The following is a 57,671-nucleotide window of genomic DNA, read 5'->3' as shown; positions in this document are numbered from 1 at the left end:
CCACCGGCACAGGTTCGGCACTCGTCTCCGGAACCCGCTCGTGACTGCGGAACAATGCGAAGACCACGACGCCGCACACGATTCCGATGCCACCGGCCACCGCCACCGCCGAATCCAACCCGGTCACGAAGTGCGACAGGGTCGGCCGGCCGTCACCGGCGGCACTGCGGAACACCGTGCCCAGCACCGCCACACCCAGCGCCAGGCCCAGCTGCCGCGCGGTGTTGACCGCACCGGCCGCGGTGCCGCTCTGCTGCGGCGGGACCGCGGCCATGCCGACCGCCACCAGCGGCGGGGCCATCACGCCGACGCCCGCGCCGATCACCAGCAGGCCGGGAATCGAAGCGGTCCAGGAGGATCCGGCGTCGATCAGGGTCAGCAGGCCGCTGCCGACGCCGATGGTGACCAGGCCGCCGCCGATCGACCAGCGCGGGGACAGGTCGTGTAGCTGGCGGCCGAAGACGCCCGAGACCAGGAAGGCGCTGATCGACATCGGCAACAGCGACAGACCGGCCCGCAGCGGCGACAGATGCAGCTGCTGCTGCAGCCACAGCGAGATCAGCGGGCTGGCCGCGAAGGCCGCGAAACTCATGCCGAGCGCGCCGATCAGGGTCGCGACCAGGCCGGTGTGGCGCAGCAGGGGCAGTGGGAGCATCGGTGCGGCGCTGCGGGATTCGATGACCAGGAACGAAATCAGCGCCACGGCACCGAGAATCAGGGTGGATACGGTGCGGGCGTCGGTCCAGCCGTGTTCGCCGCCGCGGATGATGCCGTAGGTGATCGCGGTGGCGGCGAGCGCGAAGGCCGCCATGCCGGGCAGGTCGATGGTGCGGTCGGTGCGGCGCGGGGACGGGCCGAAGGCGATGGCGGTCAAGGGGATTGTGATCGCGGCGATGGGCAGATTGACGAAGAAGATCCACCGCCACGACAGCAGATCGGTGAGCACACCGCCCAGCACCACGCCGATACCGGCGGACGCGCCCGCCACCGCACCCCACGCGCCGAACGCGACGCCGCGATCGCGGCCGGTGTAGGTGGCGTGCAGCAGCGACAGGGTGGTGGCGAGCATGGCCGCGCCGCCGATGCCCTGTGCGGCGCGCGCCGCCACCAGCACCTCCGAGGATTGCGCGATGCCGCAGGCCAGGGAGGCGGCCGCGAACAGGACCAGGCCCACGAGGTAAGTGGGTTTGGCGCCAACCTTATCCGCGATCGAACCCAGGACCAGGAGCAAGGCGGCCAGGGCGAGGGCGTAACCGTCTACGACCCACTGCAATCCGGACAGGCCGGTGCCGAGATCGGTGGCGATGTCGGGCAGGGCGACGTTCACGATGGTGACGTCTATGAGGAGCATGAGCGTGCCTAGGCAGGCGGCGAAGAGGGGGAGCCATTTCCGCATGTGGGGAGCCTCCGATAGTGCGAGCGATTTCGTCTCCCAGCATGGGAGAGGCGCTCGGATCCACCTAGCCGCTCGATGCTCGGCGCTAGAATCCTCCTATGTTCGAGGAAGAGCTGGATGATTCCTCCGTTTTGGATGTGCTCGACAAGCAGATCGTGCACGGCCTGGTCACCGACGCGCGTATCCCGTTCGCGCGGCTGGGGGCGATCCTGGGGGTCTCCGAGCAGACTGTCGCCCGGCGGTATCGGTCGTTGCTGGGGCGGGGCATTATTCATGTTGCGGGACAGGTGAATACCATGCCGCTGGGTCAGCCGCGCTGGCTCATGCGGATCACCTCGGAGCCCGCCAAGGCGGTCGCCCTGGCCGAATCCCTCGCCCGGGTACCGGAATTGAGCTGGGTGTCCCTGCTGACCTCCGGGTTCGAGGTGATGTGCGCGGGCCGGACGCGGTCGATCGAGCGACGGGATCAGTTGCTGTTGCGCATGATTCCGCGCGCCACCCCGGTGCTCGGGCTGAGCGTGTACGAGATCATGCGGCAGTTCCCGTTCACCGAGGAGTGGCCGCGTTACGGCCGGTTGCTCAGCCCTGAGCAGCTGGAGCAGCTCGGGCCGCGGCCGCCCATGTGGGATCCGTCGGGGCCGGAGGTGCCGGTCACGCTGTCCCGCGAGGACGAGGCCATGCTGGCGATTCTGGCCCGTGACGGCCGCGCGCCGTATGCGCAGCTGGCCGCCGCCACGGGCTGGAGTGCCACGCGGGTGGCACGGCGCATGAGCGAGCTGATCGACTCGGGGGTGCTCTACTTCGATCTCGACTTCGCCTTGGAGCTCATGGGTTACAGCGCGCGGGGCGTGTTGTGGATGCGGGTGCATCCGGCGCACCTGGAGGCCGTGGGTACGGCGATCTCCCAGTATCCGGAGGTTGCGTTTCTGGCCGCGATCACGGGGCCCGCGAATTTGACGGCCTCGGTGGTCTGCCGGGACAACACCCATCTCTACCGGTTCATCACCGAACGATTGGGTGCGCTGCCGGGGATCAACGACATCGAGGTGTCGTCCGCGCTGCGGATCTTCAAGCAGTCGCAGAGCCTGATCGACGCGCAGAAGATCGCGCTCGTGCCCTGACGGCCGACGCGCTTGCCGAAGGTTTGCCACCAGGTCTTTCGCGTGTCGTTGCGCGCGTCGCTTGCATCGAACAGGTGTTCGTCTAAGCTCGTCGTCGGAACTTGTCGGTGCCTCCCTCTAACGTGGGCGCCAACCACAGCATGAGACACCCGTTGAGAAGGGGAACTGACGATGGCACCTCCCGCTTTCGATCGTGACAAGGCCCTCGATCTGGCGTTGGCGCAGATCGAGAAGAGCTTCGGTAAGGGCGCGCTGATGCGCCTGGGTGAGGAGGCGCGCCAGCCGATCTCGGTGATTCCCACCGGATCCATCGCGCTGGACGTCGCCCTCGGTATCGGCGGTCTGCCGCGCGGCCGCATCGTCGAGGTGTACGGCCCGGAATCCTCGGGTAAGACCACCGTCGCCCTGCACGCGGTCGCCAATGCCCAGGCCGCCGGCGGTGTCGCCGCCTTCATCGACGCCGAGCACGCGCTGGATCCGGAGTACGCCCGCAAGCTGGGTGTCGACACCGACGCGCTGCTGGTCTCCCAGCCCGACACCGGTGAGCAGGCGCTCGAAATCGCCGACATGCTGGTGCGTTCCGGCGCCATCGACATCATCGTCATCGACTCCGTCGCCGCCCTGGTGCCGCGCGCCGAGATCGAGGGCGAGATGGGTGACAGCCACGTCGGTCTGCAGGCCCGCCTGATGAGCCAGGCGCTGCGCAAGATGACCTCGGCCCTGAACAATTCGGGCACCACCGCCATCTTCATCAACCAGCTGCGCGAGAAGATCGGCGTCATGTTCGGCTCGCCCGAGACCACCACCGGTGGTAAGGCGCTGAAGTTCTACGCCTCGGTCCGCCTGGACGTGCGCCGCATCGAGACGCTGAAGGACGGCTCCGACGCGGTCGGTAACCGCACCCGCGTCAAGGTCGTCAAGAACAAGGTCTCCCCGCCGTTCAAGCAGGCCGAGTTCGACATCCTCTACGGCGTCGGCATCTCCAAGGAGGGCTCGATCATCGACATGGGTGTCGAGCACGGCTTCATCCGCAAGTCCGGCTCCTGGTACACCTACGAGGGCGACCAGCTCGGCCAGGGCAAGGAGAACGCCCGCAAGTTCCTCCTCGAGAACACCGACGTCCGCGACGAGATCGAGAAGAAGATCAAGGAAAAGCTCGGCATCGGCGCAGACGTCACCGCCGAAGAGGCCCCCGCCGACTTCTGATGCCCCCGCGGGATTCCGAAGGGCCCCGGCACGATTCGCCGGGGCCCACCCCCCACCTCGACGCGGTAGAACGCCTCCGCCGCCAACTCGACGCCTCCGCCGCCCGCGCCGCGAAGCGCACCCCGCGCCCCACCACCTCCCGCTCGGAGCCAAGTCACGACCTGTTCGGCCGCGACTCCGCCGACCCCTACGCCTCCACCACAGGCACCTGGAACTACGGCCCATCCGGCGGCCCGTCGTCGAACTACGCTCCCCCCGAAGGCAATTCGGCAACCGAACCCGAGGACCTCCCACTCGACGACGAGCCCGCGTCCTCGAACCCACCCCGCCCCCACCGCCCTTCGCCCACCGGGCGAGGCCGCCCGCCGGGGCAGTGGCGAGAGGAAGCGCCCACTGCCCCCGGCGGGCTCTCGCCTGATGCGGCCCGAGGTGAGCGGGCGGGCCAAGCCTCGAATCACTTGGAAGATGCTCCGCGAGCCGCGAACCGGCCCGCACCGAACGAATCGGGTATCCCACCGATTTCGCCTGGCGCCACCAAGGAAGAGAAGCTTCGCGCCGCCCGGGCTGCCCTGGCCGAGGCGACCGCCGCGGCGAATAATGCTGGGAGCGTGTCGGACACCGAACGACGTGGCCGTCGTGCGCCGCGCGGAGCGGGCTCGGGGGACGCTGCAACCAATGGATCCCGCACCGGGAGCGGGCGCAAGGGGAGCCCCCGAGGCGGTGCCAATGTGGCCGCACCGGAGGGATATCCGAGCATTGAGCCGGTCTCGCCCGGCGCTACTCGGGAAGAGAAGTTGCGGGCTGCTCGGGCTGCGCTGGCCGAAGCGACTGCGGCGGCGAATGCGAAAGGGGAGGAGCCAGGTTCGGCGCGGCGGGGAGGCGCCGCGGCTCGGGCAGGTGGGGCGAGTTCGGGGGAGCAGTGGTCCGGAGACTCGGTAAGCGACGAGCTCGGAGCTGAAGGTGTGGGGAGTCTCGGTTGTCGAGATGACGCGGTAGTTGACGAAGCCGAGGGCGGACGCGTGCTGCGCGAGCGTCGGCGGGGGAACGCGGACGAGGCTGCACAGGAGGGGCATCCGGGGAGCGACAGGGCTCGGGAGGGTGCGGGCGAACGTCGTGGGCGGGGGAGTCGGCGCGGCCGGGCGTACGCGGACCGTGGCGATGCTTCGATGGATGGGGACGACGAGGCGCAGTATTACTCGAGGGATTCGGGCGAGGAGTACGGGGACGAACGTGGTCGGCGGGGTGGGCATCGGCGTGGGCGGGGTGGTGCCGGGGAAGGGGTGGAGGGGCCGGTTGGTGGGGGGACCGAGGCGCAGGCCAAAGATGTTTGTTTGCGGTTGTTGACCGATCGGGCTCGGAGTCGGGCCGAGTTGGCGGATCGGTTGGCGGACAAGGGGTTCGCGGCCGGGGTAGCGAAGCGGGTGTTGGATCGGCTGACCGAGGTTGGGTTGGTCGATGATGCGGCGTTCGCGCAGCAGTGGGTGCGGTCGCGGCATATGTACGCGGGCAAGGGGAAGAAGGTTCTCGCGGAGGAGTTGCGGCGCAAGGGGATTGCGCCGGAGCATGCCGAACCGGCGCTGGAGTCGGTGACGGCGGAGGACGAGAGTGCGCGGGCCGCGGAGTTGGTGCGACGGAAGTTGCCGTCGTTGTCGGCGGATATGGAACGGGACAAGGCGATTCGCCGCCTGGTCTCCATGCTGGCGCGCCGCGGCTACAACCCCGGCACCGCCTACGGTGTGGTGACAGCGGAGCTCGCGGCCTCGCCCCTCGCACACAGCGCGGAGCGGACTCCGAACTCTGCGTCCGAGGCATCGATCGCCTCCGCAGAAGCCACTCCCGAAGCCTCGCTGTCACCGCGCGCCCAGCGCTCCACCGTGTCACGTCGCGAAGCCCCTTCCACCGACGCGGATTCCGCCGCCGACCTGGTCCGCGCCAAACTCCGCACCCTGTCCCCGACCGTCGACCGCGCCACCGCCACACGCCGCCTGGTCGGTCTGCTGGCGCGCCGTGGATACGACTCCGCTACGGCCTATCGTGTGGTCGCGGCGGCGCTTGCCGAGGCGCACGATGGCAACAGTTCGCACGATGCTCCGCCGCCACGCGCTTCGCGACTTGCCGCCTCGGGGCGCAAGACAGGTTCTCGCGCAGCTGATTCCGATGAATCGAACTCGGACGAGTCGAACTCTGCGGAATCAGCCTTCGACGAGCTGCCCGAATCGGCCGATGACGAGCGCACCCGTGCGACAGAGCTGGCCCGAGCCAATCTGAGCAAGATCCCCGCCGGGCTGGAGCGGGAGAAGGCAATTCGCCGCCTCGTCGGCATGCTTGCTCGCCGAGGCATCAGCCAATCCATCGCTTATACGGTGGTGAAGGCCGAATTATCGGGTGCCCTGTCGGATTCCGACTGACAGAATCGGGGCATGAACGAGGGGATTGCGGCGGCCTTGCGTGATATCGCGCAGGTCTTTGCGAGCTACCCTCGTCGTCCGGTGCTCGAGCGGTGCCCGCATTGCGGCCCGCCGGTCAGGGTCGAGGAGGTCGACCTTTTCTGGTTGAGCATCAAGCTCGGCAATACCGTTGGTGATGGCACCGATGTCAAGGCGCTGTTGCCCTTGCTGTTCGAGCGGCTCATCACGACGAATGAACTCGATCCCGACATCGTGTTGGGCAAGTTGGCTCAGCAGAAATGGGAATCCTGGCCGCTCGACGAACGGTTGGCTATCGAAACCTTCCTCGACCGGGCATGGCTGTTTCTGCTGTCCGAATTCCCGTCCCGAGCGGGCACGTTCGCCGACTGCGCCGAATTTCTCCGCGCCACCGCCGCCGCGGCCATACCTCCCGACCGGTTCCTGGCGCTCTGGGATGCGTCGACCGGTGCGGCGGCAGACCGTCATCTCGCCGAGTTCGTGACAATCGCCCTCACATCCCGCCGAATCGAACCGGAAATCCGCGCTTGGATAGGACGGAAGTCGTTGCGGGACAGGCTGTTACGCGCATTCGAGCAAAACGACGACGATCCGGAATCGGCCGACGCCTTCGCCTGCGCCTACGACAATGCCTGCGTGCTCGAATCAGCTTGATGTCGGTGCCCCGACGTACCGTGGAGGGCATGGCATTGACATTGGAGGAACGACAGGAGTTTCTGGCTCAGCCGCACATCGGTGCGATGGCTGTGGCCGTGAGCCCGGATCGCGCGCCGCTGAATGTGCCGATCTGGTACCAGTATTCGCCCGGGGGTGAGCTGTGGGTGGTGACCAGCGCCGGGTCGAGGAAGGTGCGGGCGTTGGAGGCCGCGGGACGGTTCAGCATCATGGCGCAGGTTTTGACGCCGTCGGTGCGCTATGTGACCGCCGAGGGGCCGATCACCCGGATCGAACCCATGAAGGACGGGATGCTGCGTGAGATGGCAGCGCGGTACCTCCCCGCCGACAAGGTGGACCCGTACCTGAAATACGCGGAGTCCCTAGGTGACCAGGTGGTCGTCTACATGCGCCCCGACCACTGGCTCTCCGCCGACATGGGCACCGTCTGATCATCGAGTGGCACACCCTGGAGGCGGAATCCGGGATTATCCGGACAAAAGCCCTCCAGGATGTGCCGCTCGGCGATCAGGGGGTGAGGGCGCGGAGGTAGCGGCGGCGGTAGTGGCGCTGGGCTACCAGGAGGAGGGGGAAGGCGGTGCGCCAGACGCCGTTCGGGGCGGGGCTGGTGAGGGACCGCAGCGTCAGCAGGATCGAATTGTCGTCGGCGCGGTGGAGGATGAAGGCTTCCTCGCCGGAGACGGGGTGGCCGGGGAGGGTGCCGTAGGAGAAGGCGGCACGATCGGGGGTGTCTACGACGGCGACGATTCGGATCGGTTCATGGATCGCGATCGGGCCCATTGCGGCGGTGATTCGGAAGTTCGCACCCGGAGAGACTCGGAGGTCGGGGGTGTCGAGTGGTGCGACACGGAAGCCGCTGCGGCGCTTGATGCCCCAGGTCAGGAGTTCTTCGGTGGCCCGGTTCCAGATGCTCGACGTCATGCGGTCGCCGCTCGTCGTCCGGTCGCCATTGGTTGGGCGGCCGTCGCTGAGGATCGTGGTCGTCTCGAAGCGCCGGAATCCGGGCACCCGGGCGGCCCAGTTGGGATCGGCGGGATTGGTCGCACCGACCGGACCGTAGGTGAAGTCCCGGTCTGATTCCATCGGCCCAGCATATGCATGCGGGCCGGGTCAAGGCAGGACGCCTCTGCTCAGTGCAGGACACCGCCGGGGCGGCGGGTGGAGACCGCGCGGCGGGTATGGCGGTGGTTGGTGTGGCGGCGGTGGCGCGGGGCGGCCAGGCGGGCGGGGGCGGAGCCGTCGGTGGTGGCACGCCGGTTGTCGCGGAGGCGGGGGAGGGTCTCGGAGATGCGGGCGGCACCGAGAATTGCCGCGAAGGTGGCGAGGCCGGCGGCCAAGGGAGCGATGACCGTGATCAGGAAGAGCCCGAAGACGAATTCTCTCCGAGCGTTGTCGTCTTCGTTCATGAAATTCAGTATGCGAGCTGGAAACCGTCCTGGCTCGGAATTTCTCCCGAGCCAGGACAATTGGTCAGTTTCCGGACTTCGCCTCGCCGATGACCACCGGCCCGGTACCCATGCCCGGGGGAGCGGCGATGGCACCGGCGGGCAGTGCGGTCCGCGACCCGCGCTTGCGGGTGCGCAGCCACTTCTCGACACGCGTGGCGACCACGGTCAGCGTGTAGTTGAGGATGATCATGATGGCGGCCACCACGATCAGCGACTGGATCGGATTCTGTTCCGCCGCACCGAGCTGCGCGCCCGATCGCACGACCTCCAGATAGGTGATCTGGTAACCCAGCGCGGAGTCCTTGAGCGCCACCACCATCTGCGAGATCAAGGCCGGCAGCATGGCGGTGACCGCCTGCGGCAGCAGGATGGACACCATCACCTGCGTCTTGCGCATGCCCAGCGCGACCGCCGCCTCGGTCTGCCCCTTGGGCAGCGCCAAGATGCCGGAGCGCACGATCTCGGCGATGACCGACCCGTTGTAGACGGTCAGCGCCAGCACCACGGCCGAGAGCGCCAACTGGTCGGACGGGAAGACATTGTTCTGCGCGAACAGGTTGAACAGGAAGATCATCAGGATCAGCACGGGAATGGCCCGCGAGATCTCGACGATGAACCCGGCGACCCACCGGATCGACCGATGGTCCGACAGTCGCAGAATGCCGAACACCATGCCCAGCACCAGTGCCAGCACGATCGACAGCGCCGCCGCCTCGAGCGTGCCGCGCAGACCCGGCAACAGGTAGGTCGACCAGATCTGGCTCTCGGTGAACGGTTTCCACTTCGCCCACTCGAACTGGCCCTTGTCGGCGAGTCCCCGGTAGACGAACCAGATCACCCCGGCCGCCACCGCCACCGCGAGGACCGAGTAGATCCGATAGCGCAGCCGCGCCCGGGGGCCGGGCGCGTCGTAGAGCACAGAAGCCGCGGTCATCGCGCCACCCCGTATCGTTTGGCCAGCCAACCGAAGAGCAATCCGGTCGGCAGGGTGAGGATGACGAACCCGAGCGCGAAGATGGCGCCGATATTGAGCACCGCCGCCTCGTTCTCGTTCATCTCCGACATGAGCAGCGCGGCCTCACCGACACCGATGGCCGAGGCGATGGTCGAGTTCTTGGTCAGCGCGATGAACACGCTGCCCAGCGGCGCGATGACGGCCCGGAACGCCTGCGGCAGCACCACCAGTCGCAGGTTCTGCCCGAAGGTGAACCCGAGCGACCGCCCCGCCTCGGACTGCCCGAACGGAACGGTATTGATGCCCGATCGCAGCGACTCGCAGACGAAAGCCGCCGTGTAGACGCTCAATCCGAGGATCGCGAAGCGAAAACTGTTCTGCGCGATACTGTCCGACCCTTCCGGCGCGAGCCGCAGCCCGAGCGAGGAGTACAGGCCGAGCGAGCAGAACACGATGATCAGCGTCAGCGGCGTATTGCGAATGATGTTGACGTACAAGGTCCCGAACCACCGCGCGACCGGAATCGGCGACACCCGCATGGCCGCCACCACGGTGCCGAGAATCAGCGCCCAGAACGCCGAATACAGCGTCAGCTTGATGGTCACCCAGAACGCGTCGAGCAGTTTGGTGTGATAGTTGGAGATCAAGTCGAACACGACTGCCCCATTCCTCCGATCGGAAAACGAAGCGCGCCGGGTGATTTCAGCGACGAGAAATCACCCGGCACGCGCCGTGACTCAGTACCGGTCGACCTTGGGCGGCTCCGGGATCTGGAAGCCGGTGGAGCCGAAGTTCTTGTCCAGCGCCGCCTTCCACGCCCCGGTGCTGATCATGGCCTCGATGGCGTCATTGATCTTGTTGCGGGTCTCGGTGTCGCCCTTCTTCACACCGATGCCGTACTTCTCGGTGGTGAAGGTGTTGCCGACCACCTTGAGCGCGCCCGGCGACTGCGCCGCGTAACCGCGCAGGATGATGTCGTCGGTGGTGACCGCGTCGACCGCGCCGGACTTCAGGGCCTCGACACACAGCGAGTAGGTGTCGTAGGTGATCAGCTGCACCTCGTGCGCGCTGACGTACTTGTCCTTGATGTTCTGCGCCGGGGTCGAGCCCTTGACCGAGCACAGCTTCTTGTTGCCGTTCAACGAGTCCGGCCCGGTGATGTCGGTGTTGTCCGACCGCACCAGCAGCGACTGACCGGTCTGGAAGTACGGGCCGGCGAAGTCGACCTTCTGCTTGCGAGCGTCGGTGATGGAGTAGGTCGCGACGATGAAGTCGACCTGCCCGTTCTGGATCAGCGTCTCGCGCTGCGCCGACGGCGACTCCTTGAAGGTGATGTTCTCCGGCTTCACGCCCAGCTTGTCGCCGACGAACTTGGCCACATCGACATCGAAGCCGCTGTAGCTGCCGTCCTTGTTCAGCAGGCCCAGGCCCGGCTGGTCGTACTTGATGCCGACGGTGAGCTTGCCCTTGGCAGCGTTCTCACCAGCGGACTTGTTGCTGCCGCCGCCGCATGCGGTGACGGCGAGCGCCAGGGCAGCCACTCCGGCGGCGATCCGGATTGCGTGGTTGATCCTCATCGAACGTCCTGTTCTCTCGTGGAGGCGGGAGGGTTTCCCTAAGTGGAGTGGGGGGTCAGTGGGAAAGGATCTTGCCCAGGAAGTCCTTGGCGCGATCCGACTTCGGCGCGGTGAAGAAGCTGTCGGGGGTGGAGTCCTCGACGATCGCCCCGTCGGCCATGAACAGCACGCGATTGCCCGCGCGGCGCGCGAAGCCCATCTCGTGGGTGACGACCAGCATGGTCATGCCGTCCTGGGCCAGCTTCACCATCACGTCGAGCACCTCGGACACCATTTCCGGGTCGAGCGCGGAGGTGGGCTCGTCGAACAGCATGACCTTGGGATCCATGGCCAGCGCGCGGGCGATGGCGACGCGCTGCTGCTGGCCGCCGGAGAGCTGCGCCGGATACTTGTCGGCCTGGTTGGCGATGCCGACCCGCTCCAGCAGTTCCAGCGCGCGCCCGCGGGCCGCGTCCTTCTTGAGCCCGCGCACCTTCACCGGCGCGAGCATCACGTTCTCGATGATGGTCTTGTGCGCGAACAGGTTGAACTGTTGGAACACCATGCCCACATCGGCGCGCAGCTTGGCCAGCGCCTTGCCCTCGTCGGGCAGTTTCACTCCGTCGACGGAGATCTCACCGGAATCGATGGTCTCGAGCCGGTTGATGGTTCGGCACAGTGTCGACTTGCCGGAGCCCGAGGGACCCACCACGATCACGACCTGCCCCCGGGGCACTTCGAGATTGATGTCACGCAATACGTGCAGCGAGCCGAAGTGCTTGTCCACATTCCGCATCGAGATCATCGGCGCGGAGGTGCTGATGTGATCGGCAGCATCGGTCATGACCAGTGACCCTAACCACCTTGCGCCCGAAATGCTCGTCTTTGCCTTTGCGGCTCCCGCTGTGCCGGGTCTCGACACCCCCGCGTAACCAGCGATTGATACTCCCGAGACCGCGATCGCGCCGTAGGACGCTGATTCGGCGACAATTCCACGACCATCTACCCTGGTTGGGTGAATTCCCCGGCCCGCACCTACGAGGTCCGCACCTTCGGGTGCCAGATGAACGTGCACGACTCCGAGCGACTCTCGGGTCTGCTCGAAGACGCCGGATACGTCAAGGCCGTGGTCGGCGACACCGCTGACCTGGTCGTTTTCAATACCTGCGCGGTCCGCGAGAACGCCGACAACAAGCTCTACGGCACCCTCGGCCACCTCGCGCCGATCAAGGCGGCCCGTGAGGGCATGCAGATCGCCGTCGGCGGCTGTCTGGCGCAGAAGGACCGCGACACCGTGGTCAAGAAGGCCCCCTGGGTGGATGTGGTGTTCGGCACCCACAACATCGGCTCGCTGCCGGTGCTGCTGGAGCGGGCCCGCCACAATGAAGAGGCTCAGGTCGAGATCATCGAAGCGCTGGAAGCGTTTCCGTCGACGCTGCCCGCCAAGCGCGAGTCCGCCTACGCCGGCTGGGTGTCGATCTCGGTGGGCTGCAACAACACCTGCACCTTCTGCATCGTCCCGTCGCTGCGCGGCAAGGAGGTCGACCGGCGGCCCGGCGACGTGCTCGCCGAGGTGCAGGCGCTGGTCGATCAGGGCGTGCTGGAGGTGACGCTGCTGGGCCAGAACGTGAACTCCTACGGCGTCTCCTTCGCCGACCCGACCGAGGAGCGCGATCGCGGGGCGTTCGCGAAACTGCTGCGCGCCACCGGCAATATCGAGGGCCTCGAGCGCGTGCGCTTCACCTCCCCGCACCCGGCCGAGTTCACCGACGACGTCATCGAGGCCATGGCCGAGACGCCGAATGTCTGCCCGCAGCTGCACATGCCGCTGCAGTCGGGTTCGGACCGAGTGCTGAAGGCCATGCGCCGCTCGTACCGCAGCGCGAAGTTCCTGGGCATCATCGAGAAGGTGCGCGCGGCCATGCCGCATGCCGCCATCACCACCGACATCATCGTCGGCTTCCCCGGCGAGACCGAGGAGGACTTCCAGGCGACCCTGGACGTGGTGCGGCAGGCGCGGTTCACCAGCGCCTTCACCTTCCAGTACTCGATCCGCCCCGGCACGCCCGCCGCGACCATGCCCGATCAGCTGCCGAAGGAGGTCGTGCAGGAACGCTACGACCGGCTGATCGAGCTGCAGGAGCAGATTTCGCTCGAGGGCAACCAGGCGCTGATCGGCTCGACCGTCGAGCTGCTGGTCGCCGAGGGCGCGGGCAAGAAGAACGACAAGACCGCCCGCATGTCCGGCCGGGCCCGCGACGGCCGTCTCGTGCACTTCCGCCCGACCGCGAATCCGGCCCCCGGCAGCGAGATTCGACCCGGCGACGTGATCACCGTCGACATCACCGGCGCGGCCCCGCACTACCTCATCGCCGACGGCGAGGTCCTCACCCACCGCCGCACCCGTGCCGGTGATGCCCACGAGCTGGGCGTCACCCCCAAGACCGCCCCCATCGGCGTCGGCCTGGGCCTGCCCCGCATCGGCGCGCCGGTAGTCGTCGAGACCGCCGCCGCGGGCTGCGGTTCCGCCTGCGGAGACTAGCGACAACATCCCCTCGTCATTCCGGCGTGCTTTTGGCCGGAATCCATCCTGCCCGCTGTGGATCCCGGCCAAAAACGCGCCGGGATGACGGGTAAGGCCCCGGATCGGCGGGGTCGCTGTCAACTACGCAGCGTCATAGGGCAGGATGCCTGGGGTACGTGTGGGTCGATGCGCCCGTCGCGGGAACTCCGGGCCGCACGCCGCCGACCAATGACGCGCAAGGCGTGAGCGAGGATCGCGAGCGGAATGACCGAGCAGCAACCCACCGGCCCCGACGAGTCCGACCAGCCTCGTGAGCAGCCGGAACACCCGGAAGACGAAGCAGCACAGGCAGAACCGACCGAGGCGAGCGAGGAGAGCATGAAGGCCGAGGCGAACGAAGAGAGCAAGCAGGCTCTGAACAGTCAGGACTTCGAGCAGTTCCGTTCGGACCTCGAGGCGGTCGAGCGCAAGATCGCGGGGGAGATCGATCCGGGCGTGCGCGCCATGGTGGTCGCGGGCGCGGTGTTCGTGCTGCTGGCCTCGCTGGTGCTGCCGCACGCGGGCAAGACCCGCGGCATCGACGTGCTGCTCTACGACACGGTCGCCCAGGCCGATCACATCGGACTGCCGTCGCGGATCTTCGTGTGGTTCGTGGTGGTGTTCGGCATCGGCTTCTCGATGCTGGCGCTGATCACCCGCCGTTGGCTGCTGGCGTGGATCGCGGTCGCGGGGTCGGCCATCGGCAGCGTGTTCGGCGTGCTGTCGATCTGGCACCGGCAGACTCCGGGACTGGGCAACTACCACGGCGCGGGACCGGCCGTCGGGCTGATTCTGGCGACCATCGCCATCATGGTGCTGACATTCCACTGGGTGCGCGTGGTGTGGGCTCGCACCACTGTGCACCTGGCCGCCGAGGAGCAGCGTCGATTGGCCGATGCGCAGGCCGAGGAGCAGCAGCGTCGCCGGTTGTTCGGCGAGGACTGAGAATTTCGAGAGGCCCGGCCGCGATTCGATTGCGGCCGGGCTTTTTTCATGTCCTGATCAGGCGCGATCCGGCCGGTAGGCGAGTCCGGCGACCATCGCGGCCAGGCCAGCGACCACCATGTAGAGCCAGCCCGCCCGGAATTCGGTCATGGTGCGGGTGGCGGCCGAACCCAGGATCGCGGTGAGGATGGCGACACCGAGGGCGGAGCTGGTCTGGCGGGCCATCATCAAAGTGCCGGAGCCCAGCGAGATCTGGTCCTCGGGCAGCAGGGTCGAGGCGCCGAACAGCGGCGGTTGCAGCAGCGCCGTGCTGGCCCCGGCCAGCAGCGCGCCGGGAATCATCACCACCGCATAAGAATTCGAGAAGCCGCTGGCCAGCACCCACCAGGCGCAGCCGATGGCGATGGTCGCTCCGCCCAGTGCCGCTGAGGTGCGTGCGCCGAACCGGGCGACGAAGCGGCCGGAGAACGGCGACATCACCAGGCAGCTGATCGGCATGGCCGCCACGCCGAGGCTGGCCTGCATGACCGAGTAATGCCATTCCTCGGTCATGAACAGCGTCGCCTCCAGGATCATGGCGGCGAAGGCCAGGTAGTAGCAGAAGACTCCGAGGGTCGCGGTGCGGAACAGCTTGTGCCGCAGGATGATCGGGCTCACCACCGGGTCGGGGTGGTGGCGCACGTGCAGGATGAACAAGCCGGTCAGGACGATCGCCGCGGCCAGGCAACCCAGCGTGCCGGGCGCGGTGTAACCCCAGTCGGTGGCCTGCACGAACACCGTGGTGAAACCGGCTGTCGCCCCGAGGATCAGCGCCGCGCCGAGCAGATCCAGACGCCGGTTGACGCGATGGCGGATATCGGGCAGCACCTTCAGGCCAAATGCGAACGCCACCACCGTGAATGGCACGTTCAGCAGGAAGATCCACCGCCATCCGGCCTGCAGCAGCAGTCCGCCGATCACCGGTCCGCTCGCGCCGCCCGCCGCGGCAATCGCGGTCCAGATGCCCATGACCGTGGTGTGTTCGCGTTTCGGGAACACCGGTAGCACGAGGCCGAGACCGGTCGGGATGAGCAGGGCGGCGGCCGCGGCCTGCAGCACGCGCGCCGCGATGAGGATCGCCAGATTCGGTGCGAGTCCGCAGGCGATCGATGCCAGCCCGAAAAGCGCTATGCCGAGCAGGAATCCGCGTTTGCGCCCCGTGTCATCAGCGAACCGACCGGCGGGAACCAGCAGGGCCGCCATCACGATCGTGTAGGCGTTCAACGTCCACGACACCATGCCGGTGGAGGCATCCTCGAACGACCGCTGCAAGGCCGGGAAGGCGACGATGACCGCGAAAAGATCCAGGATCGCCAGGAATTGGGCGATCCCGGCTATGGCCAGCACTCGCCATCGCCTCGGATCGGCCGTATCCGCCTGGGGGACCGGGAATGTGCGTTCGCTCGTCGTGGTCATGTTCTAGACCTTGCTCGCTCGCCACCCGATCCACGAGTGGCAGGAATGCCACACTGCGATAGATTTCTGACAACTCTCGCGCTAGCGTGGAGTCATGGATTCGAACGGTCCCGGAACCCTCGCCCTCGCGGTAGCTTCCGGGATGCCGATCTTCGAGGTCGCCATCCCGTACCAGGTTTTCACCGAGCTCCCGCAGGGCGTCGACCCCGCCGACTGGTACGACTTCAAGCTCTGCGGCCCCCGCGACACCCGCCACGCGACCCTGCGCCACCACTTCGCCAGCAATACCGAATACGACTACGACGACCTGATCAACGCCGACACCGTCATCGTCCCGTCGACCCCGCACGCCCCCATCGACCCGCCCCCCGACCTCGTCGAGGCCGTGCGCCTGGCCTATGAGCGCGGCGCCCGCATCGCCTCCCTGTGCACGGGCTCGTTCGTCCTGGCCGCCGCTGGCCTGCTCGACGGCCGCCGCGCGACCACCCACTGGCGCCACATCGACGCGCTGCGCGCCCGCTACCCCCACCTCGACATCGACCCCGGCGTCCTCTACATCGACGACGGCCGCATTCTCACCAGCGCCGGCACCATGGCCGGAATGGACCTGTGCCTGCACCTGATTCGCAAGGACCTGGGCTCCCACATCGCCAACGCGGTAGCCCGCTACTTCGTCGTCTCCCCGCACCGCGCCGGCGGCCAGGCCCAATACCTCGAATCCCCGGTCCCCACCTACCCTGCCGACTCCGGCCTCTCCGCCACCCTCGAATGGGCCCTGACCCGTCTACACGACCCGTTGACCGTCGCCGACCTGGCCGCCCACGCCAACCTCAGCGACCGCACCCTCGCCCGCCGCTTCCACGCCGAACTGGGCGCCACCCCTCTCCAATGGCTCCTCACCCAACGCCTCATCCGAGCCCGAGAACTCCTCGAACTCACCGACCTCCCCGTCGAATCCGTAGCCGCCCGCTGCGGCCTCGGCACCCCCGCCAACCTCCGCACCCACTTCAACCGCGAAGTAGGCCTCTCCCCAACCGAATACCGCCGCTCCCACCGCCCCACCCGCCACGAGGTGATCACCGACCCCGCCCCGGCCGAGAACCCGCTGTCCGGTGCCGCTCTCGTCGAGCGTGTGACCAACCTGCGGAAGGAGCTGGACGCTGCGGAAATGGAGCTCGTGATTCCGGACCGGCACGAGTCATGATCCTTTCCGCCGCGAATATGTCGTGGCCGCGGTGATTCCCGGTCTCTGGATCAGTCCCGCCCGACGAGGTAGTCCGCAAGGAGGTCGTATTGCTCGGCGTCGATGCCGTCGTCGAGCGGCACGGCCACCGCGACTGTGCCGATCTCCTCGCCGACGAACAAGGCTGGGTCGTTGCAGTCCGCAAACCCGATCGCGTCGATTCCGGCCTGCGCGGCCCCGCCGCACCAACCGTGGTCGGCCACCACCAGGTCGGGCATCGGCCCTCCGGTCCGGCGTAGCGCGTCCAATGCCAGGCCGATCGGTATGGCGGAATGCGTGTGGATCGCCCCGCGCGGTGCCATGAGGTTGGCGACGCCTTGGAAATAGTCGATCCGAAGTCGTTGTACGCCATAGTGAGTCTGGTCGTCCCAGATGGCCCCGGTGCCCGCCTCGACCACGCTCCCGCCCGCGTCGGTCAGGGCGCCCGCCAAGCGCTGGTACAGCCGGGTGAGCGTTTTCGGATGCCCGGTGGCGAAGAGCACCCGCTGCCGCTCGCGAATTGCCTTGTCGAACCTGGCCGCATACCGATCCAACGCGGCCGCAGTGCATTCCGGGTCGATGGTGTCCACGCCGCGCCGGTAGTCGCGCCGCGGATCTACGCCCACCTTGCGCACCATCAGGTCGAAGATCGCGTCCGCGTCCCACTCGGGGCCGATGTCGAGGCCGAAGAGGTATCCCGGATCCCGTTGTGCGAGTCGCCAATAGTGCGCGAGGTTGTTCTCCCGAGGCGTGGCGACCTGGCCCGCCATTCCAGTCGCCACCAGATGCGTGATCAGCTCTTCCCGACTCGGTGCCATGTTCGCGAGCCTAACCGCGAATCGGGTCGATCGTGGATCACCCTGTGCGGCGGTGGAATTGGGTTATCGGGGGATTGTCATGGTGAGGCTGTCGCGGGCTGCCAGGTAGGCGGAGCGGACGTGGGCTGTCAGGTCGGCGCGGGTGCCGGGGGTGGGGAGGAAGGTCCATTCCTCGAGGGCGTAGCCGAAGGCGGAGACGACCAGGTCCAAGGCGAGGCGGGGGCGGGGGTCGGTGGGGTTCAGGGTGAAGCGGGTGGTGAGGATGGTCAGGGCGGAACGTGTTGTGGCGTCGCAGAATTCGAGGCCGTGGGCGTTCATCGAGGGGACCTCGGCGGCCAGGCGGCGGCTGCGCAGGACCCGGTCGGCCCAGCTCTCGTTCGGCATCTGGTCCAGGGCGGCGAGCAGGGTGTCCTCGAGCAGGTCCAGTAGGCGGTCGGTGCGGGGTGTGATCGTTTCCAGTTCGGTCAGGAAGACGGCCCACAGGTCCTGGGTGGGGGCCATGGCCACGTCTTCCTTGCTCTTGAAGTAGCGGAAGAACGTGCGCTTGGAGATCTCGACGTCGTGGCAGAGGGCGTCGAGGGTGGTCGCGTCGAAGCCGTCGTCGGTGAACCTGGTCAGGGCGGTATCGATCAGGTTCTGCCGGGTGCGCAGCTTTTTGCGGTCCCGCAGGGGCAGGTCGTCGGGGATCGCGAGGCTCATGCGGCAACTGTAACTTGTTGACGAATGCCTCTCGAGGTAATTTGCCACTTAGTGACATTTTCTGCTGAGAGGTAGCTCGATATGCGTGCTCTGCTGGTCGACCGTTCCGCTGCCGGGGGTCTTCGCCTCGGCGAGGTACCGGATCCCGAACTCGCCGCGAACCAGGCCCTGGTCCGCATCACCGCTACGTCGCTGAACAATGGCGAGGTCGCCTTCGGGATCCCCGACGCGCCCGAGGGCACGGTATTGGGTTGGGACGCAGCTGGAATCGTCGAACGCGCGGCGGCAGACGGCTCGGGACCCGCCGCCGGAACCGCGGTCGTCACCCTGGGCGAGGGCGGCGGCTGGGCCGAATTGCGTTCCGTCGACACGAATCTCCTCGGCGTGGTGCCCGCCGACGCCGACCTCGGCGCGATCAGCACCGTCCCGGTCGCGGGCGCGAGCGCACTACGCGCCCTGCGCCGCATCGGCCCCTTGCTCGGCAAACGGATCCTCATCACCGGCGCCAGCGGCGGCGTCGGCCGCTTCGCGGTGCAGCTGGCCCGACGCGGGGGAGCACACGTCATCGCCGCCACCGGCGACCCGGCAGGCCAGGGCTCCGGCCTGCAAAGGCTCGGTGCACACGAAATAGTCACCGACCCAGCCGAACTCACCGCCCCGGTCGATGGTGTCCTCGACCTGATCGGCGGCCCGGCTCTGGTCTCGGCCTTCGAACAACTAGCCGAGGGCGGCACCCTGGTAGCGGTCGGCCATTCCCACGGCCAGGGCGAATCCTTCCCCTACGGAGCACTTTTCGGCCATGAGGGCCGCCACGACCGCTCCTTGGTGACCTTCTTCCTGCTGTCCTGCCCCGACTTGGGTCCCGACCTCACCTGGCTGGCCGCCGAAATCGCCGACGGCCGCCTCGATCCGCAAATCGCCTGGCGCGGCTCCTGGCAGGACGTTTCGGAGGCCACCACGGCCCTGCTCGACCGCCGCCTCCACGGCAAGGCCGTCCTCGACCTCGACTGACCCGGTCGATCCACCGGCCATCCGATCTATGCGCCTCGCAAAGCCATTCCGGCCCTGGCCGATCCTCGACAGTTCTGGTCAAACGCTGCCGCTGGCAAACCAAAGGCCAGCAGTCGGAACGCGGGCCACGACTGCTGGGCGTGGGGCCGACCAGCCGATCACGGCTGCCACCTGAAATGTGTGGGCAGTGCTGCGCCGCGATATCCGCTGAAATCAGCTGGTGTGCGGGCCTTTACGAGAATTCGGCGCGACCTGTCGCGGGTCGCGCCGAATTCTGGTGGACGGGTCGGTGTCGACCTAGCGCTGGCTGACCGCGCCTTCGGCGGCTTCGGCCCATTCGCGCCATTGCTTGGCCTGTTCGAGGGCCTTTTCGGCGTCCTTGGTCTTGCCGGCGGCCTGGGCCTTGGCGGCCTGTTCCTCGAATTGGGCTACGCGTTCGCGGAATTGGGCGGCGCGGGCCATGGCCTCGGGATCGCTGCGGCGCCATTGGGCGTCGACGGCTTCGCGGACCTTCTTCTCGATGGCGCGCAGGCGCGATTCCAGGTCGTGCATGCGCTCGCGGGGCACCTTGCCGATGGCGTCCCACTTCTCCTGGAGTTCGCGCAGGGCGTTGCGGGCGGCGTCGAGGTTCGACTCGGGGTCGATGTTCTCGTAGGTGTGCAGGAGTTCTTCCTTGGCGGTGGCATTCGCCTCGAACTCGTGGTCGCGTTCGGTGGCCGCGGTGTTGCGGGCGGCGAAGAACACGTCCTGCGCGGCCTTGAAGCGACGCCACAGCTGCTCGTCCGCCTCGCGGGGCGCGCGGCCGGCGGCCTTCCACTCGGTGAGCAGGTCGCGGAAGATGGCCGCGGTGCCGGACCAGTCGGTCGACCCGGAGAGTTCCTCGGCGCGCACGCAGAGCTCTTCCTTACGCGTCTTGGCCGAGGCGCGTTCGCGATCGAGCTCGGCGAAGTGTGCCCCGCGGCGGCGGTTGAATGCCTCGCGCGCCTTGGAGAAGCGCCGCCACAGCGCGTCGTCGACCTTGCGGTCCACGCCGCGAATGGTCTTCCACTCGTCGAGGATCTCGCGCAGCCGGTCACCGGCGACCTTCCACTGGGTGGATTCGGCGGCGATCTGCTCGGCCTCGGCGGCCAGGGCCTCTTTGCGCTCGGTTTGCTCGTGCCGGGTGCGTTCCTTCTCCTCCTTGGCGTGCGCGGCAGCCTCGTCGGAGTGTTCGATGATGGCCCGCAGCCGGGCGGTCAGGCCGTCGATATCGCCGATCACCGCGGCGGTCGGCAATGTTTCGGCAAGCGCGGTGGCGGCGGCCTTGGTCTTGCGGGCGTCGGTGCCGGCGGCCAGGCGGGCCTCGAGCAGCGCGACCTCGGTGGCCAGATCGTCGAAGCGGCGGCCGAAGTGGGCCAGGCCCTCGGTGGCGTCACCGGCCTGCCAGGACCCGATGACGCGTTCGCCGTCGGCGGTCTTGACCCAGGCGGTGCCGTCCTCGTCGACCCGGCCCCACTGGCTGGGGTCGCTCACGCTCGGGACCACCACCGGATGGGGATGCGGGGTGGCCGGGCCGGGCGCGGGTTTGACGGCATGCGGTTTGGGGGATTCAGGTTTGCGGCGCGGGCCACCCGGACGGGGTGCCGCGGCGGCCGCGGGAGACGGCTTGGCGCTCTCACTGGGGGTGGGAACCTGGGCTGAGCTCGGGGTGGGCACTGCGGCGCCGGGCTTGGGCGTCGGGGTCGACTCCGGGTGGGTAGCCTTCTCGGTTCCGTTGTTGTCGCTCATTGCTCCTCGTCCCTGCCGCGCGTCACGGCTGCCTGGTTACGCCCTAGCTCATTCGTCTAACTGCATCCCATTCAACCAGGCTGAGATGGGAAATGCTGTCTTTGAGCCCGCTTCGGCGGCGCGGCGGTCCGGCCGGGGTGGGGCTGGTGAGGTGCGTTAGCGCTACGGTTGACGGCGTGTTCTGTGTTGCGTCGTTGGTTCCCTCGCCGCCCGTGCTGGTACCCGAACTCGAGGGTACGGCCGGTGCCGTCGGTGACGGTGCCGTCGCAACGCTGCGAGCTGCGGTGTTGGCCGCGGCGGGGGAGTTGGCCGCCCGCGCGTCGCGCTGGATCGTGGTCGGCGTGGCGGAGCCCGAGGCCGCGGAAACGGACCGGGTGATCGGTTCGGAATCGGTGGGCACATTCCGGGGATACGGCGTGGATGTCCGAGTTGGTTTGGCCGGATCGGTTGCCGAGCGTGTCTCTGCTGGCCGCAATGCGGATCCGCTGCTGCCGCTGCCCGCCTTGATCGCAGGCTGGCTGCGGGAACAGGTCGGGCCCGGCGTCGTCGCCGAATGCCGTCTGATCTCGGCGGATGCCTCGGCCGACGAGGCCCTGACCTTCGGCCGCTACCTGCGCGCGGAGCTCGATGCCGAGCCCGAGCCGATCGCGGTGCTGGTGGTCGGCGACGGTGCGGCAACCCTGTCGCTGAAGGCTCCGCGCTATCTCGATGAGCGCGCCGAGGGCGTGCAGGCCGAGATCGATCGTGCGCTGAGCGCGGGGGACCGGCAGGCCCTGGCCGCCCTCGACACCCACCTGTGTGCCGAGCTCGAGGTCGAGGGTCGTCCCGCCTACCAGGTGCTGGCCGGACTCTTCGCCGCCGACGCGTCCGATCCGAAGGTCGAAACGCTCTATGCCGCGGCCCCGTTCGGTGTCGGCTACCACGTGAGTGTCTGGCGTCCGGGAGCCGCGGCATGAGGCCCATCGCCGTGGTCGGACCCACCGCCACCGGGAAGTCGGATCTGGCCCTGGATCTGGCCGAACGGCTCGACGGCGAGATCGTCAATATCGATGCCATGCAGTTGTATCGGGGTATGGACATCGGCACCGCCAAACTGCCGGTCCCCGAACGCCGTGGCATCCCGCATCACCAGTTCGACATCCTCGATGTCACCGAGACCGCGACCGTCGCCTCCTACCAGTCCGCCGCCCGTGCGGATGTCGAGGCCATCATGGCGCGCGGCCGCACCCCCGTCATCGTCGGCGGCTCCATGATGTATGTCCAAGCGCTGCTGGATGATTGGGATTTCCCGGCCACCGATCCGGAGATCCGCGCGAAGTGGGAGGCGGTGCTGGCCGACCGCGGCACCGTCGCGGTGCACGAGGCCCTGAAGCAGGCCGATCCGGTCGCCGCCCAGACCATCCTGCCCACCGACGGCCGGCGCATGGTGCGTGCGCTCGAGGTGGTGGAGCTGACCGGCAAACCCTTCGCCGCCTCCGCGCCGCAGATCGGCGAACCCCGTTGGGGCACGGTCATCATCGGTGTCGATCGCGACACCTCCGAACTGGATGCCCGCATCGAATTGCGCACCGCGAAGATGTTCGAATCGGGTCTGGTCGAGGAGACCGAGCAGCTCATCGCCCGGGGCCTGCGCCACGGCCAAACCGCCCGCCGCGCCATCGGTTACGCGCAGGTCCTCGATTTCCTGGACGGCGAGTACGACCTGGCCGAAGCCCAGGAGCGCACCTTCATCGGCACCCGCCGCTACGTCCGCCGCCAGCGCTCCTGGTTCCGCCGCGATCAGCGCGTGCACTGGGTCGACGGCGCGGACCCGCAGCTGTCCGCCACCGCGATGGCTCTTGTCGAGCACGGCTGATCGCCGAACGCCTTACCGGCACACGCCTTCCCGAGTGATCGAACCCTGACACTCCAGGGGTGGGGGACACGCCAGATTCTCGCCGTGGATGTCGGGGTCGCGCGTTACGTTGCTGGGGTGACGGGCCGTGGGAATACGCGGAATGCCTCGGTGGAATTGTGGCGGGAGTACCTGGGCAACAGGGCCAGACGGCTGCGCGACGGTCGATTCCTGGTGCACGGCAGGCGCGCCATCACGCGCGCGCTCGATTGTCGTTGGCCGCTGGAGACTCTCGTCTACCGGCTCGGTGCGCCCGAGCCGCCGGATTGGGTGCGGCAGCTGCTCGAGACGAGTGGCGTGCCGGGGGTCGGGCTGGTGCCGGAGGTGATGGTGGAGCTGGCCGAACCCGGCGAGGCGGTGCCGGAGCTGGTGGCGGTGGCGGCGACCAGGCGGCCCGAACTGGAGGAGTTCGCGCCGGGCGCGCCGGGTGATCCGGTGCCGGTCGTGGTGGTGGACCGGCCCGCGTCGGCGATCCGGCTCGGCGCGCTGGTCCGCTCGGCGGTGGCGTTCGGCGCGGGCGGGATCATCGTGACCGGTTCCGGCGTGGACCATTACGACCCGCAGAGCGTGCGCGCCTCCGATGGCGCACTGTTCGCGATCCCGGTGCTGCGCGCCTCCGGTCCCGCGCAGGTGGCGGCGTTCCGGGACCGGCAGCGGGCCCGCGGAATCGCGACCCGTATCGTCGGCAGTGATGACCACGGCGGCCTCGCCCTCGACGATGCGGAATTCGACGGCGGCACCGTCCTGGTCCTCGGCGACGACAGCGCATCGCTGACCCCCGCCTGGCGGCAGGTGTGCGATGAGCTGGTGTGCATCCCGACCGACGGCACCCTCGGCTCGCCCTCCGCGGCCGCGGTGGCCCTCTACGAGATATCCCGGCAACGCCGGGCACTACGGTGAGGACTATGAGCGAGAACAGCGCGGCCGATATCGAATTCAGCAAGGGCCACGGCACCCAGAACGACTTCGTCGTGCTGCCCGACCCGGACGCGTGGCTCGAGCTCACCGAATCGCGGGTCGCCGCCCTGTGCGACCGCCAGCGCGGGCTGGGCGCGGACGGCGTGCTGCGGGTCGCCCGCGCGTCGGCGCTGATCGAGAACGGCGTGCTGGCCGGACTGCCGGAGGGCGTCAGCGGCGAGGACTGGTTCATGGACTACCGCAATGCCGACGGTTCCATCGCCGAGATGTGCGGCAACGGCGTCCGCGTCTTCGCCCACTACCTGGTCGCGAACGGTCTGGAGAAGCGCGAGGAATTCGTCGTCGGCTCCCGCGCCGGGGCCCGTCCGGTCGTGGTCCACCACGCCGATCCGGTCCACGGCGAGGTGACCGTGGCCATGGGTCGCGTCAAAACCCTCGGCACTTCCACCGCGAACGTCGACGGCCGCGAATTCACCGGTCTCGGAATCGATGTCGGCAACCCGCACCTGGCTTGCGTGGACCCGTCCCTGACCCCGGCCTCCCTCGCCGACCTGAACCTCGAGCGTCTGCCCGGGTTCGACCACACCCTGTTCCCCCACGGCGTCAACGTCGAGATCCTCACCGCGCTGGCCGTCGGTTCCGACGGCGAGCGCGGCGTCGACATGCGCGTCTACGAACGCGGCGTCGGCGAAACCCGCTCCTGCGGGACCGGAACCGTCGCCGCCGCGGCCGCCGCCCTGGCCGCCGACGGCTTCGACCTGGCCTCGGATGTCGGCCACATCCAGGTCCGCATCCCCGGCGGCGTGGTCACCGTCGGCATCGAGAACGGCGCCGCGTGGCTGCGCGGCCCGTCGGAGCTGGTCGCGACGGGCCGCATTGCCGCCAAGTGGTGGCAGGACGCCTGATTCGTCGATCACGCGGCGGCGGTGCTGAGCGCCTGAGCCGCGGCAGGGATCGGATCGGCGGTTTCGAGGGTCGGGTAGTCGATGTAGCCCTCGGGGCCGCCGACGTACATCAGGGGCTCGTCGCGGAGCGGGTTGAGGGGTGCGCCGATCTTCAGGCGCTCCACCAGGTCGGGGTTCGCGAGGAACGAACGGCCCAGGGAGACCAGATCCGCGCCCGCCGCGAGCAGCGCTTCCGCGGCTGCGCGGCCACCGTCGGCGGGCAGCGGGACGCCCCAGCCCAGGTTCGGGTTGGCGATGAGGGTGGTCGGCCAGAGCTGGCGAATCCGGTGGTAGAGGCTGCTTTCCGGGTCCGCGAAAACCAGGTGCAGGTAGGCCGGGTGGCGCTCGGCCAGCGCGGCGACCAGGGCCGGGTACAGCTCGTCGGTGTCGTCTTCGGCGATGCCGTTGACGGTGACGCCGGGCGCGATGCGGATGCCGACCCGGTCCGCGCCGATGGCGGCGATCGCCGCGTCGACCACCTCGAGGGTGAAGCGGATCCGGTTCTCGATCGATCCGCCGTAGCCGTCGGTGCGACGGTTGGTGTTGCCCGCCAGGAACTGGTGCGGCAGATGGCCGTTGGCGCTGTGGATCTCCACGCCCTCGAATCCCGCAGCCACCGCATTACGGGCGGCGGTGGCGTAATCGGCGACGGTGTCCTGGATTTCGGTGTGGCTCAGCTCGCGCGGGGTCACGGCTTCCTGCACCCCGGACGGGGTGTGGATGGGTTCCGGCAGCGGAATCGCGGACGGTGCGACCGGGATCAGCCCGCTGTTGTCCGGGTGTCCGACGCGCCCGCCGTGCTGCAGTTGCAGGAACATCCGTCCGCCCCGAGCCCGCACCGCATCGGTGACGCGCCGCCAGCCCGCGATATGCGAATCGGTATGGATGCCGGGGATGTTCGGGTAGGTCTGGCCGACGGGATTCGGGGTGGTGCCCTCGGCGATGATCAGCCCGGCTGTCGCCCGCTGCGCGTACTGGATCGCCATGAGTTCGGAGGGTGTCCCGTCCGTCTCCGCACGATTGCGGGTCAGCGGGGCCATGACCAGCCGATTCGGGAGTTCCAGAGCGCCGATGCGGCCGGTGGTGAAGAGGTCTGTGTTCGTCATGCCGGTAAGGTAAAACCTGACATTGATGTGAGGTGCAAGCCTCGGAACCCGTGAGGTCTCTGCCTCGGAACCCGGAGTGCCGCATGCGAATCGGTGAACTGGCCAAACGCACCGGCGTGAGCGAACGGTCGTTGCGCTACTACGAGGAACAGGGCCTGCTCGTGCCCTCCCGCACGCCCGGCGGCCAACGCGACTATCCGGACATGGCAGTCGACCGCGTCATCCACATCCAGGAACTCTTCGCGGCGGGTCTCAACAGCAAGAAGATCTTCGAGATCCTGCCCTGCATGCGAGACACCGACGGCGGCGCGAACGAGCGCGCCACGCCCGAGTTGGTCCACGAATTGCGCTCGGAACGCGACCGCATCGACCGCACCATCGCCGACCTGTTGCGCTCGCGCGAAGTCCTCGACGATGTCATCACCCGCGCAGGTGAACGCTTCACGACACGATAATTGTGGGTTCGGGGGCACGGTCCCCGTTTTTCGTCCCGGGGGTGGTGGGGGCTTCGCCCCCGCCCTGCCGGGAGGCCGGAGTCGCCCCGAAATAACCGAATGCGGTCGTTCGTTGGGACGTGGGACTATGGAGGTGTATGAGTAAGCCAGAAACGTATGAGTTCACTCCCGCCGAAGACCTCGACGAGGAGTTCAACGACGCCCCCGAGACCGGCCGGAACGGCTGGTCGGCCGCGCCGACCGTTGGTGAGCAGCAGCTCGAGGAGCGTGCCGCGCTGCGTCGTGTCGCGGGTCTGTCGACCGAGCTCGAAGACGTCACCGAGGTCGAGTACCGGCAGTTGCGCCTCGAGCGCGTGGTTCTGGTCGGTGTCTGGACCGAGGGCACGGCCGCGCAGTCCGATGCGAGCATGGCCGAGCTGGCCGCGCTGGCCGAGACCGCGGGTTCCGAGGTGCTCGACGCGCTGATCCAGCGCCGGGACAAGCCGGACAAGGCCACCTACCTGGGTTCCGGCAAGGCCGAGGAGCTGCGCTCGATCGTCCTCGAGACCGGTGCCGACACCGTGATCTGCGACGGTGAGCTGACCCCCGCGCAGCTGACCGCGCTGGAGAAGGTCGTCAAGGTCAAGGTCATCGACCGCACCGCGCTGATCCTGGACATCTTCGCCCAGCACGCCACCTCGCGTGAGGGCAAGGCGCAGGTCTCGCTCGCGCAGATGGAGTACATGCTCCCGCGCCTGCGTGGTTGGGGTGAGTCGATGTCCCGGCAGGCCGGTGGTCGTGCCGGCAGCAATGGCGGTGTGGGTCTGCGTGGTCCCGGTGAGACCAAGATCGAGACCGATCGCCGCCGCATCCGTGAGCGAATGGCGAAGCTGCGCCGCGAGATTCGCGAGATGAAGACCGCCCGCGACACCAAGCGCGCCAAGCGCGCGTCCAGCGGCATTCCGCAGGTCGCGATAGTCGGCTACACCAATGCGGGCAAGTCGTCGCTGATGAACGCGCTGACCGATGCTGGAATCCTGGTGCAGGACGCCCTGTTCGCCACCCTGGATCCGACCACTCGCCGCGCCGCCCTCGAGGACGGCCGCGAGGTGGTGTTCACCGATACCGTCGGTTTCGTCCGCCACCTGCCGACCCAGCTGGTCGAGGCGTTCCGCTCCACCTTGGAAGAGGTGACGGGCGCGGATCTGCTGCTGCACGTGGTCGACGGTTCGGATCCGTTGCCGGATCAGCAGATCAAGGCGGTGCGCGAGGTCATCACCGATGTGCTGCGCGAGACCAAGGCCCCGGCCCCGCCGGAGTTCCTGGTGGTCAACAAGATCGACGCCCTCGATCCGCTGGATCTGACCCAGCTGCGCGGCTGGCTCCCCGACGCGGCCTTCGTCTCGGCCCGCACCGGTGAGGGCCTGGATCAGCTCCGCGACCGCTTGGCTCAGATCCTCGGTGGCCTCGACGTCGAGGTCAGCGTCCTGCTGCCCTACACGCGCGGCGACCTGCTGGCCCGCATCCACGCCGACGGCAAGATCATCAGCTCCGAGCACGAGGAGACCGGCACCCGGGTCCGCGCCCGAGTCCCCAACTCCCTGGCCGGGCAGTTGACGGCGTACGCCCACGCGGGCGGCTCCGTCGACGACGCCGATTCGGCCGCCGTCGAACAGACCGCTTCGCAAGCCTGACCCGTTCCGGTAGGAGGCCATCCCCGGATGCCTCCTACCGCGACGGAGAATGGGCCTATTCCTACATTAATTGGCATCAACTGACGGGATTCCGTCGAATTTCACGGAAAATGTAGCTACAGGCCCATTCTCGCCCGCAGATCGTTCCAACTCGCGGCGTCACGGTCTTCGCGTCCACAAATTCCAACCGGTCGCATTCCGCCGCCGAGCGATCATCTCCAGGTGTGGCACCAGCGCTTTGAAATACCGCTTCGCCTCACATCCTTTCCCGCATTCCCGATGTGTCTCCAGCCCGCGCCGAGCCACCTCGAGGTTCTGAACCGGATAATCCGGCACCTCATGGCTGATCGCTTGCGCCACAGGTCAACCCCTGACCCGTCGCCGCGCCGCACGATGCCGACCGGCCCGTACGCGATCCGCCTCTCCCGATTTCCTGATGTCTTCCCCAACGCAGAACGCCACCAGCGTCCCGCCAAATACAGTCATAAGCAACAAGATCCAAGCGTCCCAGGGCATTGCGACTCCCAGCTGTCCTATCGGATTGACTGGCTCAGATGTGACATCCAAACCAAAGATTTTTCTCCGAGCGCTCTGCAACAAGTAGACATCCAAATTCGTTGCCGGAGTAGCCTCCTGGGAACAATTTGCGAAATACAATAGATGTCCGCCGCGGTCATGTCCGCGGCGACCATTCCCTTGATAGCGAGGCTAAGAAATGACTGGATTGACGGTCTCTCGCATGGATTTCGGGAACTACATGCGCGGAGTGCGTGAACAAGCAAATCAGACACTGCTGGCCGCCGCAGCGGGCCTGGAGGTGTCGCGCCAAGTCATCATGCGTATGGAGGAGGGGAGCCCGACCAAGCTCACCCGGCCGCTGATCGGGCTGCTACTCGATCATTACGGCGCGTCGCGGGAGATCTGCGACGAGGCGTTGCGGCTGTGGTCCGAGATCGCCGATCAAGACAAAGTCGCCAAGGCGCAGGGCAATTCGAAGGGATTCTGGAAGGCGTACACCGACCAGGTAGCCCCGACGTTCCCTCGATTTCTGCGTCTAGAGGGCGCCGCGAACCGAGTTGTGGCGCATCAGCCGGTGATCGTGCCCGGTTTGCTGCAAACATCCGAATACCGGCGCGCGATCATCCGAATCGATGAACCAGGCATGTCAGCGGTGAATGTCGAGCGTTTGTTGGAACTTACGGCCCGTCGCCAGCTTCGCCTCTACGAGGAGGGTTTTCGTCTCGACGTGTTGGTCTCCGAGGCTGTGTTTCGCCACTGTCCGGCGGCTCCGGAGGTGATGGCGGCCCAGCTGCGCTGGATCGCCGAGATCGGCGAACGCGAGAACGTCAGCGTCCGCCTCATCCCGTTCGCAGTTGGACCGCACCGTGGCCTCACGATCCAACCCTTCACCCTCCTGGAGTTTCCCAAGGGCTCGAGTGGAATCTCCTTGCCGACAGTCGTTTTCGTTGAAGGGGCGATCGGAAGCCTCTACCACGAACGCGTAGAGGAAATCGGTCAATATCGGCAGGCGACCGAGGCCATGCAAGCGGTAGCGTTGACGGAAGCGGACACAAGGGACATGGTTCTCGCCCTGGCGAAGGAGTATGCGGCATGAGAAAACTCCCGCAAACCGGCAAGTGGTACAAGTCCAGCAGATCCGACGCTGCGAAGCAGTGCGTAGAGGTCTTCCTCGGCAACGGGGTTGTCGGAGTCCGCGATTCGAAGAACCGCGGCCCCGAACTGTGGTTCCCCGACGCGGCCTGGCGCTCCTTTATCGCCAGCGGCGTCTGGGAGCGCTAGCAGGCGTCTTCAGTCAGCTGCCGGTGGGAACCGGTGTGGCGGTGAGCATGTGGCGGAGCCATGGTTCGGCGTGGGTGGCGTCGACCGCGAGGTGGTCGGCTAGTTCGGCCTCGCTGAAGTTCAGGTTGGGGGACCAGCTCGGGATTGCGAGGACGTGCAGGCCTGCTGCGTGGGCGGAGCGGATACCGGCGGCTGAATCCTCCACGGCGACACAGTGTTGCGGGTCGATGCCGAGGAGGGTGGTGGCGTGGAGCCATGGGGCGGGGTCGGGTTTGGTGGCGGCTACGTCCTCGCGCGCTACCACTACTCGCATTGATCGGTGCAGGCCGAAATGTTCGAGGGTGGCGTGGACGAACCGGCGCGGGGATGCGGATACCACGCCGGTTATGGTCCGGCTCGCCGTGTCGAGCAGCGCTGAAATCCCGGGCAGTAGTTCGATGCCGCCGGATCGGACCTGCTCGACCATTGCCTCGACGCAGTCGGCGACGACCTGGTCGGGGGAGTCGATGCCGGAGACCCAGGCCAGATAGTGCGCCCAGTCGCCGTGTCCGTGTGTCCTGCGTCGGTCGGCGTCGGTCCAGGTGTGGCCGTGTCGGGCGGCGTAGTCGGACCAGCAGCGGTCCCACGGTTCCATGGTCGCGGCCAGGGTCCCGTCGAGGTCGAACAGGACCGCGCGGATGCGTCCGGTCACGCCGTCGCCGCGGCGGTGTGGGCGACCAGCTGTTCGATCGAAATCAGGGTCAGCCCATGGGTATCGGCGAAGTCGCGCAGTGCTTCGAGGCGCATCACCGATCCGTCGTCGTGGCAGACCTCGCTGATGACGGCGACCGGAGCCAATCCGGCCAGCCGCATCAATTCCACTCCGGCCTCGGTGTGGCCGCGTCGCGCCGCCAGCCCTTCCGGATGGGCGCGCAGCGGGAAGATATGGCCCGGCCGACACAAGTCCCCGGGCCCGGTGGCCGGGTTCGCCAGCGCCCGCACTGTCGTGGCCCGGTCGGCCGCGCTGATCCCGGAGACCACGCCCGCCACGGCATCGACGGTCACGGTGAAGGCGGTCTCCTTGCTGTCCTGCCCGGCGGTGGTCATCAGGGGCAGCTCGAGCAGGTCCGCGCGTTCGCCCGGCATGGGCGCGCACACCACGCCGCCGGTGTAGCGGATGAAGAATCCGAGCGCCTCGGGTGTGGCGAGTTCGGCGGCCATGATCAGGTCGCCCTCGTTCTCGCGATCCTCGTCGTCGACCACGATCACCGCTCGGCCCGAGGCGATCTCCCGTACCGCCGTATCCACCCGATCCAATAGGCTTGTCCGGTCCCGCGCGCTGGTTGAAACGGCCATGGTCACTGCTCTCCGTCCTGCCTCGGGGGATGGAATCACGCATGCAACCCAGCAGAGGCTAGACGAACCAAGATCGTTTTCCCCGGAGTGAAACGCGGCCTGACCACCATCCCCAACCCCTCGGAACCGCTGAGTGGCACACCAGCGCGGGGGAATCGGGCAAATCCCCTCGCTGGTGTGCCACTCAGCGATTGGTGGGGATGGTGGTCAGGCCGGGGCCGGTGAGATCGGACAGGCGGGCGGTGCGGCCGGTGATGAGGAGGAGCAGGGCGAGGATGGGGCCTTCGATGTCATTGCCCGTGCCGTAGGACCAGTCGATGTCGGTGGCGCGCAGGCGGATTCCGTCGAGGCGGTGCTTGTTCCAGACCGGCCGGCCGACCTCGACCGCGCGATCGGCGGCGGCTGCGGCTGCCTCGGGGGCGACGTCGATGGTGCGGCCCAACGGGATTGCGATGTCCTGGCCGTGGACCATGGTGTCGAAGAGGATATTGCGGTAGTTGGTCAGCGAGGGCAGCCGCCGCGACGCCGCATGGGCACGCAGCTGGGAAACCAGTTCCGCGGTGGGCTGATTCGCGTACGAGCGGGTGAGGATGTCGACGAAGCGGTTGTAGTCGCCGCGGGCGCGCAGGCCGGTGGCGAGCATGACGCGCGCGGACGGCGGCTGGGGAGTCAGCGCGATATGCGCGGCCACCTCGCGGACGCGCCAGCCCGCGCAGAGCGAGGGCGTTTCCCATTCCTCGGGGGAGAGGTCGGCCAGCAGGTCGGCGATGGCGCGCCGCTGCTGCTCGATGACCTTCCAACTGGTTTCGCGGTCCACGATGGCACCTCTAGTATTAGTCAGTGAGTCTGACCAAATATAGTCAGAGAATCTGACTAGTGCAAGGAGTGGGATGGGCGACGAGCTGAATGTGGGCTTGCTGATGTTCATTGCCCATCGGTCGATGGAACAGCGGATTTTCGCCGCGCTCGCGGAGGCGGGGTACGGGGATCTGACCGTCGCGCAGGGTCGGCTGGCGGGGAGGATCGGGCCGCAGGGCACGCGGCTCACCGAGTTGGCGGATCAGGCTCAGATAACGAAGCAGACCGCGGGATTCCTGGTCGATCAACTCGTCCGCGCGGGCTACGTCGAACGGGTCCCTGATCCCGCGGACGCCCGCGCTCGCCTGATCCGCCTCACCCCCCGCGGCCTCGAACTGGCGGAATTCTCCAACACGATCGCCGACCGCATTCAGGCCGAATGGGCCGCCCACCTCGGCCGCACCCGCATGCGCCAACTACAGGACATCATGTCCCGGCTCCGCGAAATCACCGACCCGTACGAGTGATCCGACAGCGACGAACTCGCGCCGAACAGCCCCGCAACGAATTCCGCTCAGCTGCCGGCGATGCGGGTCTGTGCACGGAGGCGTGCGGTCAATGCCGCGCAGGTTTCGAGGTCGAAGGCGGGGTCGCCGGCCAGGTGCAGCACGCCGATGGTGGCGTGGTCGGCCCACGAGCACACCGTGGAATGGTCGATGGCCCCGTTGATGATTCGATCGAGGAGCTGGCATTTCATCACGGCGTCATCGAGCCCGTCCGGATGCATTGTGGTGGCGGTACCGAGGAGCGCGCTCCCGGGTTTTTCCAGCGTGCCCCGCATCACCGAAGGAATCGCCCGGCCCGCGACCGCATCCAGGTCGCCAACGGTCCCCCAGAGTCCCACCAGCGTGAGGACGTGGTCGTAGGACGGGGACGGAGACAGATACTGTGCGTATAGACCGCCGGTCAGGTCCCCATCGAGATCCCTGTACGCGGATGGCAGGTCTGCGGCGATCAGGGGCTCGGATCTGTGGAGCGTGTAGCCGTCGAGCACGGATTGCGGTGCGATCAGGTGGTAGCGCTCATTCGCGGTGGTCGACTTGCGGGCCGACGATGTCGAAGTCGGCGTCGAGGACTGCCCATCGTGCTGTGACGTACAGCCCGTGGCAACGGCCCCCAGCAGAACCACGCCGCTGATCAATACCGAGAAAGAGTGGGCGCGACGCTTCTTCCAGACGATCATCGTCACGATCGACCGCCGCCTTCGGTCGGCAATTGCGTTGTACCACAACACAGTAGTTCACCGACTCGAATCGACGGTTCGTTTCCGGCGCTAAATCTCGAGTCGCGGGCTCCGGCCCAGTCCTGTGGACGATGCGGCGTCGGTCCGAGAGCGTTCGGCATGCCCGGCGAGGGTGGCGAACTGGCGGGTCTGCATCGTCCAGTGGATCGGTGGGTACAAGAAATAGCCGACGAACCAGGCCAGCCATCGAGGACCGCCCGCTTGATATCCGCTCACCACCAGGCGGGTGCGGTCGCCGGGCAGTTCGGTGAGCAGGAAACCCCACAACCCCTCGAAGTAGACGTGCGGCGGCGGGTCGGTGGTGAGCGAGGATCGGGCGCGCAGGTCGATGCGCCCGCGCAGTCCCAGGAAGCGCCCGGGGTCGAGGGCCGCCACCTCCCATGAATCCACCGGTCCCATTCACGGCCAGACCCGGTGCGGCGGTGCGTCGATGGTCACCGCCAAGGTCGCGGCTCGACTGCCACCGGCGATGAGCTCGGCCCCCGGAAACGGCCCCGCCACTTCGTCCTCGGTGGCCCCCCCAGCGAATCAGCCTCGGCCGCACGACGATCGCATAAATCCCGCCCGTCAGCCCCATCCCGGCGAGCAAGGCCCGTGAAAATCCCTGCATACAAACCAGCCTGACCCTTCTCCTCCACCCGGCCAAGAGCCCAAAGCCCCCGCCCTGCCGGGACCGTCCCCCGTGAGCGACTCGACAGTGTCATCCCCGCCCCGCCGCCCGCCGAGCGGCACATGCTGGAGGTGGAATCCGGGTGAACCGGACGAAAGCCCTCCGGAATGTGCCGCTCGGCGGGAGAGTGGGTGGGGTGGAAGGTGACACGGGCAAGACGGACATGGCTGGGGTGGGGGCGCGACGGGGGGATATCGCCGCGATGCTGTTGGATCGGGTTGGGGATGAGCGGCGCGGGCTGCGGACTCGGGAGCGGGACTGGAGTTGGGATGAGGTGGTGGGGGAGTCGGCGGTGCGGGCCGAACTGGCGCGAGAGTTGAGACGTGACGGGCCTTTTCATATCGGGGTGCTGCTGGACAACGTGCCTGATTTCATCTTCTGGCTGGGTGCGGCCGCATTGGCGGGGGCAACCGTGGTCGGGATCAATCCGACGCGGGGAAATGCGCAGTTGGAGGCCGATATTCGATACGTCGACTGCCAGCTGATCGTGACCGACGCGGCCGGGATGGCTCGGTTGGGTGGGCTGGATTTGGGGCTGGAGCCCGAACGGTTTCTGCTCGTGGATGATCCGGGCTACCTCGAGCGGGTCGAGAAGCATCGGGTGGAGCCGGTTGCGCACGCGGGGGCGGAAGCCTTGTTGTTGTTGCTGTTCACCTCTGGAACGACCGGGACATCGAAGGCGGTCAAGTGCAGTCAGCGTCGGCTGGCGGCGATCGCGTACGGGGCCAGCGACAAGTTCGGACATGTTCGAGAGGACGTCGATTACTGCTGCATGCCGCTGTTCCACGGCAATGCGATCATGGCGCTGTGGGCTCCCGCGCTGGCCAACGGTGCGACGGTGTGCCTGACCCCGAAGTTCTCCGCATCCGGATTCCTTTCGGACGTACGGTATTTCGGCGCGACCTTCTTTACCTACGTCGGCAAGGCGCTCGGCTACCTGTTGGCGACCCCGGAAGCTCCCGATGACGCCGACAACACCCTGGTGCGCGGTTTCGGCACCGAGGCGTCGGTGGCCGATCAGGCCGAGTTCCACCGCCGGTTCGGAGCGCGGCTGTTCGAGGGGTACGGCTCCAGTGAGGGCCCGGCACTGGCCGCCCTCGATCCGCAGGCTCCGCCGTCGGCGCTGGGTCGGCCCGCGCATCCGGGTGTGGCCGTGGTGAATCCGGAGACCCTCGCCGATTGCGCGCGAGCGGTGCTGGATGAATACGGTCGTGTATTGAATCCGGACGAGGCCGTCGGGGAGATGATCGACAAGGCGGGAGCGCTCGTCTTCGAGGGCTATTACAAAAACGATGTCGCCGATGCCGAGCGGTTGCGGAACGGCTGGTATTGGACCGGCGATCTGGGATATATCGACCAGTCGGGATTCTTGTATTTCGCGGGGCGCAAAGGCGATTGGCTGCGCGTCGACGGCGAGAACACCTCGACGCTGCTGATCGAGCAGGTGATTCGGCGGCACCCGGCGGTCATCGCCGCGGCGGTGTACGGCGTCCCCGATCCGCGCTCGGGTGATCAGGTGATGGCCGCCATCGAGGTGGCCGATCCCACCGCCTTCGACGTCGCCGATTTCGCCGAATTCCTCAGTGCCCAAGATGATCTCGGCAGTAAGGGCGCGCCCCGGCTGCTCCGAGTGTCGGGCAACCTCCCGGTGACCGGCTCGAACAAGGTGCTCAAACGCGAACTCCAGGAGCAACGCTGGCACACCGGCGAACCCCTCTACCGCTGGGCCGGTCGCGGCAAGCCCGAGTACGAGCCTTTCGCCGCCGCCGACAAAGAGGAACTGAAGGCGGAGTTTTCCACATTCAGCCGCCTGAACCTGTTCTAACCCTCGGTCTGTGACCTGCGCGAGCTTTCGTTAGCATGGCGTTATCGAAGGCTCTTGCAGGGAGGGTTGTTTTGTCTCGTACCGACAGTCATTTGTCCGATTCCGATACGCCGAGGGGGCTCTCGGACGGCGCGCCGTTGCACGTCGATCTCACCGAAACCGATCGCCGCATAATCGATCTGCTCATCGCCCCGTCGCGGGCCTGGTTCAGCCCGCGCTTCTACGGCATGGAGAACTTCCCGGAACAGGGCCCGGTCCTGCTCGTCGGCAATCACAGCCTCGCGGGCGGCACCGACGCCCCGCTGCTGGCCCACGAGATCCTGGTGCAGCACGACCGGCTGGTGCGGGGGCTCGCCGAGAACGTGCTCATCGATGTGCCGGGCCTGCGAGATGTGTTGCACCGCTGGGGAATCGTGCGCGGCAACCGCCGCAACTGCACCACGCTGCTGGAGAAGGGTGAGGCCGTCGCGGTGTTCCCGGGCGGCGGTCGCGAGGCCATGCGCGGCAAGGGGCAGAAGTACCAGCTGCTGTGGGAGGGCCGCACCGGCTTCGCCAAGATGGCGATCCAGACCGGCGCGCCCATCGTCCCGATCGCCATGGTCGGCGGCGACGACATCTACGACATCGTCTTCGACGGCGACCACCCGGTCATGCTGCCGCTGCGCAAGGCCGTCGAGGGTCTGGGACTGCGCTCGAACCTGACCCCGCCACTCATCCGCGGTCTCGGCCCGACCCTGATCCCCAAGCCGGAGCGCTTCTACTACGCCCTCGGTACCCCGATCGACACCACTCCCTGGCAAGACGCCGAGGATCTCGAGGCCGCCGCGACCGAGCTGCAGATTCTGGTGAAGAAGGCCCTCGAAGGTGAACTCGACTTCCTGCTGGCCGAGCGCGATCGTGATCGCGGTCGCAGCCTGCTGGGCCGCACCCTGGGCCGCTTCGGCCTCTGAGCATCTCCTCTGACTTCTCGGTAGGTTTACCGAAGTTCAGGCTCTCCGTTCCGCGACGTCAATGGCGACTGTCGCAGTTCGGACCACTTTCCGGCCCCGTGAAGTTAACCTCCGTTCGACTTTCGAGTACCGTATTGGGCACCGGCGATGGTGCCGATGTGGTCACTGTAGGAGGTTGGCGTGGAGCGCACCCTTTTCGAACCCGAACACGAGCTGTTCCGGGAGTCGTTCCGTAAGTTTCTCGATCAGCATGTGGCTGCGAACCATGAGCAGTGGGAGCACGACGGCATCGTCGATCGCTCGGTCTGGCTGGAGGCCGGCAAGCAGGGATTCCTCGGCATGGCGGTGCCGGAGCAGTACGGCGGCGGGGGCGTCAAGGATTTCCGCTACAACGCCATCGTGACCGAGGAGGTCACCAAGGGCATGTACTCGGGCCTGGGTTTCGGTCTGCACAATGACGTGATCGCGCCCTACCTGCTGGAATTGGCGAACGAGGAGCAGAAGCAGCGCTGGCTGCCGGGCTTCTGTTCGGGCGAGATCATCACCGCCATCGCCATGACCGAGCCCGGCACCGGCTCGGATCTGCAGGGCATCAAGACCCGCGCGGTCCGCGACGGCGACGACTGGATCCTCAACGGCGCCAAGACCTTCATCACCAATGGCATCAATGCCGACATCGTGATCGTGGTCGCCCAGACCGATCCGGCCAAGGGCGCCATGGGCTTCTCGCTGCTCGTGGTCGAGCGCGGCATGCCCGGTTTCGAGCGCGGCCGCAACCTCGACAAGATCGGCCTCAAGGCGCAGGACACCGCGGAGCTGTCGTTCACCGATGTTCGCGTCCCCGGCAAGAACCTGCTCGGCACCGAGGGACAGGGCTTCATCCACCTGATGCAGAACCTGCCGCAGGAGCGCCTGTCGATCGCGGTGATGGCCGCCGCCGCCATGGAGGCCTGCCTGGAGCTCACCTGCCAGTACGTGCGCGACCGCAAGGCCTTCGGCAAACCCATTGGCGCACAGCAGAACACCCGCTTCGTGCTGGCCGAGCTGGCCACCAAGACCACGGCGGTGCGGGTCTTCACCGACCGCTGCATCGAGCTGCTCAACCAGGAGAAGCTGACCGTCGAAGAGGCCGCCATGGCCAAGATGTGGTCCACCGAGGAACAGCTCGACCTGATCACCAAGTGCCTGCAGCTGCACGGCGGCTACGGCTACATGCGCGAGTACCCGATCGCCAAGGCGTACATGGACGCTCGCGTGCAGACCATCTACGGCGGCACCACCGAGATCATGAAGGAGATCATCGGGCGGAGCCTGAAGCTCTCCTGATCAGTTCTCCTGATCGAATCGACGGCGGCAGCCCTGCTAACCCCACCAGAACGCGGTGGCGATCATCGCGTACAGGGTGACCAGGGCTGCGCCCTCGAGCCAGTTGGAGTCGCCGTCGAGGACGACCACGATGGTCACCACCACTGCGAGCAGCAGCACCACCAATAGCAGCGGCGGCAGAACCAGCGTGAACGACGCTCCGACCAAGGGGGACAACAGAACCAGGGCCGGTGCGACCATCATGGCGATCTGGATGGGGCTCTGCAGGATCACCGACAGCGCGTGGTCGGGCTGGTTGCGGTAGGCCAGCTGGATGCCGACCACGTTCTCGACCGCATTGCCGGCGATGGCGACGATCACCAGACCGGCGAAGGCCTGCGAAATGTGCAGGGAATCCATGGCGGGGGTCAGGGCGGCGACGAACCAGTCCGAGACGAAGGCCGCCGCGACACCGGTGATCGCGAGCATGGCGCCCGCCAGCCACAGGGGCCATTCCACCTGCGGGCGCTCGGTGGCCTCGGGCTGCTCGGTGGTGTCGGGCTGCTCGGCGGTCTCCGCTGAATCGGTGGCGCCGGACGGCCCGCTCGGCACGGGGGCTTCCTGCCGTTTCAGCGCCGCGGGCAGCGACAGCGCGAACAGGCCGAGCAGCAGGATCGACACCACGATCGACAGTGCCCGCTCGTGCCCGGCGGCCGGGGTGTGCAGCAGCGCGGTGAGCGCCGGAACCACCAGGGCCGCAACGGAAAGCGTCAGCATGAGCGAGAGCCGCCGGGCCGAAGCGGTGTCGAAGCGCTGCACGCCGTGCCGCGCCCCGCCGGCGATGAAGGCCAGCCCCAGCACCAGCAGCACATTGGCCAGGATCGAACCGACGATGGTGGCGGTGGCCACCTCGTCCAGCCCGCTCTTGAGGGCGAACAGCACCACGAACAACTCCGGCAGATTCCCCAGCGCGCTCTGCACCACGCCGGTCGCCCCCGCGCCCAGCCGTTCCCCGAGCTGCTCGACACTGCGCCCGACCAGTGCCGCCAGCAGCGCCAGCGCGGCACCGGAAACGATGAACGGCACCACCGTGCCGCCGACATGCGCGTAGTTGGTCACCGCCGCCGCCACCGTCACCGCGCCGGCGAGTCCGATGATCCGCGCGTCCGAACCCGAGAACACCATGGGAACGATCATCCCCACTCGTACCGCTGAACGGACCGGTTCGGGCTCGCGACACGCGAATTCGCTCCAGGGGCGCACCGCTGGGGCCGGGAGTCGAGGCACCTGGACCGATGCTCAGGCCGACAGCCAGGGGATCTCCGACGCGGCGTAGCGGTAGGCGCGGAAGATGGCGTTCGAGACGCCCGGGAAGACCTGGGCGGTGTCGGGGTCCGGGTATTCGGTGAAGGACGGGACCACGTATTCCCAGCAGATGCGTTGGGCCGGAGTCACTTCGAAGATGCGGCCGAAGGCGGCCTCGGTGATGAGGGTGTTGCCGTTGGGGAGTCGCTGTGCGCCACCCATGTACGGGGTGAAGAACGCCTCTCGGGGCGAATCCTGGTATTTCCAGGCGATTTCACCGGTGGCCGCGTCGAGTTCCAGGACACGGCTGTAGGTCACCGATTCGCCGGTGCGGAAGGTGCCGTTGTCGAACAACAGGATTCGGCCGTCGCCCACCGGGGTGGCGTGGTGCTGTTGCGCGACGGTGGCGCGGTCGGCGAGCAGGGTGTACTTGCCGCTGCTCCGGTCGATGAGCAGGACCGCCGAGACGCTGCGCAGGCTGGCGATCACGGTGTTCTCGTCGAGCGGGTGCACGCTGTTGATCAGCGGCCAGTGCTCACGCCAGTAATGCGGCTGCAGCACAGCGTCTTCCGGATCGAGGTGTTCGGCGGCCCGCCATTCCCACAGCGCGGTGCCGTCGGCGGCCACCTCGCGGATCACATCGGCCCACACCACCCCGTCGGCCTCGGTCCCGGGCACCCCGCCCAGAATCCGGTCGGCCGCAGCACCTTCCAGCGGTTCGACGGCCGTGTAGAGGATCCGGCCGTCGTCATAATGGTGCGCGTCGTGATGCTGCAGATCATCGCGATACTCGTGGACCAGCGTCCCGTCCGGGGCGTACTTGCCCATGGATCCGCCACTGTATTTGCGCCACATGGGAAACAGCACCCCCGCGCCCAGCGTGGTCCCGTTGTAGGCGAGCGACCCGTCCGGCAGCAACCGGGCATGCCGCCCCGGCCGATACGGCAGCTCCCAGCGATGCACCCGCTCGCCGTCCAGATCGACCAGATCGACGATGCCGTTCCCGGCGAGCGGCGCGTACAGCGTGTACCCCGCGAACGCCTGCTCCCGATCGACTCCGATCAGCCCGACACCGCGCCGCTTCAGCGTGTTCTGCTCCACAAACCCTCCTGAATATTCAACTCCACTGAATATTCAGTAAGCTGGCGCTGTGGAGAATGGTTCCGATCGCCTCGAGGCAAACCCTGGCTGGCAGCGGCTGGGTCAGGTCGTGCACGCGCGCCGCCTGGAGGTGGGGCTGACACTGGCTCAACTGGCCGAGCAGGCGGCGCTGTCGCAGTCGTTCCTGAGTCAATTCGAGAACGGGCGCAGCAATACGAGTCTGCGTTCGCTGCAACGGATCGCCGATGCCCTCGGCACGACCGCCGTCGATTTCCTGGCCGCCGCCGACACCGCCCCGCGCGCCCCCGTGGTCCGCGCCACCGAGGACACCCGCCTGCCCCAATCGGATCCGGGCGACGGCTCGGTGCGCTCCCTGGTCCACGGCACCCGCGATCTGCGCGCCCTCGAATTCACCGGCGGCACCACCCGCGGCGACCGCGAATTCACCCACGCCAACGACGAATTGATGCATGTGGTCCGCGGCTCGATCACCGTCATCGCGGGCGGCGAGGAGTTCACCCTGGCCGCCGGGGACACCTACTACTGCGCCGCGGGCGTACCGCACCGCTGGTGGGCGCATTCCGACGACACCCACACGCTGGTCTTCACCGTCCCCGACACCCTCACCGTCCGCCGCCGCCCGCATCGAGCCCGTTGATCCGTCGACAATCCCGCACCGATCCCCGCCCGTCATCGTGAGATAACGACATCTGTCGCTATTCCACGGGAGGGGAATATGACTGATCCGGTGGCGAAGGGGCCCGATTTTCGAGAAGCGCACGACGAGCGCGGCGGTCCGGGGGCCGTGCTCGCGATCGTCTGTGCGGCATCCTTTCTGACTTTTCTCGACGTGTCGGTGGTCAATATCGCCTTTCCCAGCATTGCCGGATCCTTCTCCGGCACCAGGGAATCGGTGCTGACCTGGGTGGTCAGCGGCTACGGTGTCACCTTCGCCGCCTGCCTGGCCCCGGCCGGACGGCTGGCCGACGTGATCGGCCGGGGGCGGCTGTTCCTGGTCGGCCTGATCGCGTTCGTCATCACCTCGCTGGCCTGCGCGGTCGCGCCCACGGCCGCCCTGCTTATCGCGGCGCGGCTGCTGCAGGGCATCTCGGCGGCCGTGGTGGTGCCCGCCTCGATCGGCCTGCTGCTCGGCGCGGTCGATCCGGACAAGCGCACCAGCGCGATCGGAACCTGGACCGCCACCAATGGTCTCGGCGCGGTCCTGGGCCCCGTGCTCGGCGGCCTGCTGGTGGACCAGTTCGGCTGGCGCGCCATCTTCGCCATCAATATCCCGGTAGGTCTGATCCTGGTGCTGGCAGCCTTCCGGCTGGTTCCGCTGGCCCGCCCGAGCAATCGCGGCCCACTGCCGGATGTATTGGGCACCATCGTGTTCGCCACCGCCATCGGCTCCCTCGTCGCCGCCGTCACCCGCGGCCAGGACTGGGGCTGGCGTTCCCCGCTCACCCTCGCGCTGCTGCTCGGCGGCGCCGCCCTGCTGGGCCTGGGTCTGGTGCGCGCCCGCGTACACCACAGCCCCGCAGTGGATCTCGGCCTGTGGCGGGTCGGACTGTTCGCCCGCACCAGCGCCGCGTCGGCCGTCATCGGCCTGGCATTGTTCGCTCACATGCTGATGGGCCCGATCTTCCTGTCCATGGTCTGGCACTACTCGGTCATCAAGGCGTCGCTGGTGCTGACCATCGCCGCGGTGACCGCCATGATCAGCTCGGTGCTGGTCGGCAAGATTGGCACGGTCGCCAATGCCGGTCGCCTATCCGCCTTGGGCGCAATGCTTTTCGCCGCCGGGGCCGCCGTGCTGGGCACCAATGCCCTCACCGTGACCGACCGGCTCTGGACCGTCTGGGCACCCGCCGCCGCCGTCATCGGTCTCGGTATCGGCTTCGCCTTCACCGCCCTCGGCGTCTCGGCCTCGGCCGCGATCCCCGAGGACCGCTACGCCGCGGGCCTGGGCATGAACTTCACCGTCCGCCAGGCCGGCGGCGCGCTCGGCATCGCCATCCTCGCCGCGGTCATCTCCGCCCACGCCCCGCACCTGCTCGAGGCCGTCCACACCCTCTACCGCATCGAGGCGGTCGTGCTGCTGCTCGCGATTCCGCTGTGCCTGACCCTCAAGCCCGCGCCGGCCACCGAACCGCTGGCCGCGGCCCAGAGCCGGTGAGGAGGTCGACCGTGCCGCTGCTCATCTACCGCGCCGAGGTTTCGATCACCCGCCTGCGCGAGTCGACGTTGGAGACGCTGGGGGAGTCCTTCGACCGCGTCCGCTGCGAGGCGGTCTGGCTCGGCTGGGTGCTACGCACCTCCCTTCCGGGCGCGGCACCCGCGCGGCGCTCTCACCTGCGATTACACTCCGAGTCGGCTGTGCTCCACACATCGGAAACGGGAGTGGATCGGCATGCGGAACGCGCTCGAGGAAGACCTTGATCTCTCGGCACTCTTCACGCCGTCGGCGATCGGGACACTGCGATTGCGGAACCGGTTCGCCATGGCGCCGCTGTCGCGGTACGTGGCCCGGCGCGGGATTCCGGCCGCCGAATTGGGGGAGTTCTATCGGCGGCGGGCCGCGGGCGGAGTCGGGCTGATCATCAGCGAGGGCATCGCGGTCGGCGACTGCGCGGAAGCCGCCGGGCCGGGGGTGGCCGGAATCCGGGACGCGGGCGCGGTGGCGGCGTGGAAGTCGATCGTGGACGCCGTGCACGCCGAACGGGTGCCGATCTTCGCCCAGCTGATGCGCGGCGAGGGCCGGGGCTTCGAGTCCGACCGGACGGTCGCGTGTTTCGCGCAGGCGGCCCGGCAGGCGCGGGGCGCGGGCTTCGACGGGGTGGAAATCCATGGGGCGCACGGCATGCTGCCCGGACGGTCGGGCTTCGCGGCGGAGCTGGTGGCGGCGGTGCGGGCCGAACTCGGGCCGGGAATGCCGATCAGCTACCGGTTCTCGCAGTGGCAGGTCGATCGCTACGACGCGCGGATCGCCGCGACACCGGGGGAGCTCGAGGCGGTACTGGGTCCGATCGTGGATGCGGGGGCGGCCGCCTTCCATCCCTCGACGCGGCGCTTCGACGAGCCCGAGTTCCCCGAGCTCGGGGCCGCCAGCCTGGCCGGATGGACGAAGGCGGTCACCGGCCGTCCGGTGATCATGGTCGGCTCGATCGGCCTGTCCAAGCGCGGTGAGGCAGGGCATGCCGCGGATTCATTGCGGCCGTTGCTGTCTCGCTTCGAGCGGGACGAATTCGATATCGCGGCGGTCGGGCGGGCACTGCTGGCCAATCCGGATTTCGTAGAGCTGCTCCGCAGCGGCCGAACGGGTGATCTGGTGCCGTACGACGAGCACCGGCACAAGACCACCCTCGAGTGACCGTCAGCGGATCAGCTTGCCGGTGTTGGGATATTCCTGGATCCAGTGGAATGCCGGCCCGCGCAGGGGATATGCGGCCAGGTCCTGCCGATGCAGGGACACGCTGACCGGGCGGCCGTCGAGGCTGCCGTGCAGCACGAGCAGATCGGTCTCGGGCTGCTCATAGGTGAATGTGTAGCTGAACGGCGGCAATCCGCTCGGCGGCGCCTGCTCGGTCGGCGGCGGATCGGCCAGGGTGAGCGTGCCCGCACCGGTGTCCACGGTCGCGACGGCGGGAATCATCGAGTCGTCCATCTTCTGCACGGCCGCCTTGCGCGCATCGAAAACCACTCGCCGCCAGCGGATCTCGTCGGTGGTCAACGGCGGCAGCGGGTTCCCGTCCAGGCTGAACTCGGCGACGTCCCAGATGCCGTACAGCGGCGGTTGCGCCACGCCGCCGCCCTGATCGCGCCACCCCTCCCAGGCCATCAGCACGCCACCGAGCAGCACCCACACCGCCAGCGCGGCCGAGACCACCGCGACGATCCGGTTCGCCCGGCCACTCCGGAACAGCGCAGGTTGCGTCACCGGCTCCGAAGAGCGTTCCAGCACAAGGATGTTCGCCAGCCTGCGCGCCTGCGGTGCCAGCACGAACAGGCACATCAGCACCAGATGGAACGACAGCAGCTTGACCGGCACGTCGAAGGTCATGTTCAGCACGAACACCTGCAGCAGGCTGACCAGGCTCAGCAGCGCGCCCGCCGTCGCGGTGCGCGGCAGGAACAGCAGCAGCCCGCCGAGTATTTCGGCTGTGCCCAACAGCATTTCGTAGACCGGCGAGGACCCGACCTGATTCCACAGCACCGAGGTCGGGCTGAAGTCGCCGTAAGGTTGCAGCAGCGTGATGAGCGTGGGCCGCGGCATCTGCAGCGGAATCACCTTGGCCGCGCCGTACACCAGCATCTGCCCGCCCAGGCACAGCCGGATGAAGGTCAGGAACCAGGCGTGCAGCCGCGGGTAGGCGACCCGCCGCCGATCCAGCACCGACCACACCGCGGTCAGCACGACCGCGGCGGTGAACACACAGAAGATCAGCACCCACAGCGGGGCCTGATCGCCGCTGTAGGACTTGCGCAGCGGCGCGACCTCGGTGCCGAACACATGCGTGCTGACCACCCGCACGAAATCGTCGAGGGAGTCCATCTGCCCGCCGACCGCATCCGCCGCCAGCAGCGGGAACAGCGGCCCGGCGAACACCACCAGGATCTGCGCGAACAGCACGCACAGCAGCCCGAAATAGGCGACGCAGAACCGGAACGCCATCCGCGTCAACGGCTTCCACGGCGGCGGCCGCCACGGGGTGATGCCGCGGTATTCGCGATCGAGAACTTCGGTGGCGACGTTCGACATCCGGACCTCCGCCTTCCTGGTGGTCGACCGGCGCTGATGATGCCACCTGGGCCGATGGGTCCGACCGGCCGACACGCGATGGTTTGCGTGAATGTTGCCGAGTGCCCGCTCAGCAGCCAAGATGTGGCTTGGACTGCTCTTTCAGCGTGGCCGAGGATCCGACAGGAGCCAGGCGTATGCAGAGATCGGGAAGGAACTCGCTGGGAACGAACGCCCGCACGTTGGTCGACCTGTTGTCGATGCGAGTGCTCGAGACCCCGCGTCGTACGGCCTATCTCTTCGCGAACCATAAGGAAAACAGAGACGTTTTCGATTATCAGCGCCTGTGGGACCGTGTCGCCGGCCTGGCCGAACGGATCATCACCGAAACCACCCCCGGTGACCGTGTCGCCCTGCTGTGCCCACCGGGCCCGGATTTCGTGTGCGCGTTCTTCGCCTGCCTGACCACTCGCAGAATCGCAGTGCCGGTACACCTTCCGATGTCGGAGCGGCAGATCGCCACACTGCGCGCCATTCTGAGCGACAGCGGCGCGTCGGCGGTCATCGCGCCCCTGTCGCAGGTGCCCGTGGACGGCGCGCGCCTCGGCGACGATATCCGGATCATCGACAGCGACGACGCGGGCCGCGGCCTGGGCTTCGAACCGCTGCCCGATGCCGTCCCCGAACCGGAGGACATCGCGTTCCTGCAGTACACCTCCGGCTCGACCGGAACGCCCAAGGGTGTGATGGTCCGCCACCGCAACCTCATGCACAATCTGGGTGTCCTCCAGGCGAAATATCAACTCACGCCGAAGAATTCGATCGTCTCCTGGCTGCCGCCCTATCACGACATGGGCCTGATCCAGGGCGCGCTGCTGCCGATGTTCGTCGGTTTCCAGAGCACCCTGCTCTCGCCCATGACCTTCCTGCGCGATCCGCTGAGCTGGCTGCGCGAGATCGCCGCGGGCGAGCACGTCGTCGCGGGCGGACCGAATCTGGCCTACGGGCTGTGCGCCAAGCGGGTGTCGCCGGACGACGCCGCGGCCCTGGACCTGAGCGGCTGGGATATCGCCTTCGTCGGTGCGGAACCGGTCGACCCGGCCGTATTGCGCACCTTCGCCGACACCTTCGCGGTGAGCGGCTTCCGGGAGTCGAGCTTCGCGCCGATGTACGGCCTGGCCGAGTCCACCCTCTACGTCAATGGCGGCGATCGCGGCGCCGGGGCGCGGTCGAAGCGGTTTGCGGCGGCGGATCTGGAGAACGGCATCGCGATCGCGAAACCCGGTGGGCGCGAATTGATCAGCGTCGGGCCGGTCGGGCCCGAGGTGGCCGTGGTCGATCGCGACACCCGCAAGCGCTGCGGCGAGCAGTGGATCGGCGAGATCTGGCTGCGCGGCGACAGCATCACCGCCGGCTACTGGCAGAAGCCCGACGAGACCGCCCGCGCGTTCGGGGCGACCATCGAGGGCGAGGACGCGACATCATACCTGCGCACCGGCGATCTCGGATTCGTCTGCGACGGTGAGCTTTTCATCTCCGGGCGGATCAAGGAACTGATGATCGTGCACGGCCGCAATATCTTTCCGCAGGACATCGAGCGCACGATCACCTCCGCCCATCCGGCTCTGCGGCCCGGCGGTTGCGCGGTCTTCGCGGCGCGGATCGACGAGCAGGACCGGGTGCTGGTCGTCCAGGAGCTCAACGAGGACCAATCCGAATCAGCTGCCGCACTGGAGGATTCGATACGTGACATCGTCAGCCGCGAGCACGGCATCGGCGTGCACCGGGTCGTCTTCGTCGGCAAGGGAGAGGTGCCCAAGACCACCAGCGGCAAGGTCCAGCGCAGACAGCTGAGCGAGACCTATTCATCCGACACGGCATTCGAGGAGAGCGTGCTATGAGTACATCGCCCGAGACCGCGACCGTGCTGGACTTCTTCGTGGAATGGGCGGCCGATCGGCTGGATCGCGACGCGGTGGACCCGCACTCGCCGCTCACCTCGCTGGGCCTGGACTCGGTGAAAGCGGCCGAGCTGATGACCATTCTGGAGGACAAGTACGAAACGGAGATCACCGCCGAGGAGATCTTCGACGGACTGAGCCTGGCCGATGTCGCGGAGAAGGCCAGCCGGAACGGCAACGGGCACACTCCCGCCGACACCCCGCCGGTCTCGCGCGGCGACGATCGTCCGGCTCGCCGCGAGATGGATTTCAGCCTGCTGTTCTTCTCCAGCGACGCCCAGCGCCAGTCCCTGAGCCGCTATCACCTGCTGCTCGAGAGCGCCCGCTTCGCCGACGCGCACGGCTTGCGCGCGGTGTGGCTGCCGGAGCGGCATTTCCACTCCTTCGGCGGCCTCTACCCGAACCCGTCGGTGCTGGGCGCGGCGCTGGCCACGGCCACCGAGCGGGTGCGGATTCGCGCGGGCAGCGTGGTGCTGCCGCTGCACAATCCGATCCGGGTGGCCGAGGACTGGTCGGTGGTGGACAACCTGTCCAACGGGCGCGTCGATCTGGCCTTCGCCACCGGCTGGAACGCCGACGATTTCGTGCTCGCCCCCGACAATTACGCCGAGCGGGTCGAGATCACGCGCTCCGGCATCGAGACCGTGCAGCGACTGTGGCGCGGTGAGTCGGTCTCGCTGCCCACCGGCGCCGGTGAGCAGCGGTCGATCCGGATCTTCCCGGCCCCGGTCCAGCCGACCCTGCCGACCTGGCTCACCTGTAGCGGTGGCATCGAGCGCTTCGAGATGGCCGGTGCGCTGGGCGTAAACATCCTGACCGCCTTGCTGTTCCAGCAGGTCGACGAGCTGGCCGAGAAGCTGGCCGCCTACCGCGCCGCGCGGGCGGCGCACGGCCACGACGCCGACGCGGGGACTGTCACCGTCATGCTGCACACCTTCCTCGGCGCCGACGAGGCCACGGTCCGCAGGACCGTCGAGGGCCCGTTCAAGACCTACCTCGAGGATTCGGTGGACCTGTGGCGGCGCGGTTCCGAGGCCCTGGAGAGCCTGGACGAGAAGACCCGGGCGAAGGTGCTGGACTTCGCCTTCGAGCGCTACTACCGCAATAACGGACTGTTCGGCACCCCCGAATCCACCGCCCCGATGGTCGCGCGCCTGCGGGAGATCGGGGTCGACGAGATCGCCTGCCTGATCGACTTCGGCATCCCCGATGCCGAGGTGCTGACCGGGCTGGATTCGCTGGCACAACTCAAGAGCGTGGCGCTGTCCGCGTAGGAACTTCCACCGCCCCGAGACGCAGGAGCAGAATTTGACCGGGCCCAGTTCGGTTCCATTTCCGTTGTCCGCCGCGCAACAAGGAATTTGGTACGCGCAACAGCTGACCGGCTCGAATCCGATCACCAATGCCCTGTGTATCGATCTGCGCGGCGAGCTCGACGTCGAACTGCTCATGGCCTCGTTCTGGCAGGTGGCGGGGGAGTTCGGGGCCGCCCGGCTGCGCGTGATCGAAACCGAGGACGGGCCGCGGCAGGTGGTCGACCGGCCGCTGGACGAACCGACCCGGCTGCTGGATCTGCGCGGGGAATCGGATCCTGTTGCGGCGGCGCAGGATTGGATGCGTGACGAGTATTCGCGTCCCATCGATCTGCAACGCGATCGGCTGATCGCCACCGTTGTCCTGCGGGTGGAGGACGACCGCTGGTTCTGGTACCTGCGGGCCCATCACATCGCCATGGACGGCCTCGCCGCCATGACCCTGCTCGGCCGCGTCGGCGAGCTGTACACGGCCGCGGTCGAGGGTCGTGAAGCCCCGGCCGCGCGGATCCAGGGCCTCGCCGATCTCGTCGCCGCCGACGAGAAGTACCGTGCCTCGGCCCGTTTCGAGACCGACCGCGAATTCTGGCAGCATCAGCTCGACCACCTGCCCGCACCCGTCAGCCTGGCCGGTCGCAGCGGGCAGGCCGACGCGCACCCGATCTCGGTGAGCGGGGCGCTGCCCGACGAGACGGCCGAACTGCTCGCCGCCGTCGTCAAGGCGACCTCCGCGAATCCCGCGGTCCCGTACCTGGCGGCGTTCGGGCTGTTCCTGGGCCGAATGACCGACAGCGACGACATCGTGCTCAGCCTGCCGGTGTCCGCACGGGTCACCACCGCCGCGCTGCGGTCGGGCGGAATGTTGGCCAATACCTTGCCCTTACGCCTCACCATGGGTCCGCGCACCACGGTCGGCGAACTGATGGAGGCGACCCAGCACCAGCTGATCGAGGTGCTGCGCCGGCAGCGGTATCGGCAGGAGGACATGTTCCGCGATATCGGACGGCTCACGCCCCAGACCCAGGTCTTCGGGCCGTATGTGGATCTGATGATGTTCGACACCAGCGTCCGGCTGGGGCGGATCACCGGGCAATTGCAGGTACTCACACCGGGACTCGTCTCGGACCTGTCGGTGAGTGTGTACACCGGTGCCGGCGCCACCCGGGGTTCCACGGCCACCCGCATCGACTTCGTCGCCAACCACGACCTGTATACGCCCGAAGACATTGCGCGCCAACTCGATCGGTTCCTGCGGTTCTTCCATGACTTCGTGGCGGTGCTCAGTGCCGATCCCGCTACGCCCGTCCGGGATCTCGATCTGCTCGCGGCCGGGGAGCGCGAGCGCGTGCTGCGGCAGTGGAACGACACCACCGCGCCGATCGACACCTCCGACACTCTCACCACGATGTTCCGGCGACAGGCCGCCGCTACGCCCGCAGCCATCGCGATCACCGACGGCAACCAGCACCTCACCTACGCCCAGCTCGAGGCGGAGGCCCGACAGCTGGCGGCCATGCTGGCCGCACGTGGGGCGGGCCCGGAAAGCCTTGTCGCCCTGGCACTTCCCAAGGGCATTCCGCTGATCACCGCCCTGCTCGCCATCCTCGAGACCGGTGCGGCGTACGTGCCGCTGGACCCGACCTCGCCGCCCGAGCGAATCGCGTACATCCTCGCCGACGCCGCGCCCACGCTCGTCCTCGTCGACGGTCGTACCGCCGAGTTGGTCGCCGGGAGCGATGTCGCACGCCTGCGCATCGATATCGCCGACTCCAACGGCCATGGCTCCCTGGACAATCCGCACCCCGGTCGCCCGGGGACTGTCGCGTACGTCATCTACACCTCCGGCACCACCGGAAAACCCAAGGGCGTGGCCGTCACTCACGAGAACGCCGTCTCCCTGTTCCAGAGCACTCGGTCCTGGTGTGAGTTCGGACCGGGCGACGTCTGGACCTGGTGTCACTCACAGGCATTCGACTTCTCGGTCTGGGAGATCTGGGGTGCGCTGCTGCATGGCGGCCGTGTGGTCGTGGTACCCCGCGAGGTCGCGTACTCACCTGCGGAGCTGTGGGATCTGATCGTCGAGCAGGGCGTGACCATCCTCAACCAGACGCCGTCGGCGTTCTACACCCTGATCGAATCCCGCCGCGCCACAGTCGATGACGGATCCCGGCTGCGCATGGTGATCTTCGGCGGTGAAGCCCTGGACCCCACGCGGCTGCAGCGCTGGCCGATCCTCCAGCGCCCGGCCGCGCCCCGGCTGATCAATATGTACGGCATCACCGAGACCACCGTTCACGTGACCGAACAGGCACTCACGCCACAGCATTGGCGCGGTGACGCGGGTATCAGCCCGATCGGTGTTCCGCTGGCGAATCTGCGTGTGTACGTGCTGGATTCGTGGCTGCGACCGGCCCCGGTCGGCGTCGCGGGCGAGCTCTACGTCGCGGGCAACCAGGTCGCCCGCGGCTATCTGTCCCGCCCCGCGCTGACCGCGTCGCGGTTCGTCGCCGACCCCTTCGATCCGGCCGGTGGCCGCCTCTACCGCAGCGGTGACGTGGTGCGCTGGACCGAGGCCGGTGTGCTCGAATACCTCGGCCGCGCCGATGAACAGGTGAAGATCCGCGGCTACCGCATCGAGCTCGGCGAGATCGAATCCCTGCTCGCGGGCCAGGAGTGCGTGGCCGGGGCCGTCGTCACCACCCACACCGCCGGACCCGCCACCCCCGACGCGCCGCCGTCCACCCAGCTGGTCGCCTACCTGGTTCCCGATCCGCGCTTCGCTCCCGTCGCGGCGAAATGCCTGGAGCTGCAACGCCAGGGCGCGATCGCGGCCGCCGAACTGCACGAACTGCCCAACGGCATGCCGGTGGTGGGCCGCAACCGCTCGAATATCGAATTCCTCTACGAGGAGATCTTCGAGACCGAGGAATACTGCCACGGCGGCGTGACCATTCCCGGCGACGGCTGCATTGTCGATATCGGCGCGCACGTCGGCATGTTCTCCCTCTACGCCAAGCGGAAATCCCCGGGCGTCAAGCTGTTCGCGGTCGAACCGATGCCGGAGCTGCGGCGCATGTACGCGGCCAATGCGGCGCTGCACGACCTCGATGCCACGCTGGTGCCGTATGCGATCGGCGCGGAGGCCACCACCGACACCTTCACCTACTACCCGGAGATGTCGGTACTGTCGGGCCGCGGCACCGGCAGCCGCGAGCAGCACGACATCCTGCAATCGTTCGTGCACAGCGAATACCAGGCGGAGACACAGGATCTCGGGGATCGGCTGGTCGATCAGATGATCGCAGACCGTCTCGACTGCGTCCAGGTCGACGTCCCCATCCGGACGCTCTCGCACATCATGGACGAGTACGGGATCGGCCATATCGATCTGCTGAAGCTCGATGTGGAGGGCAGTGAACTCGATGCCCTGCACGGTATCGAGGCCCGGCACTGGCCGCTCATCGACCGGATGGTCATCGAGGTCAATGATGTCGAGTATCGGCTGGCCCGCATCGAGGAGCTGCTGCGGCACCACGGGTTCGAGGCCGAGGCGCGGGTCTCGCCGAATGTGATGGGCACCGACCTGCACATCGTGTACGCCGTTCGCCCGCACACGCGTACCCGAGCGGCCGGGGAAGTCGATGCCGCCGAGCTGCTCGTGCCGAACGAAACCTGGAGTGCGCCAGGAGCTCTCGGCGCACTGATGCGGGAACGGCTGGGCGAACGACTGCCCGGCTACATGGTCCCCGATGTCGTGATGGTGCTGGACTCGCTGCCGCTGACGGTCAACGGCAAGGTGGACAAGGCGGCGCTGCCCGAACCGGTAGTGGCCCGCGCGTCCTATCGCGCGCCCGCCACACCCGTGGAGGAGGTCGTGGCGACCGTCTACGCCGAGGTGCTCGGCGTGGACCGGGTGGGCGTCGATGACGACTTCTTCGTACTGGGCGGGAACTCGCTGTCCGCCACACGTTTGTCGGCCCGGCTCTCGGAAGGTGTCGGCGTCCCCGTCGCGGTCCGGGATGTCTTCGAGGCCTCGGTGGTCGGAGCCCTGGCCGACCTGCTGACGGCGCGGGTCGCGGATGCGCCCGCCGCCGAGGAGGGTCCGCGCCTGCGCCCGCAGATGCGGCCGGACCTGGTGCCGCTGTCGTTCGCGCAGCAGCGCATGTGGTTCGTGAACCGGTTCGATCCGGAGTCGATCGCCTACAACATTCCGATGGTCATCCGGCTGTCCGGGGCGCTGGATACGGCGGCTCTGGCGGCGGCGGTGTGGGATGTGCTGGAGCGCCACGAGGCGCTGCGGACCAGGTATCCGGAGTCGGATGGGGTGCCGCATCAGGTGGTGGTGCCGATCGAGGAGCTTGCCGCGGCGGCCGATCTGGATCTCGCCACTATCGAGGTGGACGAATCCGGGCTGGCGGCGGCGCTGTCCGCGGTGGTGTCGGCGGGATTCGATGTGGCCGAACAGGTTCCGCTGCGCGCGCGATTGTTCTCGACGAGCTCCACCGACTTCGTCCTGCTGCTGGCGGTGCATCACATCAATGCCGACGGATTCTCCATGGCCCCGCTGGCCCGTGACCTGGCCGCCGCGTACGTCGCCAGGCACGATGGGCGGCAGCCGAATTGGCGACCGCTGGCCGTGCAGTACGCCGACTACGCCCTGTGGCAGCGGGAACTCGCGGGCACCGCCGAGGACCCGACCTCGCTGCTCGCACAGCAATTGCAGTACTGGTCAGGCCAACTGCGCGATTTGCCCGAGGTCCTGGAGTTGCCCTCCGATCGACCCCGCCCGCCTGTCGCCTCGCATCGAGGTGCCACCCATACCTTCGTGCTCTCTCCGGCCGTGGTGGAAGGTATGCAGGCGCTCGCGCAGGCCCGTGGCGTGACGGTGTTCATGATCTTCCACGCGGCCCTGACGGTCGTGCTGTCCAGGCTGTCGGGCAGTGTCGATATCGCCGTCGGCTCGCCGGTGGCCGGGCGTGGAGCGGCCGAATTGGACGAGCTGATCGGCATGTTCGTCAATACCGTCGTGCTGCGTGCCCGGGTCGACGAGGCGCGGCCGTTCACCGACCTGCTCTCCGATATCCGCGGCATCGACCTGGATGCCTTCGCGCACGCGGAGGTCCCGTTCGAACAGGTCGTGGAGACCCTGGATCCGCCGCGCAGCCAGGCGCACCACCCGCTGTTCCAGGTGATGCTGGCGTTCCACAATCTCGATCAGGCCCGGCTCGAACTGCCCGACGTGGTGGTGACGGCCGCCGGCGCGGAGACCGGGATCGAACGGTTCGATCTGACCTTCACGCTGACCGACGCACCCGATCGCGACGGCGCGATCCCGGTGGATTTGAGCTATGCCACCGACCTTTTCGATCCGGGCACGATCGCGGCGTTCGCCGGACGGCTGCAGCGGGTGCTGCGCGCCATCACCGAGGAACCGGGCGTGCTGGTGCGCGATATCGATGTGCTGACCGCGCCCGAAAGGGATCGGCTGGTCCATGCGTGGGGCCGAAATGGCAAGGGCGCCCGTCCGGCCGCCGTGACGCTGCCCGCCCTGCTGGCCGCCGCGGTCGCCGCCAACCCGGACGGCGACGCGATAGTCGCGGGGGAGCGGAGCCTCTCTTATCGCGGCCTCGACGCGGGATCGAATCGACTGGCGCGCAGCCTGATCGGGCGTGGGATCGGTCCCGAATCGGTGGTCGCGATCGCCCTGCCCCGATCGCTGGACTGGGTGCTGGCCGTCTGGGCGATCGCCAAGACCGGTGCGGCGTTCCTGTCGCTGGATCCGGCGCATCCGGAGGAGCGAAACCGGTTCGTGTACAGCGACTCCGGGGCCGATTGCGTGGTGACGCGCGGGTGGGCCGGGGCCGCGGGACTCGATGCCCAGGTGATCGATCTCGACACCCTCGACCTGTTGTCCGGGCTCAGTGCGGCAGCCGTTTCCGACGCCGACCGGCACACGCCGGTGCGGGTCGACAATACCGCCTACGTCGTCTACACCTCGGGCTCGACCGGACGCCCGAAGGGAGTCGAGGTCACCCACACCGGACTGGCCGCCCTGGTGGCCGACCACGTCGACCGGTGCGCGGTGGACACGGAATCCCATGTGCTCGCGGTGGCCGCACGCACCTTCGACGCGGCGATCCTGGAACTGCTGCTGGCGGTCTCCGGCGGTGCCACACTCGTGGTCGCGCCACCCGAAGCCTATGGCGGACAGCCGCTCTGGGACTTGCTGCGCGAACACCGCGTCAGCCACGCCTTCCTGACCCCGGCGGTCGCCGCGTCCCTGGATCCGGCCGGACTCGACGACTTGCGGATCCTGCTGACGGGTGGCGACCAGTGCACCTCCCGGCTGGTGAGCCGGTGGGCACGGACCGACGCGTCGGGTATGCGCCGGGTCCACAATCTGTACGGCCCCGCCGAGGCGACCATTTGGGCGACCGGCTCGGAGCTGCTGCCGGACAGGCAGATTCGAATCGGTGCACCCATCGCGGGCATGAACGTGGCGGTACTGGACGCGTGGCTGCGGCCGGTGCCGGTGGGTGTGGTCGGTGAGCTGTATGTGTCGGGTCCCGGTGTGGCACGGGGCTATCGGGGTCGTGCCGGACTGACGGCTTCGCGATTCGTGGCCGACCCGTTCGGTGCGCCCGGCGAACGGCTCTATCGAACCGGCGACCTGGTCCGCTGGACCGTCGCCGAATCCGGTTCGAGCGATGGCGTTCTGGAGTTCGTTGGCCGCTCAGACTTCCAGGTGAAGGTGCGCGGGCAGCGACTGGAACTGGGCGAGATCGAGGCCGCGCTCTGCGCGATGGAGGGGATCACGCAGGCCGTGGCCGTCGTCCACACCGCCGAGGATGGTGCGCGGCTGGTGGGCTATGTGGTGGGCCGGGATATCGATCCGGAGCAGGTTCGGCGGTACGCGAGCGACCGGCTCCCCGCGTACATGGTGCCCGACCTGGTGATGGTGCTCGACGAATTGCCCTTGACCGCAACGGGAAAGATCGACCGCCGGGCGCTGCCCGAACCGGTCTTCGCGACGCGTGGGTTCCGTGCGCCGTCCACGCCGGTCGAGGAGATCGTGGCCGGGGTCTTCGCCGAGGTGCTCGGGCTGGACCGGGTCGGCGCCGACGACGATTTCTTCGCCCTGGGCGGGGATTCGATCGTCTCGATCCAGGTGGTGTCGCGGGCGCGTGCGCTGGGCGTGGTGTTCGGGCCGCGCGATGTGTTCGCGCAACGGACCCCGGCTCGTTTGGCCGGACGCGCGCGGATCGCGGGCGAGGGCGTCGAAGGATCGGGCGAGCTGCCCGGCGGCGGGGTGGGGGAGCTGCCGTTGCTGCCGGTGGCGCGGTGGATGGTGGACTGGGGCAAGGGATTCGGGCGGTTCCAGCAGCACGTGGTGGTGCCGGTGCCCGCCGGGGTCGACGAGGCGGGTGTGCTCGCGGCGATCGGCGCGCTGCTGGACCGGCACGACATGCTGCGGTCCCGCTTGCGCCGCACCGAGGCCGGGGAATGGTCGCTGGTGGTGGGACAACCGGGAACCATCGACGCTGCTGCGGTATTGGTGCGCGGCTCGGACCTCGAAGCCGAGGCGAATAACGCCGCCGCGCAACTGGATCCGCTCGCGGGCGCGATGGTCCGATTCGTGTGGCAGGCACCCGACCGGTTGCTGATGATGGCCCATCACCTGGTGGTCGACGGCGTCTCCTGGCGAGTGCTGGTGCCGGACCTGCTCTCGGCCCTCGAACAGATCCGGGCGGGCGGTACTCCGGTCCTGGCTCCGGTCGGAACTTCGATGCGGCGCTGGGCGCATGGGTTGGTGGAAGCCGCCGAGGCCCGGCAGGGTGAGCTGGCGCTGTGGCAGTCCATGCTGACAGGGGGCGATCCCCTTTGGGGCGGAAGAGAATTGGATCCGGATGTCGACACCGTCGCGACGTTGGAGGAGGTGCGGGTCGAACTGCCGGAGCAGGTGACGCGCGGCCTGCTGTCCCGGGTGCCGACGGTGTTCCACGGTGAGGTCAATGACGGGCTGTTGGCCGCCCTGGCCGTTGCCGTGCGCATGTGGCGCAGCCGACGCGGTATGGACGATCCGTCGGTGCTGGTCCGCCTGGAGGGCCACGGACGCGAGGAGCAGCTGGTTCCCGGCGCGGACCTGTCGCGCACCGTGGGCTGGTTCACCTCGATGTTCCCGGTGCGGCTGGATCTGACCGGAGTCGACCTCGAGGACCTTGCCGCAGGTGGGGATTCGGCGGCGGCCGCGGTGCTTTCGGTGAAGGAATCCCTGCGATCGATCCCGGACAAGGGCATCGGCTACGGACTGCTGCGCTACCTGAACACGGAGACCGCGGCGTCCTTGCCGGACACCATGCCGGGCCGGATCGGATTCAACTACCTGGGCCGGATCACGGCGGCCGACGCCGGGGCGAGCGGAATCCAGGACGGCTCAGCCGAATTGGCGATCACTCCGGATCCCGAGATGCCGGTGACGCTGGCCGTGGATATCACCGCCATTGTGGTCGACGAGCGGCTGCAGGCGCGCTTCCGCTTCCCGCGCACCCTGCTCGAACCCGTCGACGTCGACGAGTTGGCGACATTGTGGGCCCAGGCCCTGACGGCGATCACCGAGCATGCCGAAACCCCCGGCGCGGGAGCGCATTCACCCTCCGACTTCGACCTGGTATCGCTGACCGCGCCCGAGGTCGCCGCACTCGACCGGGCGTATCCGTCGCTGACCGATATCTGGCCGTTGACCCCCTTGCAGGCGGGCCTGCTGTTCCACACCGGGCTCACCGATACCGTCGAGCCGGACGCCTATGTGGCGCAGCTGGTTCTGCGCCTGTCGGGCAGCCTGGATGTGAATCGCCTGCGGACCGCCGCGCGGGCGCTGCTGGAACGGCAACAGATCCTGCGCACCGCGTTCACCACCACGAGCAGTGGCACGAGCGTGGCCGTGGTCTGTGCCGACGTCGAATTGCCATGGCAGGTAGTCGATCTCACGAATCATGCCGATGCCAACACCGCAT

General features: G+C 67.8%; 46 protein-coding genes and 1 pseudogene (1 of these 47 running past the window's edge). 27 read left to right on the top strand and 20 right to left on the bottom strand.

The features are described 5' to 3' along the window. On the bottom strand, window positions 1-1,396 hold the 5' portion of the coding sequence (locus tag ON43_RS21905) for an MFS transporter (protein ID WP_040810315.1). It extends 5 nt beyond the left edge of the window; 1,396 of the gene's 1,401 nt are visible here — the first part of the coding sequence; its start codon is at window positions 1,394-1,396; the stop codon falls past the left edge of the window. 98 nt (window positions 1,397-1,494) lie between these two features. Between ON43_RS21905 and ON43_RS21900 the strand changes: the two genes are divergently transcribed. The 5 genes and pseudogenes from ON43_RS21900 to ON43_RS21875 all read left to right on the top strand — a co-directional run bounded on the left by ON43_RS21900 (window position 1,495) and on the right by ON43_RS21875 (window position 7,255). Further along, window positions 1,495-2,517 carry an Lrp/AsnC family transcriptional regulator gene (locus ON43_RS21900; RefSeq protein WP_040810313.1) on the top strand — a complete coding sequence of 341 codons (1,023 nt, stop codon included), beginning with the start codon at window positions 1,495-1,497 and terminating at the stop codon, window positions 2,515-2,517. Window positions 2,518-2,688: 171 nt separating this feature from the next. Further along, a complete protein-coding gene (gene recA, locus ON43_RS21895; protein WP_040810310.1) occupies window positions 2,689-3,723 on the top strand; it encodes a recombinase RecA in 1,035 nt (344 codons plus the stop codon). A gap of 1,166 nt (window positions 3,724-4,889) precedes the next feature. Further along, window positions 4,890-5,483 (top strand): annotated as a pseudogene (gene recX, locus ON43_RS45940) (recombination regulator RecX); the annotation flags it as partial. Between the two features lie 660 nt (window positions 5,484-6,143). After that, complete coding sequence (locus ON43_RS21880; protein WP_040810308.1) at window positions 6,144-6,803, top strand: hypothetical protein; 660 nt, start codon at window positions 6,144-6,146, stop codon at window positions 6,801-6,803. A 29-nt stretch (window positions 6,804-6,832) separates the two neighbouring features. Continuing rightward, complete coding sequence (locus tag ON43_RS21875; RefSeq protein ID WP_040810510.1) at window positions 6,833-7,255, top strand: pyridoxamine 5'-phosphate oxidase family protein; 423 nt, start codon at window positions 6,833-6,835, stop codon at window positions 7,253-7,255. A gap of 76 nt (window positions 7,256-7,331) precedes the next feature. On the opposite strand, the gene ON43_RS21870 is transcribed toward ON43_RS21875, so the two are convergent. From ON43_RS21870 to ON43_RS21845, 6 genes are all read right to left on the bottom strand, one after another. Then, window positions 7,332-7,907 (bottom strand): DUF1990 domain-containing protein, encoded by a 576-nt coding sequence (locus ON43_RS21870; protein ID WP_040810306.1) that lies wholly within the window; start codon window positions 7,905-7,907, stop codon window positions 7,332-7,334. Between the two features lie 47 nt (window positions 7,908-7,954). Further along, a complete protein-coding gene (locus tag ON43_RS21865; RefSeq protein WP_040810304.1) occupies window positions 7,955-8,230 on the bottom strand; it encodes a hypothetical protein in 276 nt (91 codons plus the stop codon). Window positions 8,231-8,294: 64 nt separating this feature from the next. Then, the gene (locus ON43_RS21860; RefSeq protein ID WP_051178896.1) at window positions 8,295-9,206 is read right to left on the bottom strand and encodes an amino acid ABC transporter permease; all 912 of its coding nucleotides are present in this window, start codon (window positions 9,204-9,206) and stop codon (window positions 8,295-8,297) included. After that, the gene (locus tag ON43_RS21855) at window positions 9,203-9,883 is read right to left on the bottom strand and encodes an amino acid ABC transporter permease (RefSeq protein ID WP_040810302.1); all 681 of its coding nucleotides are present in this window, start codon (window positions 9,881-9,883) and stop codon (window positions 9,203-9,205) included. Before ON43_RS21855 ends, ON43_RS21860 begins: the two co-directional genes overlap by 4 nt. 81 nt (window positions 9,884-9,964) lie before the next feature. Then, entirely contained in the window at window positions 9,965-10,804 is an 840-nt protein-coding gene (locus ON43_RS21850; protein WP_040810300.1) for a glutamate ABC transporter substrate-binding protein, read from the bottom strand. Window positions 10,805-10,859: 55 nt separating this feature from the next. After that, window positions 10,860-11,588: an amino acid ABC transporter ATP-binding protein gene (locus ON43_RS21845; RefSeq protein ID WP_040810504.1), complete on the bottom strand. Its 729-nt coding sequence runs from the start codon at window positions 11,586-11,588 to the stop codon at window positions 10,860-10,862. A 210-nt stretch (window positions 11,589-11,798) separates the two neighbouring features. Between ON43_RS21845 and miaB the strand changes: the two genes are divergently transcribed. Next, entirely contained in the window at window positions 11,799-13,325 is a 1,527-nt protein-coding gene (gene miaB, locus ON43_RS21840; RefSeq protein WP_040810297.1) for a tRNA (N6-isopentenyl adenosine(37)-C2)-methylthiotransferase MiaB, read from the top strand. A gap of 360 nt (window positions 13,326-13,685) precedes the next feature. Further along, entirely contained in the window at window positions 13,686-14,291 is a 606-nt protein-coding gene (locus ON43_RS21835) for an Rv2732c family membrane protein (protein ID WP_051178930.1), read from the top strand. 57 nt (window positions 14,292-14,348) lie between these two features. Here ON43_RS21835 and ON43_RS21830 read toward each other — a convergent pair whose 3' ends face one another. Continuing rightward, window positions 14,349-15,746, bottom strand: a complete 1,398-nt coding sequence (locus ON43_RS21830) for an MFS transporter (protein WP_051178893.1) — start codon at window positions 15,744-15,746, stop codon at window positions 14,349-14,351. 94 nt (window positions 15,747-15,840) lie between these two features. Between ON43_RS21830 and ON43_RS21825 the strand changes: the two genes are divergently transcribed. Further along, window positions 15,841-16,950: a GlxA family transcriptional regulator gene (locus ON43_RS21825; protein ID WP_063712594.1), complete on the top strand. Its 1,110-nt coding sequence runs from the start codon at window positions 15,841-15,843 to the stop codon at window positions 16,948-16,950. 50 nt (window positions 16,951-17,000) lie between these two features. On the opposite strand, the gene ON43_RS21820 is transcribed toward ON43_RS21825, so the two are convergent. After that, on the bottom strand, window positions 17,001-17,786 hold the full coding sequence (locus tag ON43_RS21820) for a phosphatase (protein ID WP_040810295.1): 786 nt from the start codon (window positions 17,784-17,786) through the stop codon (window positions 17,001-17,003). Window positions 17,787-17,849: 63 nt separating this feature from the next. Next, on the bottom strand, window positions 17,850-18,485 hold the full coding sequence (locus ON43_RS21815; protein WP_040810293.1) for a TetR/AcrR family transcriptional regulator: 636 nt from the start codon (window positions 18,483-18,485) through the stop codon (window positions 17,850-17,852). Window positions 18,486-18,566: 81 nt separating this feature from the next. Here ON43_RS21815 and ON43_RS21810 point away from each other — a divergent pair, with 81 nt between their 5' ends. Further along, window positions 18,567-19,496, top strand: coding sequence for a zinc-binding dehydrogenase (locus ON43_RS21810; RefSeq protein WP_040810291.1), 930 nt, complete (start codon window positions 18,567-18,569; stop codon window positions 19,494-19,496). Window positions 19,497-19,793: 297 nt separating this feature from the next. Here ON43_RS21810 and ON43_RS21805 read toward each other — a convergent pair whose 3' ends face one another. Beyond that, a complete protein-coding gene (locus ON43_RS21805) occupies window positions 19,794-21,263 on the bottom strand; it encodes a DUF349 domain-containing protein (RefSeq protein WP_083913599.1) in 1,470 nt (489 codons plus the stop codon). Window positions 21,264-21,475: 212 nt separating this feature from the next. Between ON43_RS21805 and ON43_RS21800 the strand changes: the two genes are divergently transcribed. The 4 genes from ON43_RS21800 to dapF all read left to right on the top strand — a co-directional run bounded on the left by ON43_RS21800 (window position 21,476) and on the right by dapF (window position 24,980). Next, window positions 21,476-22,219: a class III extradiol ring-cleavage dioxygenase family protein gene (locus ON43_RS21800; protein WP_245568687.1), complete on the top strand. Its 744-nt coding sequence runs from the start codon at window positions 21,476-21,478 to the stop codon at window positions 22,217-22,219. After that, window positions 22,216-23,118, top strand: a complete 903-nt coding sequence (gene miaA / locus ON43_RS21795; RefSeq protein ID WP_040810287.1) for a tRNA (adenosine(37)-N6)-dimethylallyltransferase MiaA — start codon at window positions 22,216-22,218, stop codon at window positions 23,116-23,118. Before ON43_RS21800 ends, miaA begins: the two co-directional genes overlap by 4 nt. A gap of 117 nt (window positions 23,119-23,235) precedes the next feature. Beyond that, a complete protein-coding gene (locus tag ON43_RS21790; RefSeq protein ID WP_040810285.1) occupies window positions 23,236-24,057 on the top strand; it encodes a TrmH family RNA methyltransferase in 822 nt (273 codons plus the stop codon). Between the two features lie 5 nt (window positions 24,058-24,062). Continuing rightward, window positions 24,063-24,980: a diaminopimelate epimerase gene (gene dapF / locus ON43_RS21785; RefSeq protein WP_174416481.1), complete on the top strand. Its 918-nt coding sequence runs from the start codon at window positions 24,063-24,065 to the stop codon at window positions 24,978-24,980. A gap of 8 nt (window positions 24,981-24,988) precedes the next feature. Here dapF and ON43_RS21780 read toward each other — a convergent pair whose 3' ends face one another. Next, window positions 24,989-26,125 (bottom strand): alkene reductase, encoded by a 1,137-nt coding sequence (locus tag ON43_RS21780; RefSeq protein ID WP_040810283.1) that lies wholly within the window; start codon window positions 26,123-26,125, stop codon window positions 24,989-24,991. An 83-nt stretch (window positions 26,126-26,208) separates the two neighbouring features. Here ON43_RS21780 and ON43_RS21775 point away from each other — a divergent pair, with 83 nt between their 5' ends. The 4 genes from ON43_RS21775 to ON43_RS21760 all read left to right on the top strand — a co-directional run bounded on the left by ON43_RS21775 (window position 26,209) and on the right by ON43_RS21760 (window position 30,053). Next, complete coding sequence (locus tag ON43_RS21775) at window positions 26,209-26,580, top strand: MerR family transcriptional regulator (protein ID WP_040810281.1); 372 nt, start codon at window positions 26,209-26,211, stop codon at window positions 26,578-26,580. A 137-nt stretch (window positions 26,581-26,717) separates the two neighbouring features. Next, a complete protein-coding gene (gene hflX / locus ON43_RS21770; protein ID WP_040810278.1) occupies window positions 26,718-28,253 on the top strand; it encodes a GTPase HflX in 1,536 nt (511 codons plus the stop codon). 715 nt (window positions 28,254-28,968) lie between these two features. Beyond that, entirely contained in the window at window positions 28,969-29,868 is a 900-nt protein-coding gene (locus ON43_RS21765; RefSeq protein WP_167333450.1) for a helix-turn-helix domain-containing protein, read from the top strand. Then, window positions 29,865-30,053, top strand: coding sequence for a DUF397 domain-containing protein (locus ON43_RS21760; RefSeq protein WP_040810277.1), 189 nt, complete (start codon window positions 29,865-29,867; stop codon window positions 30,051-30,053). The genes ON43_RS21765 and ON43_RS21760 overlap by 4 nt, the downstream gene beginning before the upstream one ends. Window positions 30,054-30,066: 13 nt before the next feature. Here ON43_RS21760 and ON43_RS21755 read toward each other — a convergent pair whose 3' ends face one another. The 3 genes from ON43_RS21755 to ON43_RS21745 form a co-directional block, all read right to left on the bottom strand. Further along, window positions 30,067-30,744, bottom strand: a complete 678-nt coding sequence (locus tag ON43_RS21755) for an HAD family hydrolase (RefSeq protein WP_051178890.1) — start codon at window positions 30,742-30,744, stop codon at window positions 30,067-30,069. Further along, window positions 30,741-31,340, bottom strand: a complete 600-nt coding sequence (gene ribB / locus ON43_RS21750; protein ID WP_051178889.1) for a 3,4-dihydroxy-2-butanone-4-phosphate synthase — start codon at window positions 31,338-31,340, stop codon at window positions 30,741-30,743. The genes ON43_RS21755 and ribB overlap by 4 nt, the downstream gene beginning before the upstream one ends. Before the next feature lie 232 nt (window positions 31,341-31,572). Continuing rightward, window positions 31,573-32,205: a maleylpyruvate isomerase family mycothiol-dependent enzyme gene (locus ON43_RS21745; protein WP_040810275.1), complete on the bottom strand. Its 633-nt coding sequence runs from the start codon at window positions 32,203-32,205 to the stop codon at window positions 31,573-31,575. A gap of 73 nt (window positions 32,206-32,278) precedes the next feature. Between ON43_RS21745 and ON43_RS21740 the strand changes: the two genes are divergently transcribed. Further along, entirely contained in the window at window positions 32,279-32,713 is a 435-nt protein-coding gene (locus ON43_RS21740; RefSeq protein WP_040810272.1) for a MarR family winged helix-turn-helix transcriptional regulator, read from the top strand. A 47-nt stretch (window positions 32,714-32,760) separates the two neighbouring features. Here the strand turns inward: ON43_RS21740 and ON43_RS21735 are convergent, their stop codons facing one another. Next, window positions 32,761-33,435, bottom strand: a complete 675-nt coding sequence (locus tag ON43_RS21735) for a hypothetical protein (protein ID WP_157514136.1) — start codon at window positions 33,433-33,435, stop codon at window positions 32,761-32,763. Window positions 33,436-33,519: 84 nt separating this feature from the next. After that, window positions 33,520-33,879, bottom strand: a complete 360-nt coding sequence (locus ON43_RS21730; RefSeq protein WP_174416480.1) for a hypothetical protein — start codon at window positions 33,877-33,879, stop codon at window positions 33,520-33,522. A 443-nt stretch (window positions 33,880-34,322) separates the two neighbouring features. On the opposite strand from ON43_RS21730, the gene casI reads away from it, so the two are divergent. From casI to ON43_RS21715, 3 genes are all read left to right on the top strand, one after another. Continuing rightward, complete coding sequence (gene casI / locus ON43_RS21725; protein WP_040810484.1) at window positions 34,323-35,984, top strand: steroid-22-oyl-CoA synthetase; 1,662 nt, start codon at window positions 34,323-34,325, stop codon at window positions 35,982-35,984. Between the two features lie 92 nt (window positions 35,985-36,076). Continuing rightward, window positions 36,077-36,934: a lysophospholipid acyltransferase family protein gene (locus ON43_RS21720; protein WP_051178886.1), complete on the top strand. Its 858-nt coding sequence runs from the start codon at window positions 36,077-36,079 to the stop codon at window positions 36,932-36,934. A gap of 180 nt (window positions 36,935-37,114) precedes the next feature. Beyond that, a complete protein-coding gene (locus ON43_RS21715) occupies window positions 37,115-38,260 on the top strand; it encodes an acyl-CoA dehydrogenase family protein (RefSeq protein ID WP_040810267.1) in 1,146 nt (381 codons plus the stop codon). A gap of 36 nt (window positions 38,261-38,296) precedes the next feature. On the opposite strand, the gene cax is transcribed toward ON43_RS21715, so the two are convergent. Beyond that, window positions 38,297-39,436, bottom strand: a complete 1,140-nt coding sequence (gene cax / locus ON43_RS21710; RefSeq protein ID WP_051178884.1) for a calcium/proton exchanger — start codon at window positions 39,434-39,436, stop codon at window positions 38,297-38,299. A gap of 102 nt (window positions 39,437-39,538) precedes the next feature. Continuing rightward, complete coding sequence (locus ON43_RS21705) at window positions 39,539-40,645, bottom strand: arylsulfotransferase family protein (RefSeq protein WP_040810264.1); 1,107 nt, start codon at window positions 40,643-40,645, stop codon at window positions 39,539-39,541. A 49-nt stretch (window positions 40,646-40,694) separates the two neighbouring features. Here ON43_RS21705 and ON43_RS21700 point away from each other — a divergent pair, with 49 nt between their 5' ends. From ON43_RS21700 to ON43_RS21690, 3 genes are all read left to right on the top strand, one after another. After that, window positions 40,695-41,303: a helix-turn-helix domain-containing protein gene (locus ON43_RS21700; RefSeq protein WP_051178882.1), complete on the top strand. Its 609-nt coding sequence runs from the start codon at window positions 40,695-40,697 to the stop codon at window positions 41,301-41,303. A 78-nt stretch (window positions 41,304-41,381) separates the two neighbouring features. Further along, window positions 41,382-42,821 carry an MFS transporter gene (locus ON43_RS21695; protein ID WP_051178881.1) on the top strand — a complete coding sequence of 480 codons (1,440 nt, stop codon included), beginning with the start codon at window positions 41,382-41,384 and terminating at the stop codon, window positions 42,819-42,821. Between the two features lie 234 nt (window positions 42,822-43,055). Beyond that, window positions 43,056-44,015: an oxidoreductase gene (locus ON43_RS21690; RefSeq protein WP_040810262.1), complete on the top strand. Its 960-nt coding sequence runs from the start codon at window positions 43,056-43,058 to the stop codon at window positions 44,013-44,015. A gap of 3 nt (window positions 44,016-44,018) precedes the next feature. On the opposite strand, the gene ON43_RS21685 is transcribed toward ON43_RS21690, so the two are convergent. Continuing rightward, window positions 44,019-45,404, bottom strand: a complete 1,386-nt coding sequence (locus tag ON43_RS21685) for a hypothetical protein (protein ID WP_040810260.1) — start codon at window positions 45,402-45,404, stop codon at window positions 44,019-44,021. A 176-nt stretch (window positions 45,405-45,580) separates the two neighbouring features. Between ON43_RS21685 and ON43_RS21680 the strand changes: the two genes are divergently transcribed. From ON43_RS21680 to ON43_RS42675, 3 genes are all read left to right on the top strand, one after another. After that, entirely contained in the window at window positions 45,581-47,284 is a 1,704-nt protein-coding gene (locus ON43_RS21680; RefSeq protein WP_083913596.1) for a fatty acyl-AMP ligase, read from the top strand. Beyond that, on the top strand, window positions 47,281-48,618 hold the full coding sequence (locus ON43_RS21675; RefSeq protein ID WP_063712592.1) for a MupA/Atu3671 family FMN-dependent luciferase-like monooxygenase: 1,338 nt from the start codon (window positions 47,281-47,283) through the stop codon (window positions 48,616-48,618). Before ON43_RS21680 ends, ON43_RS21675 begins: the two co-directional genes overlap by 4 nt. 34 nt (window positions 48,619-48,652) lie before the next feature. Next, a partial coding sequence (locus tag ON43_RS42675; RefSeq protein ID WP_157514135.1) for a non-ribosomal peptide synthetase occupies window positions 48,653-57,671 on the top strand: 9,019 nt, incomplete at its 3' end.

It is taken from the genome of Nocardia concava NBRC 100430, assembly GCF_000308815.1.
In the GTDB taxonomy this organism is placed as follows: domain Bacteria; phylum Actinomycetota; class Actinomycetes; order Mycobacteriales; family Mycobacteriaceae; genus Nocardia; species Nocardia concava.
Note: the sequence above shows the minus strand (reverse complement) of the source record. Positions and strands in the feature narration are given on the sequence as shown.

Bases quoted from the DNA above. Each gene is read 5' to 3' on its own strand.
- ON43_RS21900 (WP_040810313.1), top strand. From the start codon at position 1,495: ATGTTCGAGGAAGAGCTGGATGATTCCTCCGTTTTGGATGTGCTCGAC.
- recA (WP_040810310.1), top strand. From the start codon at position 2,689: ATGGCACCTCCCGCTTTCGATCGTGACAAGGCCCTCGATCTGGCGTTG.
- ON43_RS21880 (WP_040810308.1), top strand. From the start codon at position 6,144: ATGAACGAGGGGATTGCGGCGGCCTTGCGTGATATCGCGCAGGTCTTT.
- ON43_RS21875 (WP_040810510.1), top strand. From the start codon at position 6,833: ATGGCATTGACATTGGAGGAACGACAGGAGTTTCTGGCTCAGCCGCAC.
- ON43_RS21870 (WP_040810306.1), bottom strand. From the start codon at position 7,907: ATGGAATCAGACCGGGACTTCACCTACGGTCCGGTCGGTGCGACCAAT.
- ON43_RS21865 (WP_040810304.1), bottom strand. From the start codon at position 8,230: ATGAACGAAGACGACAACGCTCGGAGAGAATTCGTCTTCGGGCTCTTC.
- ON43_RS21860 (WP_051178896.1), bottom strand. From the start codon at position 9,206: ATGACCGCGGCTTCTGTGCTCTACGACGCGCCCGGCCCCCGGGCGCGG.
- ON43_RS21850 (WP_040810300.1), bottom strand. From the start codon at position 10,804: ATGAGGATCAACCACGCAATCCGGATCGCCGCCGGAGTGGCTGCCCTG.
- ON43_RS21845 (WP_040810504.1), bottom strand. From the start codon at position 11,588: ATGATCTCGATGCGGAATGTGGACAAGCACTTCGGCTCGCTGCACGTA.
- ON43_RS21835 (WP_051178930.1), top strand. From the start codon at position 13,686: ATGAAGGCCGAGGCGAACGAAGAGAGCAAGCAGGCTCTGAACAGTCAG.
- ON43_RS21830 (WP_051178893.1), bottom strand. From the start codon at position 15,746: ATGACCACGACGAGCGAACGCACATTCCCGGTCCCCCAGGCGGATACG.
- ON43_RS21825 (WP_063712594.1), top strand. From the start codon at position 15,841: ATGGATTCGAACGGTCCCGGAACCCTCGCCCTCGCGGTAGCTTCCGGG.
- ON43_RS21820 (WP_040810295.1), bottom strand. From the start codon at position 17,786: ATGGCACCGAGTCGGGAAGAGCTGATCACGCATCTGGTGGCGACTGGA.
- ON43_RS21815 (WP_040810293.1), bottom strand. From the start codon at position 18,485: ATGAGCCTCGCGATCCCCGACGACCTGCCCCTGCGGGACCGCAAAAAG.
- ON43_RS21810 (WP_040810291.1), top strand. From the start codon at position 18,567: ATGCGTGCTCTGCTGGTCGACCGTTCCGCTGCCGGGGGTCTTCGCCTC.
- ON43_RS21805 (WP_083913599.1), bottom strand. From the start codon at position 21,263: ATGAGCGACAACAACGGAACCGAGAAGGCTACCCACCCGGAGTCGACC.
- miaA (WP_040810287.1), top strand. From the start codon at position 22,216: ATGAGGCCCATCGCCGTGGTCGGACCCACCGCCACCGGGAAGTCGGAT.
- dapF (WP_174416481.1), top strand. From the start codon at position 24,063: ATGAGCGAGAACAGCGCGGCCGATATCGAATTCAGCAAGGGCCACGGC.
- ON43_RS21780 (WP_040810283.1), bottom strand. From the start codon at position 26,125: ATGACGAACACAGACCTCTTCACCACCGGCCGCATCGGCGCTCTGGAA.
- ON43_RS21775 (WP_040810281.1), top strand. From the start codon at position 26,209: ATGCGAATCGGTGAACTGGCCAAACGCACCGGCGTGAGCGAACGGTCG.
- hflX (WP_040810278.1), top strand. From the start codon at position 26,718: ATGAGTAAGCCAGAAACGTATGAGTTCACTCCCGCCGAAGACCTCGAC.
- ON43_RS21765 (WP_167333450.1), top strand. From the start codon at position 28,969: ATGACTGGATTGACGGTCTCTCGCATGGATTTCGGGAACTACATGCGC.
- ON43_RS21760 (WP_040810277.1), top strand. From the start codon at position 29,865: ATGAGAAAACTCCCGCAAACCGGCAAGTGGTACAAGTCCAGCAGATCC.
- ON43_RS21740 (WP_040810272.1), top strand. From the start codon at position 32,279: ATGGGCGACGAGCTGAATGTGGGCTTGCTGATGTTCATTGCCCATCGG.
- casI (WP_040810484.1), top strand. From the start codon at position 34,323: ATGGCTGGGGTGGGGGCGCGACGGGGGGATATCGCCGCGATGCTGTTG.
- cax (WP_051178884.1), bottom strand. From the start codon at position 39,436: ATGATCGTTCCCATGGTGTTCTCGGGTTCGGACGCGCGGATCATCGGA.
- ON43_RS21695 (WP_051178881.1), top strand. From the start codon at position 41,382: ATGACTGATCCGGTGGCGAAGGGGCCCGATTTTCGAGAAGCGCACGAC.
- ON43_RS21690 (WP_040810262.1), top strand. From the start codon at position 43,056: ATGCGGAACGCGCTCGAGGAAGACCTTGATCTCTCGGCACTCTTCACG.
- ON43_RS21685 (WP_040810260.1), bottom strand. From the start codon at position 45,404: ATGTCGAACGTCGCCACCGAAGTTCTCGATCGCGAATACCGCGGCATC.
- ON43_RS21680 (WP_083913596.1), top strand. From the start codon at position 45,581: ATGCAGAGATCGGGAAGGAACTCGCTGGGAACGAACGCCCGCACGTTG.
- ON43_RS21675 (WP_063712592.1), top strand. From the start codon at position 47,281: ATGAGTACATCGCCCGAGACCGCGACCGTGCTGGACTTCTTCGTGGAA.